Annotated in this window: 38 protein-coding genes and 1 pseudogene (1 of these 39 cut by a window edge); 5 read left to right on the top strand and 34 right to left on the bottom strand. The window is 43.7% G+C overall.

All coding sequences use genetic code 11. The features are described from left to right. From AC2TF5_RS13465 to AC2TF5_RS13455, 3 genes are all read right to left on the bottom strand, one after another. Positions 1-136: the beginning of a GyrI-like domain-containing protein gene (locus AC2TF5_RS13465; protein ID WP_491302634.1), read on the bottom strand. The gene continues 368 nt to the left of window position 1, outside the view; only the first 136 of its 504 coding nucleotides appear in the window; its start codon is at positions 134-136; its stop codon lies off the left edge, out of view. Between the two features lie 64 nt (positions 137-200). Further along, positions 201-1,154: a helix-turn-helix transcriptional regulator gene (locus tag AC2TF5_RS13460; protein ID WP_491302633.1), complete on the bottom strand. Its 954-nt coding sequence runs from the start codon at positions 1,152-1,154 to the stop codon at positions 201-203. A gap of 213 nt (positions 1,155-1,367) precedes the next feature. Beyond that, positions 1,368-2,111 carry a class I SAM-dependent DNA methyltransferase gene (locus AC2TF5_RS13455; protein WP_491302632.1) on the bottom strand — a complete coding sequence of 248 codons (744 nt, stop codon included), beginning with the start codon at positions 2,109-2,111 and terminating at the stop codon, positions 1,368-1,370. Between the two features lie 338 nt (positions 2,112-2,449). Between AC2TF5_RS13455 and AC2TF5_RS13450 the strand changes: the two genes are divergently transcribed. Beyond that, positions 2,450-3,562: an RNA-guided endonuclease TnpB family protein gene (locus tag AC2TF5_RS13450; RefSeq protein ID WP_491302631.1), complete on the top strand. Its 1,113-nt coding sequence runs from the start codon at positions 2,450-2,452 to the stop codon at positions 3,560-3,562. A gap of 298 nt (positions 3,563-3,860) precedes the next feature. Here AC2TF5_RS13450 and AC2TF5_RS13445 read toward each other — a convergent pair whose 3' ends face one another. Both AC2TF5_RS13445 and ant(9) read right to left on the bottom strand, forming a co-directional pair. Further along, positions 3,861-4,664, bottom strand: a complete 804-nt coding sequence (locus AC2TF5_RS13445; protein ID WP_491302630.1) for a DUF2935 domain-containing protein — start codon at positions 4,662-4,664, stop codon at positions 3,861-3,863. Between the two features lie 330 nt (positions 4,665-4,994). After that, positions 4,995-5,795 carry an aminoglycoside nucleotidyltransferase ANT(9) gene (ant(9), locus tag AC2TF5_RS13440; protein ID WP_491302629.1) on the bottom strand — a complete coding sequence of 267 codons (801 nt, stop codon included), beginning with the start codon at positions 5,793-5,795 and terminating at the stop codon, positions 4,995-4,997. A 126-nt stretch (positions 5,796-5,921) separates the two neighbouring features. On the opposite strand from ant(9), the gene AC2TF5_RS13435 reads away from it, so the two are divergent. After that, positions 5,922-6,680: a DUF8817 family protein gene (locus AC2TF5_RS13435; protein WP_491302628.1), complete on the top strand. Its 759-nt coding sequence runs from the start codon at positions 5,922-5,924 to the stop codon at positions 6,678-6,680. Between the two features lie 103 nt (positions 6,681-6,783). Here the strand turns inward: AC2TF5_RS13435 and AC2TF5_RS13430 are convergent, their stop codons facing one another. The 28 genes and pseudogenes from AC2TF5_RS13430 to AC2TF5_RS13295 all read right to left on the bottom strand — a co-directional run bounded on the left by AC2TF5_RS13430 (position 6,784) and on the right by AC2TF5_RS13295 (position 54,183). Next, complete coding sequence (locus tag AC2TF5_RS13430; RefSeq protein ID WP_491302627.1) at positions 6,784-7,824, bottom strand: zinc-binding dehydrogenase; 1,041 nt, start codon at positions 7,822-7,824, stop codon at positions 6,784-6,786. 225 nt (positions 7,825-8,049) lie between these two features. After that, the gene (locus AC2TF5_RS13425; protein ID WP_491302626.1) at positions 8,050-10,029 is read right to left on the bottom strand and encodes a methyl-accepting chemotaxis protein; all 1,980 of its coding nucleotides are present in this window, start codon (positions 10,027-10,029) and stop codon (positions 8,050-8,052) included. Positions 10,030-10,163: 134 nt separating this feature from the next. Next, a complete protein-coding gene (locus AC2TF5_RS13420) occupies positions 10,164-12,140 on the bottom strand; it encodes a methyl-accepting chemotaxis protein (RefSeq protein ID WP_491302625.1) in 1,977 nt (658 codons plus the stop codon). 209 nt (positions 12,141-12,349) lie between these two features. Further along, positions 12,350-13,078: an amino acid ABC transporter ATP-binding protein gene (locus AC2TF5_RS13415; protein WP_491302624.1), complete on the bottom strand. Its 729-nt coding sequence runs from the start codon at positions 13,076-13,078 to the stop codon at positions 12,350-12,352. Next, positions 13,071-14,519 (bottom strand): amino acid ABC transporter substrate-binding protein/permease, encoded by a 1,449-nt coding sequence (locus AC2TF5_RS13410; protein WP_491302623.1) that lies wholly within the window; start codon positions 14,517-14,519, stop codon positions 13,071-13,073. Before AC2TF5_RS13410 ends, AC2TF5_RS13415 begins: the two co-directional genes overlap by 8 nt. 224 nt (positions 14,520-14,743) lie before the next feature. Next, the gene (locus AC2TF5_RS13405) at positions 14,744-15,775 is read right to left on the bottom strand and encodes a UTP--glucose-1-phosphate uridylyltransferase (RefSeq protein WP_491302622.1); all 1,032 of its coding nucleotides are present in this window, start codon (positions 15,773-15,775) and stop codon (positions 14,744-14,746) included. 214 nt (positions 15,776-15,989) lie between these two features. Then, on the bottom strand, positions 15,990-16,700 hold the full coding sequence (locus tag AC2TF5_RS13400; protein WP_491302621.1) for an alpha/beta hydrolase family protein: 711 nt from the start codon (positions 16,698-16,700) through the stop codon (positions 15,990-15,992). 599 nt (positions 16,701-17,299) lie between these two features. Then, positions 17,300-18,559: a group II intron reverse transcriptase/maturase gene (gene ltrA / locus AC2TF5_RS13395; protein WP_491302620.1), complete on the bottom strand. Its 1,260-nt coding sequence runs from the start codon at positions 18,557-18,559 to the stop codon at positions 17,300-17,302. Positions 18,560-18,726: 167 nt separating this feature from the next. After that, positions 18,727-18,900, bottom strand: coding sequence for a hypothetical protein (locus AC2TF5_RS13390; RefSeq protein WP_491302619.1), 174 nt, complete (start codon positions 18,898-18,900; stop codon positions 18,727-18,729). Positions 18,901-19,173: 273 nt separating this feature from the next. After that, positions 19,174-19,431 carry a hypothetical protein gene (locus AC2TF5_RS13385; protein WP_241929072.1) on the bottom strand — a complete coding sequence of 86 codons (258 nt, stop codon included), beginning with the start codon at positions 19,429-19,431 and terminating at the stop codon, positions 19,174-19,176. 396 nt (positions 19,432-19,827) lie between these two features. Further along, on the bottom strand, positions 19,828-20,373 hold the full coding sequence (locus AC2TF5_RS13380) for a cupin domain-containing protein (RefSeq protein WP_491302618.1): 546 nt from the start codon (positions 20,371-20,373) through the stop codon (positions 19,828-19,830). A 458-nt stretch (positions 20,374-20,831) separates the two neighbouring features. Beyond that, a complete protein-coding gene (locus tag AC2TF5_RS13375; protein ID WP_491302617.1) occupies positions 20,832-21,923 on the bottom strand; it encodes an NAD(P)H-dependent flavin oxidoreductase in 1,092 nt (363 codons plus the stop codon). A gap of 227 nt (positions 21,924-22,150) precedes the next feature. Continuing rightward, on the bottom strand, positions 22,151-23,095 hold the full coding sequence (locus AC2TF5_RS13370) for a hypothetical protein (protein WP_491302616.1): 945 nt from the start codon (positions 23,093-23,095) through the stop codon (positions 22,151-22,153). Continuing rightward, positions 23,061-23,654, bottom strand: a complete 594-nt coding sequence (locus AC2TF5_RS13365) for an RNA polymerase sigma factor (protein ID WP_241929075.1) — start codon at positions 23,652-23,654, stop codon at positions 23,061-23,063. The genes AC2TF5_RS13370 and AC2TF5_RS13365 overlap by 35 nt, the downstream gene beginning before the upstream one ends. 250 nt (positions 23,655-23,904) lie before the next feature. Then, a complete protein-coding gene (locus AC2TF5_RS13360) occupies positions 23,905-25,293 on the bottom strand; it encodes a glycosyltransferase family 2 protein (RefSeq protein WP_491302615.1) in 1,389 nt (462 codons plus the stop codon). 22 nt (positions 25,294-25,315) lie between these two features. After that, a complete protein-coding gene (locus tag AC2TF5_RS13355; RefSeq protein WP_491302614.1) occupies positions 25,316-26,404 on the bottom strand; it encodes a cysteine peptidase family C39 domain-containing protein in 1,089 nt (362 codons plus the stop codon). Between the two features lie 39 nt (positions 26,405-26,443). Continuing rightward, the gene (locus tag AC2TF5_RS13350; protein WP_491302613.1) at positions 26,444-27,586 is read right to left on the bottom strand and encodes a radical SAM protein; all 1,143 of its coding nucleotides are present in this window, start codon (positions 27,584-27,586) and stop codon (positions 26,444-26,446) included. A gap of 17 nt (positions 27,587-27,603) precedes the next feature. After that, entirely contained in the window at positions 27,604-27,873 is a 270-nt protein-coding gene (locus AC2TF5_RS13345) for an acyl carrier protein (protein ID WP_241929079.1), read from the bottom strand. Between the two features lie 36 nt (positions 27,874-27,909). Continuing rightward, positions 27,910-31,383: a beta-ketoacyl synthase N-terminal-like domain-containing protein gene (locus AC2TF5_RS13340; RefSeq protein ID WP_491302612.1), complete on the bottom strand. Its 3,474-nt coding sequence runs from the start codon at positions 31,381-31,383 to the stop codon at positions 27,910-27,912. Continuing rightward, a complete protein-coding gene (locus tag AC2TF5_RS13335; protein ID WP_491302611.1) occupies positions 31,376-35,431 on the bottom strand; it encodes a type I polyketide synthase in 4,056 nt (1,351 codons plus the stop codon). The genes AC2TF5_RS13340 and AC2TF5_RS13335 overlap by 8 nt, the downstream gene beginning before the upstream one ends. Positions 35,432-35,452: 21 nt before the next feature. Beyond that, complete coding sequence (fabD, locus tag AC2TF5_RS13330; protein ID WP_491302610.1) at positions 35,453-36,736, bottom strand: ACP S-malonyltransferase; 1,284 nt, start codon at positions 36,734-36,736, stop codon at positions 35,453-35,455. Positions 36,737-36,749: 13 nt separating this feature from the next. Further along, positions 36,750-40,574 carry a non-ribosomal peptide synthetase gene (locus AC2TF5_RS13325; RefSeq protein ID WP_491302609.1) on the bottom strand — a complete coding sequence of 1,275 codons (3,825 nt, stop codon included), beginning with the start codon at positions 40,572-40,574 and terminating at the stop codon, positions 36,750-36,752. Positions 40,575-40,621: 47 nt separating this feature from the next. After that, positions 40,622-43,738, bottom strand: coding sequence for a cyclic peptide export ABC transporter (locus AC2TF5_RS13320; protein ID WP_491302608.1), 3,117 nt, complete (start codon positions 43,736-43,738; stop codon positions 40,622-40,624). After that, positions 43,731-44,975, bottom strand: a complete 1,245-nt coding sequence (locus AC2TF5_RS13315; protein ID WP_491302607.1) for a macrolide family glycosyltransferase — start codon at positions 44,973-44,975, stop codon at positions 43,731-43,733. Before AC2TF5_RS13315 ends, AC2TF5_RS13320 begins: the two co-directional genes overlap by 8 nt. 76 nt (positions 44,976-45,051) lie before the next feature. Next, positions 45,052-49,578: an amino acid adenylation domain-containing protein gene (locus tag AC2TF5_RS13310; RefSeq protein ID WP_491302606.1), complete on the bottom strand. Its 4,527-nt coding sequence runs from the start codon at positions 49,576-49,578 to the stop codon at positions 45,052-45,054. A gap of 582 nt (positions 49,579-50,160) precedes the next feature. Further along, on the bottom strand, positions 50,161-50,841 hold the full coding sequence (locus AC2TF5_RS13305; RefSeq protein WP_491302605.1) for a 4'-phosphopantetheinyl transferase family protein: 681 nt from the start codon (positions 50,839-50,841) through the stop codon (positions 50,161-50,163). A gap of 309 nt (positions 50,842-51,150) precedes the next feature. Further along, the gene (locus AC2TF5_RS13300) at positions 51,151-53,475 is read right to left on the bottom strand and encodes an ABC transporter permease (RefSeq protein WP_491302604.1); all 2,325 of its coding nucleotides are present in this window, start codon (positions 53,473-53,475) and stop codon (positions 51,151-51,153) included. A gap of 2 nt (positions 53,476-53,477) precedes the next feature. Next, positions 53,478-54,183 (bottom strand): annotated as a pseudogene (locus tag AC2TF5_RS13295) (ABC transporter ATP-binding protein). 382 nt (positions 54,184-54,565) lie between these two features. On the opposite strand from AC2TF5_RS13295, the gene AC2TF5_RS13290 reads away from it, so the two are divergent. From AC2TF5_RS13290 to AC2TF5_RS13280, 3 genes are all read left to right on the top strand, one after another. After that, a complete protein-coding gene (locus tag AC2TF5_RS13290) occupies positions 54,566-55,003 on the top strand; it encodes a LytTR family DNA-binding domain-containing protein (protein WP_491302603.1) in 438 nt (145 codons plus the stop codon). A gap of 14 nt (positions 55,004-55,017) precedes the next feature. After that, positions 55,018-55,446: a DUF3021 family protein gene (locus tag AC2TF5_RS13285; protein ID WP_491302602.1), complete on the top strand. Its 429-nt coding sequence runs from the start codon at positions 55,018-55,020 to the stop codon at positions 55,444-55,446. 143 nt (positions 55,447-55,589) lie between these two features. Then, positions 55,590-56,891, top strand: a complete 1,302-nt coding sequence (locus tag AC2TF5_RS13280) for an alpha/beta hydrolase family protein (RefSeq protein ID WP_491302601.1) — start codon at positions 55,590-55,592, stop codon at positions 56,889-56,891. 112 nt (positions 56,892-57,003) lie between these two features. Here AC2TF5_RS13280 and AC2TF5_RS13275 read toward each other — a convergent pair whose 3' ends face one another. Further along, positions 57,004-57,645 (bottom strand): hypothetical protein, encoded by a 642-nt coding sequence (locus tag AC2TF5_RS13275; RefSeq protein ID WP_491302600.1) that lies wholly within the window; start codon positions 57,643-57,645, stop codon positions 57,004-57,006. Positions 57,646-57,671: the final 26 nt, after the last annotated feature.

Below are 57,671 nucleotides of genomic sequence, written 5' to 3'. Positions count from 1 at the left end.
GGAACTGTTCAAATAACTTACCAATTTTTCCATCTTTGCTTAGTTCGGCTTCATTTGTTGTAACGGCACTAATTCCAGCTAATGTGAAGGAGGGTAACCCCTCAATTCGGTCAGGTTCAATTCGTTCTTGTTTCATCCTTAATCAATCTCCTTATTATAGAATGAAACCAGTATAAAACAATAAACCTGACAACCTATTGTCAAGTTACTTTGTCATTTTTATAAATCCTTGCTATTTTTTCCGCACGACTAGCAATGATTTTCCGTAAATGTTGGGGCTCAAGCACCTCTACATGATGTCCCAAGCTAAGAATGAAGCTATAGAGCCATTCATTTTCCGGATATGCCTTTTTTACTAGCCAACTGCCATCCTCAACTGGCAAAAGCTCTTCAATACCAAACCATTCTTCTGCTAAATGACGAGCTTCATCTTGGAATCGAAAGACAACTTCTGGTACATTGGATGGCTTGAATTTACTCTTGTCTTCGATATGCTCCTGAGTAGCGGGATCTCGACGAATGAAGGTTCTTTCACGATCTATCGCGAGCTCTTTCATTCTTTTTAGTTTAAATAGGCGGAACTCTTCTTTCTCTATACAATAAGCTTGTAGATACCATTCCCTTCCTTTGAGAATGAGCATATGTGGCTCTACTATTCGCTGGGAAATTTCACCTTCTGCATTCGAATAGGTGAAGTTAACTAATACACAGCTATCTATTGCTTCCTCTAAAAGTTGTAGTTTCGGACGTAGACGTTCAATACCACCCCAAGGAGAGTAATCGATTAGTACGCGATTTGTCTTATGTTGAAATTCTTCTTCATGTGCTGGCAGTACGACACTATTTATTTTTTCTACTAGTCGTTGGTGTTGCTCTTTGCCATATAAAGTGGAGATACTCCGGAGGGCGGTAACAATAGCAGCAAGCTCGTCATTTGTTAGCATATTTCGATCCAAGCGGTAACCTTCTGACAAACCAATGCCACCATTTGTTCCTTGATAGGTGACGATCGGGATGCCGGCTGCATTAATTGCGTCAATATCTCGGTATATCGTCCGAATGGATACCTCAAACCGCTCCGCCAACTCCTTAGCCTGCACCATACGACGGTTCAGCAGTAGAATAATGATGGATAAGAGCCTTTCCAGTTTCAAAATATGTAACCTCCATTTCGATGGATAAGCAAGAAACTATTTCTTTGTGAATATTACCCCTAATTTTCCAATAATTAAATGCATCACTTAGATGAAGTATAAACATGTTATTCAACATAAGGGCGCTTATCTGGAGTAACGAAAAAAGTCCAATTCCTCAATTTTAATACTGAGAAATTGGGCTTTTTAATATTGTAATTTCGGTCTAGTCACCTAACATTTTCTACAAACGCTAATAATAGAAGAGGATAAAGGAGAGAACAGAGTTTTATCCCAGTCTGAATACTGGTTTTCAATACTAAATCCATGACTAGTTAACAAAGACTTAAGAGTATCATTATCAGTAAAACGACATGCAATTCGAGAAGTAGTTCTCTTATATCCCCAATCACGGAAAGTGACCCAGTGCATTATATGACTTTTTGCATCATAAGATTGCATTCCAGATACCTTGACCTTAATTCCATCCTTATCGATAAATTCTCCCCAAATGGTTTCTTCTTCGTTTGATAAGTCAGTTCCCATAGGATTACGTGTTTCAAAAGCAAATATCCCATTAGGTTCTAAATGCATGTAAACTGTTTTGAGCAAGGAAATTTGATCTTCATCACTCAGAAATGCTTGAAAAGCATTCCCCGTTAAATAAATCATGGAAAAACGCTTTTCCGATTCAAATGTCCGAACATCATCTTCAATAAAAGTCGCAGGCAAACCTTCTGCTTTAATCCTCGCATATTCAAGCATTTGTGAAGCTATATCAACACCAGTAATTTTTATTCCAGATTTTGATAAAGGTATTGTTGTTAATCCTGTACCACATGCAAATTCTAAAACTTCCCCTGGGTTCGACTTAGCAAGTTCAAGATAGAATTTATATTTATCAATCTCACCACCAAATTCTAGATCGTAATTAACCGGGTCCTGGTATTCTTCAAGATTATTGTGTTCTATCAACATATTATCTCCTATTCACGATAGTTTTGTTTCCTTTAAACATCATCTCTGTCTTGAAAAGAGTACAACTAAAAGCGCCCCATAGTTTTTCATCGGTTTAAACATCCGTTTTCAACAATATCCACTATAAAGAGTAACTTCTTATGAATAATTGTTTTCTTATTTTAACATCCCTCCGAAAGAAGTCTCCCACTTCTAAATCTTGCGAAGCATGATGAAAGTGGGAGTTGAATTTCCGTAGGCGTAACCTAAAGTCTTTTTCTACATATTTCCACGGTGTGATACAATCGGTCTTAAGTAAGAAATATAGAAAACCAAGGAATGAAGTGAGGTGATTCGATATGGCAAACAAAGCATATAAGTTCCGTCTGTACCCGACTCAAGAACAAGAGCAACTTCTTGCAAAAACCTTCGGCTCTGTTCGTTTCGTCTACAACAAAATGCTGGCTGAACGAAAGGAAACCTATGAGCAATTCAAGGATGACAAAGAAGCATTGATGAAGCAAAAACTACCTACACCAGCAAAATACAAGAGTGCGTACCCATGGCTAAAGGAAGTAGACAGCCTTGCACTAGCGAACGCACAACTCAATTTGCAGAAGGCATATCAAAACTTCTTTTCTGGTCGTGCTGAATTCCCCAAGTTCAAAAACCGTAAGGCAAAACAATCCTACACAACCAATGTGGTGAACGGAAACATTATGCTTTTGGATGGCTATATTAAATTACCGAAACTAAAACTCATGAAGATGAAGCAGCACCGGGAAATTCCGTCATATCATATCATCAAGTCTTGCAGCGTTTCCCGAACGAAAACGGGAAAATACTATGTTTCGATCCTCACCGAGTATGAACATCAACCTGTACCAAAAGAAGTACATGCTGTTATTGGCTTAGATTTTTCCATGAATGGCTTATTTGTCGATAGTAATGAGGGTAAGACAGCCAATTATCCACGTTTCTATCGCCAGGCCCTGGAAAAATTAGCGAAGGAACAGCGTATTCTATCGCATAGAATGAAAGGCTCTAATCGCTGGCATAAACAGCGGTTGAAAGTAGCAAAGCTACATGAAAAGATTGCAAATGGGCGGAAAGACTTTCTACATAAGAAATCACACGCATTAGCGAAACGATATGATTGCGTGGTGATCGAAGACCTCAGCATGAAGGGAATGTCACAAGCTCTCCATTTTGGTAAAAGTGTTGCTGATAATGCCTGGGGTATGTTCACGACATATCTACAATACAAGTTAGAAGAACAAGGTAAGAAGCTTATCAAAATAGATAAGTGGTTTCCATCATCCAAAACTTGTTCAAGTTGCGGTCGCAAAAGGAAGTCTCTATCTCTTTCTGAGCGGACATTCCACTGTGATTGTGGATTTGTAGCAGATCGAGACTGGAATGCTTCGATCAATATCAAAAATGAAGGACTGCGCTTATTAGCGTTAGTATAGCAAAAAGACCTCTTGGAACGAGAGGGATAGCTCGGTCAGTTTTCGCTGGCTACTAAAAGCAGCGATAAGTCGAGAAGCCCCCACTTCAAAAACCGTGAGGTTTTAAGTGATGGGTAGTTCACTTAGCGGATTTTCCAATTGCTTGCTTTTCTACTTATTTCACAAAATCGTCTTTTTACATCAACATACAAAATTTAGGGGACTGTGTCAAGGATATGCGTTCTCTAGTTAAAATGTTATATAATGAGCTTGCCAATTTGCCGGCTGGGAAATGGAAAAGCCGCTTTGCAGCGGCATGCTATATCTTCTCTTCTATTCTCGGTTGATCCGGCTGGCATTCTGGATCTGGGACCAAGCCTAATTGAGCTAGCTTCATTAAATAATAGCACTCTTCCCTCATCATATGATCCGGCATGAGCGGTGAGATGCGAGCCAGCACTTCGGCTGACAGCTCCAAATCCTCCAGCTCTTTCAAGAAGGCCCTGAACAAATTCATCTCCATGTCTACGTCCATATGAAATCTGCGGAATGCCGGGAAATCTCGAAGCTGCGTCCTCATGTATCCCGCCATTTCAATACTTTTCAAATAAAAATGTTGAAAGTGTACTTCAAAAGCCTGGCTTTTTTGAATCAATCGCTTCTCTACAAAATCCAGATCGCTGGATATGGCTGCAGCATGACCCACTGCGTCAGACAGCCACAGAAAGTCATGATGCAGTGCATCGAATTGCGGAACCGGCTTACCTTCAAGCAGGCTGCTTAAAATGCGTAAGTACTCCTCAAGCTCATTTACCATATGATTAAGAAAAGTTGGCGTCAGCCCAATCGTAATTTGCCCGACGAGAAGGCGCTGAAGAATATTAAGTTTGAATTGCCGTAGGTTGCTAGTTAGCGTGTAGGCTTGCTGATTCAGTGATCCAAGCTGAGAGTCTGATTGCATGCCTCGCGCTTGATGAAGAAGTTGGTCGAATGCTTGAATGAATTGCTGTGCGGTTTGTATATCAGCCGTTTCTTTCGGTGAGAGCGTGTTGAAAATGAATCTTGAGTGATCACCTAGAATTTGCAGCCAGAAGCGGTGCTCGAAAAGTGCTGATTGGTTCAACGGATGACCTCCTTTATTCGACGTTCTAACAAAGGTTATGAGGAAATCGCAAAAATAATAACACTTGGCTGCAGCTGCTAAATACGGCATAACCAAAACAACCCGAGTGGATTTAGTTTGGCCAAGGTCATCCACGACCGTCGGAAATTTGGCTTTCAAGGATTCATCAAACCATTAATAAGCTAATGTAGGTTTGGAATAAAGTTAGATTAAAAGCATCTCCCAAGCCCACATTTTACGATAAATAAAAAGAATCCGTTTTGAAAAGAAGATTGATCAAAATGGATTCTTATAGTTCTAGAAAATATGTACAATATTTCCATTGTATTGTTATCGCTTTTCCTGGGTCTGGCTAAGACAAGATTCTATAGAGTTTTTCATATGATTAACGAGTGCTGTCACCTCGAAATCCAGTCCTTCCCACTCATCAACATACTCTCCTCTATAGGCTTTTCTGGCTAAGTTGAGTACAGTCGAATATTCTTTGGGCAACCGAGGTAAAGCCCATTTTGCAGCCACATCTTTTGGAGAAATTTCACCGATAGACACTGTCTGCCACATTCGAGCCAGGGTTAAAATTACATTACGCTCATCACCTTTGATACCCTCAATCAACCCAGGCAAAGACTCCTTAATCGCTCTTCGAATATCTGTCATCGGAACGGGGTCAAGTATATCTGAAGCATCAGGACCAAATAGAATAATGCTATTCTTTCTCGCTTGTGCTAAAACAATAGCCAAATCAGGGTCATAGGTTGGTTCCTGGATTTGTCCTTTCTCAAACTCACTCCTGAGCCACTCACCATAGGTAAATTCATTTCTTGGTGGATATAGCCAAGGTACAACATCGCTATGGTTTATAACCGTGACTTCAAGTGGCCTCACAGAATCTGTATTTCCTATCTTTCCAGATATAAGCATTAGTCTATCTGTTAGTTTTTTTCGAGTTACTTCAGGTAAGCTATGATTCACGACCACTAGGACATCTACATCACTGTTAATGCGTAAGCCACCATTTACTGCAGAACCAAATAGATATACCCCGACTATTGAACTTCCAAGCAACTCCTCTACGATTTTTAATGCTTGCATCGCTTGTTTTGGTATTTTTTCGTTACTCAAATCGCTCATCAACTGTAAACTCCTCTCCTCTGATTTTGTTCGCATATATTATTTTTGTCAAAAAAAATAATAGGAAATCACTTTAGAGATTAGGTATACTTTGAAATCTAATCCATTCAAAAAAGGAGATTATATATGAATAATCAAGAACTAAATGAATTGAAAAAAAATCGAACGATCCCTATCTTTGACTGTCTTTATGAAATAGATCAACAAATAGAATTCTATACAGCACTTGGATTTAAAATTACGTATTACCAAAAAGCTCCCTATCGTTTCGCAAGTGTAAAAAATGAATTTACTGAATTAAGCTTCTATGGAGACAAGAATTTTGATTTAGAACAAAAACAGGGCGGGTGCTACATTGTAGTTTCCGATATTGAAACAGTGTATAACAGGTTGAAGTCAAATTTGAAGACATTTTATGGAAAGATACCTATCAAAGGGCTACCTAGGTTTTCTAGACTAAATTTAACCGCAGAGGACCGAAGATTTAATATCACTGATCCAAGTGGAAATACCCTAATCGTAGGAGAACCGTTAGGCGATTCTACAACTTTAATGGATAGGTATACAGAGGATACTAAGAATGCTTCTAAATTTGAGAAAGCTTACAAATGGGCTTTTAGATACGCCTACTCCAAAGAAGACTTCCTTGGAGCTAGTAACTTATTAGAATCTGCTTTTAATAAACAAAGTGATCCTCTTTCTAATGAACTCTATTTCAAAGCCAAAGTGCTCCAAATAGATGTATTAGTTGCTCTAGGAAGAACTGAAAACGCTATAGAAATAGCTCAAGAATTAGAATCCTTCGCATTATCATCAAATGAAGAAACAATCTTACAAAATGAGATTCAACGTTTTTCGGAACTAAAAGAAGATCTATTTCTTTAACGGCTTATTTAGTAATTATATAACCCCAATAATGGCTGGAACGGAATAAAGAAGAAAACCCGCAGAGTGGATTTCATGATCCAACTGCGGGTTTTTTGCTATATTATGGGCTTACAACAACTTTAATGACCTTATCTGTACGTTGTTCGAACATTTTAAATCCTTTTTCGATATCATCGAGTGGAATGCGATGCGTAATCATCGGAGTTAAATCGATTTTTCCCATTTGAATCAGCCTGATTAATTTCTTAAGGTTACCCAGATATGATAGTCCCATCTCAATCCGTACATTCTTCATAAATGCTTCCTGAAGTGGGATGGTGACCGGCTTCCCGAAAATGCCGACAAGTGATACCCGGCCGCATAGTCCTACACATTTCAGTGCCTGCTCTAACGTAATCTCGGCGCCCGCTGCTTCGATGGCTGCATCTGCGCCCTTCCCTTCCGTTAATTCCGCAATGACAGCAAGCGGGTCCACTTCCTTGGCGTTGATCGTATGGGTTGCTCCCATCCGGGAACCGACTTTCAAACGGTATGGATCAATGTCGACCAGAATGACTTGTTTAGGGAGAAATAGCTGAGCTGCTTGAACTGCACATAATCCGACGGGGCCCGCACCAAACACAACAACGCTATCCCCGTGCTCGATCGCTGCCTTTTCCGCTGCAAAATATCCGGTTGACAGAATATCGCCTACAAATAATACCTGCTCATCCTCTAAATCATCAGGTACATGAATCAGATTCACATCAGCATAAGGAATCCGCATAAATTCACTTTGAGATCCGGATAGATTTCCGAATTCTTGGCCGCTGCCATGCACGCCGCCGTTTAAACAATGCATAATATCACCCTTTAAGCAGCGCTCGCATTGCCCGCAATAAGGTGCAGCAGGACCAATGACCCGGTCGCCCGGTTTAAACTGGGCAACCTTGCTTCCGACCTCTTCAACAATTCCGACGTATTCATGGCCGAGCGCATACCCTGGTGTTGTCGGAATATGTCCGTGAACTAAATGAACGTCACTTCCGCAAATCGTAGTCAGTACAATACGGATGATGGCATCCGTATCCGCCAGCAATGCCGGCTTCTCCAAGTTAGTCAGTTCTACATCGTTAGCCCCTTTGTAAACAAGCGCCTTCAAATCAAACCCTCCTAAATGACTAATAATCGATTCGCCCCAAATAAAGCGTTTGCAAGCCAATTATATCAAATATTAATAATCGCAAGTTGTGTAGATCATTATTTAATTGTTTGAATTGTGACGATTTGGTTAAAAACCCCTGTTATTGTCTAGTCATCAGAAGGAACAGCGGCAGCCATGGATATATCGTATCCGGGCTGCCGCTGCAACTTTGGAATGATCCTCTTAAATTTTAAACTTCTTAACGAGCTGCTTCAGTTCATTACTTGATTGACTTAATTCCTCTGCAGATTGCGAAACCGTATCGATCGCCTGCAATTGGTCTTGTGTAGAAGCACTTACCTCTTCGGCCGAAGCTGCGGATTCTTCAGAAATTGCGGATAGACTTTCAATGGATTGAACAACATCATCCTTCAAGGTTGACATCCTTTGCACTTCATTCGACATTTGACTAATCGAGTGTATTACTTGATACATCAATTCCTGAATGGTTGTAAACGCCGTCTCTGTATCTTTTACAGCACTATTCTGCTCTATGGTAATTTCTTTCGTTCTGCTCATCGCTTCTGTGGCACGTTCAGCCTCTTCAGTAATACCTAGAATAGTTTCACGAATTTCATCGGAATGTTCGGCTGATTTCTCGGCAAGCTTGCGAATTTCTGTGGCGACTACAGAGAAGCCTTTTCCAGCCTCTCCGGCTCTCGCTGCTTCAATCGACGCATTCAGAGCAAGCAGATTAGTTTGGCCAGAAATCGCATTCATCGTTGCGACGACTTCTTTGATATCATTGATTTTCTCTACAAGAATATTTAACACATTTTCAATCGATTGAATTTCACGGTAGGATTCGTCTGAACGGGTTTGTAGAACAGCCAGCTTCTCCGTGCCATCAACACTCGCCTTCTGTGTCTCGTTCGATTTAATCTGCATATCACCCATTGTTTCTTCGATTAATGTAAACTGTGAATCCAGATCACCTGTCACGCGCTGCATATTATCAAGATTGCTCGCACTTTCTACCGATCCTTCGGCCACGTCCGACATCGCATGGGCAATTTCTTCACTTGTTGCCTTCGTTTCCTCTGAAACTGCACTCAGACTTACCGCTGAATCCGACAATTTCCCGGAAGAATCGACAACTTTAGATAGAACCTCGCGCATTTTTTGCACCATCTCATTAAAGTGACCTGTTAATTGGCCGACTTCGTCCTTGGATCTTACCTCCCCTTGAACGGTTAAATCTCCTTCAGCCATTAACTGTACCTGTTTCGTTAACTGCACAATTGGTTTTGTGAAATAACGAGCAATTACATAAACAACGACACTAACTATCACAATTGCAATAAGGGTAATCAGCGTATTCAATTGTAGAATTTGATTAATGAGTTTTGATAACTCTGCTTCTTTATAAACTACCCCTATTTTCCAATTCGTGTTTTCCATCGTTTCATAATAGATGATTATCTCTGTATTTCCCTCTGTATATAACACTTTGCCAACGTCTTTCTGATACATTTCATCTATATACGGCTTTTCTCTCACATTCTTTCCTGCATCTGTTGGATGAACGACCGCATTTCCTTCAGCATCCACAATAAAGCCATATCCATTGTATCCTAAATTTAATTCATTGATTTGGTTGGTCACCGTATCCAAAGGTAAATCAAGTCCGATCACACCTATCACTTGACCATTTTCCACAATTGCTTTTGAGGCAGCTACTTTCATTTGATTGGAGCTATCTAAATATACTTTCGTAAACTGCACTTCTTTCGGATTCTCGCTAGCTATTTGATACCAAGGTCTTTCGGCTGGATCATAGCTTTCATCATATGTCTTAGATGTATCGGGATCATACATACGCTTCGATGAACTTGCCATATAAATAGAGGAAACTTCCGGCTTCACCTTTATATAATTGACCATTTCATCTTGTATTTCAGGGGTTAAAGTCTCTTCATTGTTTTGTATCAGTGCTTTAATACGTGGATCTTCACTGAAAACTAAAAGATCTATCCCATAATTGGTTATGCGTAATTCCGTCATTTTCGTTAATGTTTCAGCGTGTCCCGCTCCTTCTATGTCTAATTTTGCTTTAATGTTTTTAGACATTTCGTTTCCTGTTACTAACTGCGAGATGACCATTACAATAATAAGTAATGACGCAAAGATGAGAATAAGTTTGTTCTGCAATTTGTTTAACATGATGTTTCCTCCCAGATGTTATAAGTGTTGTTGCATTCTTCATTACTATATATCGTCTACTATCAAAAATAATTAAATAACCTGAGCAAATATTTCTCACTCAGGTTATTCATTATAATTCGGTATAGTAGATTTTAAATTTTAAACTTCTTAACGAGCTGCTCCAGCTCATTACTTGATTGACTTAATTCCTCTGCAGATTGCGAAACCGTATCGATCGCTTGCAATTGGTCTTGTGTAGAAGCACTTACCTCTTCGGCCGCAGCTGCGGATTCTTCAGAAATTGCGGACAGACTTTCAATAGATTGAACAACATCATCCTTCAAGGTTGACATCCTTTGCACTTCATTCGACATTTGGTTAATCGAGTGTATTACTTGATACATCAATTCCTGGATGGTTGTAAACGCCGTCTCTGTATCTTTTACAGCACTGTTCTGCTCTATGGTGATTTCTTTCGTTCTGCTCATCGCTTCTGTGGCACGTTCAGCCTCCTCAGTAATACCTAGAATAGTTTCACGAATTTCATCGGCATGTTCGGTTGATTTCTCTGCAAGCTTGCGAATTTCTGTGGCGACGACAGAGAAGCCTCTGCCTGCCTCCCCGGCTCTCGCTGCTTCGATCGACGCGTTCAGAGCAAGTAAATTGGTTTGGCCGGAAATAGCGTTCATCGTTGCAACGACTTCTTTGATATCATTGATTCTCTCTACAAGAATATTTAACACATTTTCAATCGATTGAATTTCACGGTAGGATTCGTCTGAACGGGTTTCTAGAACAGCCAGCTTCTCCCTACCATCAACACTCGCCTTCTGTGTCTCGTTCGATTTAATCTGCATATCACCCATTGTTTCTTCAATTAATGTAAACTGTGAATCCAGATCACCTGTCACGCGCTGCATATTATCTAGATTGGTTGCACTTTCTGCCGATCCTTGGGCCACATCTGACATCGCATGAGCAATTTCTTCACTTGTTGCCTTCGTTTCCTCTGATACTGCACTCAGACTTACCGCCGAATCCGACAATTTCTCGGAGGAATCGACTACTTTAGATAGAACCTCGCGCATTTTTTGAGCCATTTGGTTAAAGTGACTCGTTAATTGCCCAATCTCGTCCTTTGATTTGTACTCCCCTTGAACTGTCAAATCACCATTTGCCATTAACTGTACCCGATTTGTTAGCTGAGTAATTGGTTTAGTAAAGAAACGGGCGACAAAATAAATGATAATGCTTGAAATAACGATGGCACATAAAGTAATAATTATGTTTAATCGCTGAATATTGTAAGCGAGTGTCAACAATTCCTTTTCTTTATATACGACACCGATCTTCCAGCCTGTCAGCTCTAATGTGGTATAGTACAAAATTTTATTCGTGCCACTTTCATTGTACTCAATCTTTCCCGAATCCTTGTTATACATCTTCTCTACATATGGTCTGTTTCTTTGATTTTTGCCATCTGAATCCGGCAGCACCACCGGGTCTCCTTCGGAATCCAGAATGAACCCAAAGCCATTATATCCTACATCGCTCTCATTAATTTGCTTAGAAACATCATCCAGTTCTAGGTCAAACGCGATGACACCCAGGACTTTATTATTATCTACAATAGCTTTAGAGATTGATAATATCATTTTCTGATTCGTAACATCCATATATGGCTGGCTAAATTGCACATTATCCTTATCGTCATTGGCCAGCTTGTACCATGGTCTGATAAGAGGATTATAAGTTGCCTCATATGCTATCGATTCGGAGTCATACATTCTTTTGGCCGAATCACCCATATAAATAGCTGATATTTCCGTATTAATCTTTGTATACGAGTTCATTTCTTTAATCATAGATGGCGTTAGCGAGCCTCTGTTTTTAAGAATATCTTTTATTTCTTCTTGCTCACTGAATTGCAGAATATCCTTAGCATAATTATCAAGACGCAACTTCGTAATCTGTGACAAAGCCTCTGCTCCATCTATTCCTGTCTTATCCAGATCCTTTTTCAAGCTTTGAGTCATTTGGATACCGGTCACTAATTGTGAGGTAACCATAGCGGCAATAAGTAATACAGCAAAAATAAGTATGAGCTTGTTCTGTAACTTTTTGAACATGATGAATTCCCCCTAGATAATGTAAGTGTTACAAAACCATTACTGAATAAGTAGAGATATGTTAAAAAATGGCATTATAACGTCTCTTAAAAAAGATTAGCATAATTTAACTATGTATAAAATGTTTTTTTTCGAAAAAAAAAAGCCCCTCCAAGTGAAACTTTAGCGCCTTTTAAGCACTTGTTCACTCAGAGAGGATTAATCCGCCGCTACAGCACCTTTTCCAGGAAGCTGATCGTACGCTCATTATTTGGGTTGCCGAATACTTCTTCCGGCAAGCCTTCCTCGATAATATAGCCACCGTCCATAAATACGACCCGGTCCGCCACTTCCCGGGCAAAGCCCATCTCATGCGTAACGATAACCATCGTCATCCCTTCACGCGCCAGGTCCTTCATGACGCCGAGCACCTCGCCGACCATTTCGGGGTCAAGCGCAGAAGTCGGCTCATCGAACAGCATTACGTCCGGATTCATCGCCAGCGCGCGGGCAATTGCTACCCGTTGCTTCTGTCCGCCCGACAGTTGGCTCGGGAACGCCTCGGCTTTATCCGCCAGGCCAACCCGCTCTAGAAGCCGCAGCGCCGTGGCGCTCGCCTGCTCCGCATTCATTTTGCCCAGCTCCATAGGGGCGAACATGATGTTCTTCAGCACGTTGAAATGCGGAAACAAGTTAAAATGCTGGAACACCATGCCGATATTCTCGCGTGCCTTGTTAATGTCCGTTTTTGGATCGTTTAGGTCCTGATCATCGACGATGACCCGGCCAGCAGTGATCTCCTCCAGCTGGTTGATGCAGCGCAGGAACGTACTTTTCCCTGAACCGGAAGGGCCGATGAGACAGACAACCTCCCCTTCCTTGACCTGCATATCGATTCCTTTCAGCACCTGATTTGCGCCAAAGCTTTTCTGTAATCCCTCAACCTGGATTTTACCCACGACGCACCTTCCCTTCCAGATAACCTGAAATTTTCGTCAAAATCGTGATGACAATCAGATACATGATAGCAACGACAAGCCAAATATCGAACGACGAGAACGTTCTGGCGATAATGATTTTGCCGGATTGCGTCAGCTCGACGAGACCGATGGCCGACAGAATCGACGTATCTTTAAGCGTAATGACGAGCTGATTGATGAATGCCGGAATCATGACGCGAACCGCCTGCGGGATAATGATCTTTATCATCGCTTTACGGTAAGGCAAGCCGAGCGAACGCGCCGCTTCCATTTGTCCCCGGTCGACCGACTGAATGCCGCCCCGGATAATTTCCGTCACATAAGCGCCTGCATTCAGGCTGAGCGTCAAAATCGCCGCCAGGAACAGCGGCATCGTGAAACCGAATGCCTGCGGGATCCCGAAGTAAATAAAGAAGGCGAGGACAATCAGCGGAATGCCGCGGAATACATCGACGAACACGGTCGCAACGCCGCGCAGGAACCGATTCTGTCCCACTTTCATAAATCCGAAAACAAGCCCAAAAATAAAGGCTAAAAACAGTGAAACAATCGTGTACAACAGCGTCTTGCCAAGACCCTTCAGCAGGGACGGCAGAGACTCCTGAATTAGCTCCCAGCGGCTTTGGTTCGCCGGTCCGGATGCATTCTCACCAAGATATTTCTCGAGAATCCGGTCATACTCACCGCTTGCGCGAAGATTGATCAGGCCGGTATTGAATTTCTCCATAAGCTCCTGATTCATTCCCTTGTTCACCGCAAAGCCATAGGAGCCGCCTTTTTCCTTCTCAGTCACGATTTTCAGACCATTATTCTGGGTTACCCCATAAGCCAGTACTGGATAATCGTCGAAGCAGGCGATGGAATTGCCTGTCTTAACATCATCATACATCTGCGAGGATTCATCGAATGGGACGATCTTGAAGCCGTACTTTGAGGCAATCGATTCAGCGAATCTATAGCCTTCTGTACCGGTCTTTACTGCAACCTTCTTCCCTTTCAAATCTTCGTAGCTCTTGACAGTGTCATTGTTCTTGCTGATCGCCATGACCACGCCGGAATCAAAATACGGATCCGATAGATCGAATTTTTGCTTCCGCTCATCAGTGATGCTCATCCCTGCGATCACGCCGTCTACCTGTCCTGACTCGAGCGCCTGAACGGCTGCGTTAAAACCCAGCGGCTTGATTTGATACTTAAAATTCTGATCCTTAGCGATGGCCTCCATTAGGTCCATATCAATGCCGACGAAATTGCCGCTCGCATCCTGAAATTCAAACGGCGCAAACGTAATGTCGGTACCAATCACATAGGTTTTACCGGGTTCCGGCTCCGCCGCAGCGCCTCCTGCCCAACCGGACAAACCGGTCACCATGAGTAGCAGCAGCGACATAATAAATAATGATAATTTTCTTGATTTCATGTGTCCTCTCCTTCTTAGTCAACTCCGAAGTTAATTTCCACTTACTTTTTCCTTGTGAGGTTTTCTACCACCAGTTATCCTATTTTAACAAATAATACACCATTTCTAAAAATACAATTTCTAACAGAGAACTAGAAAGCTATTTTACGCCTATGGAATGAAGCACAGCAGCAAGCCGGATCGCTGTTATTCATTACCCAAATAAGCGCTCATCTGCACTAGAATCAAGGTGATTTCTCTAAGATGATTTTAATTTCCTTTTGAGAAATATTCTCACCGAAATATGATAGCAATGGAGATATTTCGATATTTTTACCATGTAATCTATCTAAGGATACTCCTTGCTTTAGTAGCCATTTTTTGTGCAAATTAAAAATCATTTTTCGAGCAGTACGAGGACTGTCTTCACCTTCCTTATTTTTAATGGGTGCAAATTCCGCTTCCCTCTTTACTTTAAGAACTCCGATCTTGTCACAGAAATTAAAAAAGTCAAAAATAAATCGCTCATATTTATACGCATTGGTGTTTTGTGGAATAGTTCTATGGCCGACATCATCAATATACTTAATTTTTTTTACCGCAGTATGGTAGGGCAGGTATTGCTCCGCCATTTTTTCTACAAACTCGAGTTTGAACATATGTACGGAAATATTTGCGCTTCCGAAGAGTAATTTACCTTTTTCATCGGTCTTTACCTTCAACTCATCAGGTAAATCAATATACTCGATTACTGATGGACGATTGTCTTTCATGCAAAGAACGCCAACTTTTTCATCAGGATATTTTTTTTCAATAACTTTTACTGTTATAGGATAATCTTTTGTTTCAGCGAAACCAATCATATTAGGATCTGCGATTTTTATCAGTGCGTTATCAACATTATTATAAAATATCCATTTAACACCATTTATTTTCATGGTATTTAAAGCCCCTGAGTTTTTTAAAGCCACAAAACAATCGCCATTACCACTTGGAACATTGCAAATTTCATCTTTATCTGACAAGAGTATTCGCCCCTGGAAGTCAACTGCAGGTATTGAACTTTGCTGAAAGAAAAAAATATGATCAGAACAATATCCAAAAAAATTGTTATCTTTAAAGAACGCAGTAGTACTTTCATGATTATCCTGGCTTGTCATAATAAACAAATAGATATAATTGCCTGTATATTCTGAAAGTTTTGACAGTCGCTCAACCTGAAGTTGAAAAAGTGATTTTCTTGAAGGGAGACCGATATCAAGAGTTCCTTTAGGCAATATCAAGAATCTGTTTTAACAATTTTGTTTTTGAGTCGTCTGGAAGATCTTTATAAAAATTAAGTAAATGTTTTTGTTTATGTTTTCGTGTTAAATTCATCGCTTCTGCTATTGTAAAGTCCATATAACATCACCTTCTATTTTAGAATTAATTTAAAAAAGTATCACTGAATTGATATATTTGAAAAATAAAGTAAGACATCATCATGAAACATTAGTTACCCGGGTACAGTTCATGGATTTTGGAGACCAGGTCTTCTGAATTGGTATGGAACACTTGGTTCGAATCCGTCCAGACCGATTCCAGAAAATACGAGGCATGAAACCGCCATCCCTGATGATCCGGATTAAATTCCATTTGAATTTCGCGCCCCGGCTTTCCCAGGTACACTCTAGAACCTGGCTTGCGCCAGCTGCCAATTTGAGTGATCCTATCCGGATTCTGGCCAGTGATATATGTAAATCTGTCATTGTATGGAATGTCCTTCAAATAAAACTTTGGACACCCTACAGCAAATACCTGAACTCGTTGAAAGCCGTACTTCTCCTCCAAATAAAGCCCTACCCGATAGGCGATTACGCCTCCGGCGCTGTGCCCGATAAGGATCAGGTGATCCGCACCCACTACATGCTCACGGATGATTTGCGATGCGTTAGTAACCCGCCGGGACTGGTTACGGGCCAGGTCATAGCCGACTTGAGTAAGTTGCCGTGACAGCAAACCGATTAAAGAGGAACCGGTAGTACCGTTTGCCACCCCATAGGGAAAGATCATCACAATTTTGGCATTTCGATATCTTTTGGCAATCTCACTGGCAGCGGCTTCAAAATTATTCCGATACGTCAGTACACCGGCAAAAAAGAAAACAACCGTACGGCACTTTATTGTACATGTGCTATTGGAGGATACGAATGTCTCTGTCATGATTTCACAGCCCCCTCCTTATTCTGCTTCCTTGCTTCCCTTTTCTATCTTCGATCAATCACGTTTAAATAACTATTCTTTAGCTTTATAGACATTCCTGCCCTTGGGCTTAATAAGTAGTCGGTGCCGATGTTCATTAGACAATCATCTAATCGGCTATGAATACAAGTTCTTGTCCATTTCGGCTAATGATGTAAGTTCATGTCCTGGTGAAAGAATAAGAACTTACACCGTTAAAGTAAAAAGCCGCGATTTCCGCGACTTCATATGCGTATATATGTTCTTGTCCTCCGACAATCGGTGTCAGTACTATACGAAATCCCACGACTCATGCGTCGGGGATGCATGGTGTGCTTTTTTATATGTACGCAGCGAATCACGGCTCCACTCTATAACTAATTTAAACCTTATCGGTAACGTTCTGCTTTATTTGTATGAATAAAAATCCATCATTCACTTGAATTCCCTACAATACATAATATCAACTCAACAAGCCTGGGCTAACATTAACCAATGCGGCGTAGTTACAATCGAGTAGGAGGGGGCGCCAAGCCCCCGACCTCTCACACCACCGTACGTACCGTTCGGTATACGGCGGTTCATGAAATATCCCTTAGTTGGTTGTAACGTTCCATCAGACTCTTGAGTCCATTTGTTTTCCAATACTGGTTATTTAATGTTTGCTCAAGAATTGGACTACCCGCAATTCGCCAATATCTCTTTCGTGTATTTCCCCATTCATGTGCTTTACCTTTTGGAGCTCCTAGCGAAAGAAGTTTTCTCACTTTTGTGTGTGGCTTCTTCCACTGCTTCCATAAGCACATTCTCATCCTTCTTCGTATCCATTGGTCGAGCGCTTTAAAAATACTTGGTGTTTCTGCTAATGCGTAATATCCGCACCAGCCTATGAGGTATTGATTCAGTTCCTTGATTCGGTTCTCCATCGAAATCGGGCGTTTTCTCGATGTTATCTCTCGGATTTTTGCCTTTACTCTTCGTTGGGACTGCTTCGAGATTCTAACTTTCGATTCCTTTTCATGACTTAAACTGAATCCTAAAAACTTTCGTCTCCACGGGCGGTCTACCGCACTTTTCTCACGATTCACCTTCAGTTTCAGTTTTGTTTCTATGAATTGGATGATCGATTTGCTTACCCTTACGCCTGCTTTACGTGTCCTTACATAGATATTGCAGTCATCTGCATATCTCACAAAGCGTAGATTTCGTTGTTCTAATTCTTCGTCGAGTTCATCAAGCATAATATTAGATAAGAGCGGACTTAACGGGCCTCCTTGTGGAGTCCCTTCTTCCGTCGGTTTTACCAGTCCATCGATCATCACTCCAGATTGCAAATATTTACGGATAAGTCGAAGTAACTCTTTATCATCCACTTTCTTCGCTATCTTAGCCATCAACCGATCATGATTCACTCGATCAAAGAACTTCTCCAAATCTAGGTCAACTACAACCCTATGCCCTTCCACCATGTACTGTCTTGCTTTCCTTACAGCATCATGACCTCGCCTTTGTGGACGAAATCCATAGCTATGCTCTGAAAACACTGGATCGAAAATAGGGGTTAATACTTGCGCAATTGCTTGTTGAATGAAGCGATCTGTCACGGTAGGTATACCTAATAATCTTGTTCCGCCGTTAGGTTTCGGGATTTCGACTCTTCGGACTGGACTCGGTTCATAGGTGCCGTTCTCTATACTTTGACGAAGAGAATGCCAATGTTGAAGAATGTGCTCTCGTAAGGATTTTACGGGCATACCATCTATACCATGGCTTCCTTTGTTCGCTTCGACACGATGTAGTGCCGATAGTAAGTTTTCTCGTGACAGTAATGCCTGCATCATACGATACAATCTCCTTCGTGAATTGTTCTTCTGCTTGTGCCGTGAATAAACTCCGCCCTTCCAAGATCCCCTATGGATTCACCATGTCCTCCCTTGGATAGGTCCTAAAAAAAAATTAGGATTGTCTGCGTTCATTGCCTATTCTCGAACGCCTAGTTGTTCAATTCCTATTTCATGTTCAGCCCTTCCGCTTCTTGCCGTCGCAATCCGCGTACTATGGCGTCTGCTGACTTCTGTGCGTTCAACACCTCTTCACAGAGTTGCTTACAGAGTTCACTCTGCGTTCCACACAGATCTCCCCAGGTAAGAACGCTATCTTCCTCTCCATCTATCTGCTTCATTTACTCTCGTACGCCTTTGGCAGTATGGACTTTGGTTTGTTTAGCAACCTCTTCCAACGCACGTTAGCCTTATATGAAGTTTGTGTTCCTCAGAACGGAGATTTGCCGCTGACTTCCTTCAGATTCGTCCTCACGGACGACACCCTTGTCTTAAGCTAATGGCTACTACTGCCTTCGCCACTCAGGACTTAAACCCTATAGATAGCGCCCATGCTGGGCGCACTAAAAAGGAGCCTCTAGGGCTCCTTTCTTAACTAATACAGTCCAAGCTCATCATGGACATGGAAAACGGAAAATATCTACGATGATTCCAATTGGAATTCGAATCGTTATGAACACTCTGTCAATCCCACTAAAAATACGTAAACGAATCGTATTTCTTCCAACACTTAGTAAACATCCCGTAAAAGTATTAAATAGTGTTCGAACAACTACAACATTACCAACTAAGCTCGAGGATACATTTCTAATCCTGCTTTGTGTTTTCAAAGGTACTCTTCTAGCTGTAGTTAATTTAAATTCTTTAGACATTCATCTCTCTCCTTTTACTTATTGGTACTTAGGTAACGCGTTGTTTCAGTTCGCGATTCCAATCTCATCCAATTTTTTCAAGATGTCGAATATAAATGGTGTGGTTATCGAATACATATGCATTGCCTGATGAGTGAAAGTTTGCTATTGAATTGGAGATTTGATCTACAACAACAGTTTACGGAGAAGTATCTAAGGTGCGCACGGCAAGTGCCTAATCAACAGCAATAATGTACTGGAAATAGACGATTACAATAAAACAAGGTGAATCTATAAAAAGTATGTAGGATCTCGTTAAAACAAAAAAGCCGCCAATTTGGCGACTGGGAATGGTCCACAGTTTCATATATGGACAAAAGCAGCCGAAGGATCGGCTGCTTTTGAAGTGTTGAACTATTACGTTTCGGCCGACATGGCATCTGCCTTGGTTTCATGAACCGTACCGTGGGGATGCTGAGGCGGAGCATAGATCACGTAAACTTTAAGCGGTGTATTCCCCGTATTGGTTACATTGTGCCATGTTCCCGCAGGTATCATTATGGCATATCCGTCACGAGCCATTGCTTGGATACTAAGATTATCTTTACTATCCCCCATTTGGACAAGACCTTGCCCCTCTTCAATCCGTATGAATTGATCCGTTGTGGGATGAACCTCTAAACCAATATCATCGCCAGCATCAATGCTCATAAGGGTAACTTGAAAGTATTTTCCTGTCCATAAAGCGGTTCGGTAAGTATTGTTTTGCTCCGTAGCTTCTTCTATATTCACTACTAAAGGTTTTGGACCGTAGTCCATTAATTTAATGTTTTCATTATAAGAACTCCGGTAGTAATTATGCCAACGGTGATAATAAAGATTTGAATTAGGATCCAAATTGTTAGTCCAGTAGTAATGCACAGGATTATGCCAATGATAATGACAGCATGAATTACGATACATGTTCATTCTCCTTTTCATGTTTCAGTATGCATTTTTTATCCTATGCAGATGCCTAGTCAACGGATTGAAAAATGGGCAGCAGCCCATCATGCTTAAGTACGCCCGATCTCCCCAAAAACTTATCCTTTAGTGCGTGTTCAAAAAGGTCGGTTTTCAGCACCGAGAAGGTTGGATGAAGCTAGGGACTGAAGAGCGGAGCGTACGTTTTGGGTACGTGAGCACCGGAAGGACCGGCTGAATTCAAGATTCGATGCCGAGCCCACTTCCTGATTTACTTCGTGATCAAAAGCGGACTTTTTGAACAACCTCTTTAACTGTTCTTGGCTTGTGACGAGATCGGGGAGCAGAACAGGACTAACACAAAAAAGTCCGCTTTTTCTACGGACCCCAATTGCTTATTTAGGGAGAAATCGTTGTCATCTTAATCAATTATTGTCCTACCATGCATAATGTTACGTCTACTCGGATGGCAAACTTGACTTGAACCTTTGCAATTGCGCTTCCGTCTGTTCCACTACATCGGTGAAGATCTTCTGTGCAGACATACTGCTGCTTAAGCGTGTCCCCTGACCAGCCCACAGGCTTAAATATTCGGGCAAACTCTGGTCAGCCGCAGTTTTGCGAATGTCACGGGTAAGCGCATTTTGGATCGGATAATCAGGAATGATCTCCTCATAAGCCCCCATTTCGACCAAAAATCGATTGCGAATCCCGCGAGCCGGTTTACCGGAAAACGCACGGGTGATCGTCGTACTTTCCTCTGTGCTATTCAATATCGCTTCTTTATGTTTAACATGTGTTCCGCTTTCTGGAGTGGTCAAAAACGCCGTACCCATCTGTACCGCCTCGGCTCCCAAAGCGAGCGCTGCTGCTACACCGCGACCGTCCATGATGCCGCCTGCCGCAATGACCGGAATGTTGACATTGTCCACGATCTGCGGAATCAATGCCATCGTTCCAATCATTGCTCCGCTGTGATCACTGAGAAACGTCCCACGATGTCCACCGGCCTCACTGCCTTGACCACAGATTATATCCACGCCGGAATGCTCCAGTGCCACTGCTTCCTGTACCGTTGTCGCAGTGCCAATTATCGTTGTACCGTTCGCTTTCAAAGATTCGATCAAGCCAGGTTTCAGCAAGCCGAAGGTGCAACTGAACACCGGTACTTTTTCCTCCAGTACAACAGCAATCTGCTCTTCAAAAGATTCGGCGAAGCGACTATTTACCGTTGCTTCCTCAATTCTCAGCTCTTCGCGGTATTTCTGCATGATGCGTTGGATCTGTTCGATCTGTTCCGACTGCTCTGTTACATGCTCTGGCACAAACAAATTAACCGCAAACGGATGATCAGTTTCCTCGCGAATCGAACGAATAGCCGACCGAATCTGCTCCTGCGCCATATAGCCTGCTCCCAACGAGCCGAGCCCCCCGGCATTCGAGACCGCTGATACCAACTGTGTCGTCGTTGTCCCACCGGCCATTGGCGCTAAAATAATTGGATATGTAATATTTAATTGATTTGTCACACGTGTCTGATGCCACATCATACCTTCCGCCTCCCACTGTTTCACCTTGTTAATATTTGCATGATTGGAATGTATTTCTATCATTAGCACAATGATAGGTTCAAACACGCATAATGGCAAGAGTTGTCCTGAAGTCATTTACATTTTGCATGATTTTATACATGGTGTAATCTCCGTCCCCTGCCAAAAAGAAAAACGGGAATCAACTCCAATTGGCTTGGAGAAGATTCCCGTTGCTTTAATATTTATTATTCCAAATAGCCTTCGGCAATTTTCATCAAAGTTTCTTTACTTACTTTATTTATGTCTCCACGTAAAGTATAGGCGTATTTCACCTTTTTGTCTGGGCTCTCGTATACCCATTTCAGCTCGTGCCTCTGCGAAGGACCAAATTCTGTATGCAGCATTTCTACTCCCTTCACTTGAACCTTCTCCTGCTTAAATTCAACGTTCTCGTCAATATACATTCCAGCGTTCATGCCCTTTCCACTCACATTAGTGATATCAACCGCGATTTCATCTTCGCCATTTTGATACTTAGCAAAGAGAAGGAAAAACTGATCTGTCATTTCAACCGGCATCATGGCATATCCCTGATTGGATGCTTCCGCCTGTTTTCTCAGTTTTTCCGCCAGCGCCTTTTGTTCTTCCGGAGAAGGTGGATTTACTTCCTGAGCATTTCTAAACATCACTTCCGCTTGTTTGAATGTATAATTTCCATTGACACTGTCTGGAATCTTAACGGATTTATCCGTAATCTTATCTCGCAATTGAGTGAGATTTTGGAATGGAGTCATCTTCGTTCCAAGATCCGTTTGATGATTCGGGTTATTGGCAACCAGATAGAACAGTCCAGCTTCACCGCTCTTTAGCACCTTCTCCTTAAGAGCATAAAATTCTTCGCCATGCTTCCTATCCTCTTTCGATTCTGGTCCCATCTCTTTCGCCGATTTAGTCTCATATACGACTTCGCCATCCTTATTCGTCAAAGAATGATATTGAACTGCCGCATAACCTGTGGAGCCCATTAACATCATCCCTACAAACGCAGTCAAAGCAACTTTATATTTCACAAAAAACCTCTCCTTTTCTTTTGGCTTAGCATTTAGTATTCTCATTACTTTTCCTGTCAAGTCGGCGTCGGGAATGCGCGGGTCATCAAACAGTTTTTTCAAATCCCGATTTTTGTCCATATTCATACACTCCCACTCCCTTCACTTGAGCATAATACTTTCGAAATTTTGCAGATGTACGTTCGTATTTTTTACGAAGGCTTGCGCTGTTTTTGCCGAGAATCAAACCGATCTCCTGGTAGCTTTTATCCTCTACACAACGCAAGATTAACAAATTACGCTCTTCCGCCGATAATTTCGCCATAGCTTGATGTACGGATTCATCAAAATAGTTGGCTTCAATATGCATATCGACTTCATTATTTTCTTTCTCATCCTGGTAAAAGAAAGGCATATATTTCACCAACTTTCGCTTACGGATGATGTCGATGCATTGATGGTAGGCAATCTTGTATACCCAGGCGCCAAAATCTATCTCATATTGGGTATATTTCTTCAAGGTGCGGAATGTCTTCAAAAATACTTCCTGTGCGTTATCCTCGGCTTCGGCATAATTGCCCAGCATATGATAACAGTAGAGAAAAATCGGTTTTTGATAAACCTCCATGATTTTCTCGAATTTTTCTGTGTTCCCATCCAACACATCTGCAATGATCTGACTTAACTCCGCATCATTCAAGCCGTCTCACCCCCTTCACTCTATACAACGAACAGCTCGGCCCAAAATGTGACAGCACCAAAAATCACTACAATCTAAAACGAGCTTCGCAAGGAGCTTGTTCGGTCCGATTCCCTATACCCAATTCCGTTATTTACTCATAAGGGTTCATTGAATAATTTATCGGATACTTTTCAGTATATATTTGGCATATGCAAAAAAAGAGACTACCAAATGGCAGCCTCTAACGGAAAACTTGTATCCTATTCATTTAGACAACGACCGTAACCGCCTTGCCTACTTCGAACACCTTGCAATCGCCGACCTGGCGCTCCGTATGAAACATCAACTGGCTGCGTTCAAAGAGCTGCTCCAGCTCCTGTCTGCTATGCCATGTCCATCCTGCCGTGGTCGCGAGATATGATACATAGCTATCGTTGTATAAAAACACAACTTTCTTACTGATCCGATAAAGCTCCTTCAGCATAATGCCAATGAGCGGCTCGCTAAACATTCTGAAGTAATCCGTTACAATGATGACATCAAAGTACTTGGACGAATAAAGGGTATCCAACCCTAGCAAATAGACAAATTCCTTCTCTGGCCAGGTGCTTTGGTAACGCAGGAGTAATCCTTTATTTTGCAAAAAGACGTGAGACACATTCAACGTAGAAAGGACAGCATGACTGTCTGCCCCGATGACCGCTGTTCGCTCTGCTCCCTGCACATACTCACGGTTCAATAGCTCAATCAAGGAATCGCTGTACGCAGGTACATAATAGTGGGTCACCAGCCGATTAAACTTCGCCATAATCAGATCAAAGTGCAAATCTGCTGAATAGGGATAAATCTCAGTGTCAAAAGTACGGTGCTTCATATGCATTTTCTTGCGATTCAAGTAGCTGGACTTTATCTTCTGATCGATATTATCGTCGGAAGGATGAGGCAGATGCAGCGTGCAAATGTCATCCGTTGCATACATCGACGCCCCATGTTTATGAAGCTGATACGCAAAATCAGTATCCTCCGCTCCCCAGCCCTTCAGCGTCTCATCAAAGCCTCCTGCTTGAAGGACGATATCACGAGATGCCGTAACCGCGCCGCCCCATCCCATCGACCATGGTACATCCATCCGATTCAGGTCATGGTCCACCAGCTCAAAATGTGAGGTTCGCATGTCCTCCCAATCGGGATGATACCTGAGCTGCTCGCAAATATCAGCAAGATTAGATGGTTTAATATTTTCGATGACTAACAAATCCTCTTTGTTCGGCTCCGTAAACGCACCCATGACATAATGGTACAGCACCATGTTCGTACAATCACCGATCCGGTTCACGACGCGCTCGATAAAAAAGTCAGGGATGACAATGCCGCAGTCGAGAAAAACAAGAATGTTGCCACTGCTCTCGCGAATGCCTATGTTGCGAGTCCGTGAACGGCAGGAGTGCTTATCCCGTTCTAGATACAAATATTTTAGATTTTTGATTTGATCTGTATAACAATTGATAATGTCCTTTACTGGCTCTGTTGATCCATCATCGATAACGACGACCTCAAGCGATATTCCTATATCGATCTGGTTCGCAATGAAATTGAGTGAATGCTCTAACTGCTCCATTTTATTGTATACAGGAATAATGATTGATACGTCCAACATACTCACTCCCTCTTATCTCTTTTTACTTGCGAAGCTCCTCGATTAACTGCGTAATCAATGCTTTTTCTGCAATCAGCATCTCCTCGAGCGAGTGTACAAGCGGCTGTAGTATGTTTCTATTGTTACTCATAAAGCCTTTCAGCATGAGATTACGGTGGGTATAGGCTTGCTTCTCAAGACGCTCAGCTTCGGATAACAGTGAAGTCTCTTCTTGGAGATAGCCTAACTGCTGCAGGTATTTAATCCTTGCAACCATCATCTTCTTATGCTCCCATAGGATATGAAGCTGACGAACGTCGAAATTTTGCACGCCTTCGATCACGCGCGTAACGAATTCCTGGAGGTAAGGATAAATCTCAACACCGAAATAACCTTCCATCGGCTGCTGCTGAATACGAAGCCGTTCCGTAGAGTTTCGTCCTTCCAAATAGTCAGTAAGCACATCAATCATTAGCTGCAAGTCAAAATCAAATCTCCCTACGCCAGAGCCGTATTTGCTGCCTTCATAATCCAAGGGCTCCATCCTTTTGCATGAGCTAATCAACGAATGAGTTGTTTTATCTTGTGATGCATAGGCTTGACCAAATTGCTCAAAGGTAACCTCCTGCATCGCAAACTGACGATTCTTATCAAAGATCGCAACATGATAAATCTGCCGATCCAGATCATAACCATAGATGAAAATATCATGAACAAAATGGTTCTGTTGATAGCAGATCGAATTGTGAATATAGAATTCATCCACGTACGTTACGACATAATATTCACGTTCTAGCTGCGTAATCAGATAACGATGAATATCTACCCCAAGCTGCTCCAGCAGGACTTTATCGGAGTGCTTATACATCAACCATGGCATATTGTTATAAGCAATCATCAAGTCTGGATAGAAATCCAGACGATACTCCTGCAGATCATTCAAATAATGCTTGGCTATAAACAATTGAATATAACTCGTATGAATCCACGGCTGAGCGTACTCAAATGGCTGAAGAATGCCGAGTACATAAGCATGGCCCAAAAAGCCATATACCTGCGGCATCTCAAATGGCAGCTTGACGCTTCTCATGGTCTTATCCGTAAGCACGGATTCCATTTCCACGATGTTCATGCGACTGACCTCCATAATCTTGATTACATTTCAGGTGTATTAATATGATTCTGGATCAGCAAACATCCGTGTGCAGCGATTGCACATCATCAGATTGGTCGTCTTCATGTAGTCACGGAACTTGGTCGCACGTTCGCCCTCCCACATTTCCGCAAAGCTGTTCTCATAAATATTGCCATACTTAAAATCAGGCAAATCCACACACGGGTATACATCGCCTGTACGGCGGATAATCATCTCATGCCATGGTGCCACGCATTTAGAGCGACCAAACACATTCTCGATGTCAGCATAATAATCGTGAATATCAATATAATGAGAGGAATCTATGCCTTCAGAAGCCCACAACTCCTCTAGCTCCTTTTTCAAAAGCTGGGTATCCATCGGGATCGACTCTTCAACGAAGCCCTGCCATGCTGGAGATACATCGCAATCCAGATCATGCTTCATTTGAGTCGCATAAGCACGGCCTCGTTCGGGTGTGGTGAACAAGAGCGGTGCCAGATTCACAGACAAGTCACGACGTTTTGACCACGGATTGCGAGGATCATGCAGCATAACCTCTGCGTCTTTGAAGCGTTCGCGAAGCGCGCTCATAAATTGCTTAATGCTGAGATAGTTGGACGGAGAAAGCACCATCGTAATATTAATGAAAGGGAACATCTTCTTGCGTCTACGCTTCTCTTCGATCAGTGCGTCAATGTTCTCGCAAATCTTCTGGAAGCTGCCTTTTCCACGAATGGCATCATGGAACTCTTCCGGTCCATCTATGGAAATATTCATGGCCACGATATTTTCCATAATGAACTCAACACGGTTTTTAATTAACGAACCATTGGTCAGCAGGTAAATGTTCGCCTTGCGCTTCCGCAAATGCTCGACCAGCTCTGTAAAGTGCTTATACAGCATCGGCTCGCCGCCTGTAATGATGACACCGAGATTTTTGTTTACTGCGGTTACATCATCTAGAAACTTCTTCAGGACATCGATATCGAGCTGTTCACGGATCGCACGTTGCGGCTCTTTCAGCGCCCAGCCAGTCTCCCCCCATATATGGCAGAAATTACAGCGATAATTACAAAGCTCTGACGGGAATAACGTAAGCTGCTTAATCTCTGGTACTAAATTGTGAACGTGCTCTTCTAGAGCCACCCCTCCGAGTTTACCTGCCCTGGTTAGCATAAGTCGTCATCCCCCTCTTATTGTTCTTCGTTCTGGTTCAGGCTGATATAGTTCATAATTTGATTGATCGTGCTAAAATTACGGAAATCGAGGTCCTCATCGCTCCATGACACCCCAAACTCCATCTCAGTTGCAATAACAAGTTTGATGAAGGTTAAGGAATTAATGCCAAGCGATGACAAATCATCATCAGGATCGCATTGTTCTAGCAGGTTTGGATCATCAACGTTGTCTTTCAGCAACTCCATTACTCTCTTTTTCAGTTCGTCCTTCGTTTCTATTGTCATCTTCGTTTCCTCCTAAATGGTTGGTTCGTATATGGATTAAATAAGTTGTAGCTCGTGAAATAGTTGGGATAGGAACTGCTGCTCCGCGGCGAGCAATCGCTCCAATCTCGCTTGAATAGCCTCGATTCGTGCCCCCTGATACACAGGGGCATAGAAGAAGCGGACGATTCCTTTTCGAATTGTTTCCCAATACTCTACGCATTCGCGATGAGTCGCAAGAAGCGAAGCATCCTCCCCATATAGAGCCGTTAATCGATATCCCTCCACCTGCTTCGCATTGAGAATTTGATTAAGCGTCTCAATCATTGACTCGGCATGCTGCTTCAAGCTGGCTTCGTTAGAGCTGGCATCGATGAACCACGCTGCAAATTGTTGAAGCACATCCATGCTTTCTTGCAGACGATGACGGTTATACGTCAGATTACTCTCGAATCGCTGCTTCAATTCGTTAAGCTCAGGCTCCCGGTGTGGAGCATTCGGATAGTGTTGAATGATATAATAAGCAGCCCGGTGCTCTAGCGGTTGATAGTACGTCTCATAGCCTATGCAGGCACGGACGAGATCATCAAATGCGATCAAGCAAGGCTTGTATGATAGATTCTCTCGTCTGTCATGCTCGATGATATGGAACATTTGAGTCCCCTCATCAAATCCGTACACTAGCAAGGTGTGATCCACGTGAAGCTTCTGATAAGCGTCGCTGCGGAATGGAATCTCGTAGCAGTCGACCCACACGATAACGGGATTTCCTTGGCCGATGCTTTGGATGAGCTTACTTTTGATATCTCCAAAATCATACTCGGTTTGGACGGACAGATTCATTTCTGTAAAGAGGGTTTCCTGCGGCTTTATCTCTTCATACCGCAGTTCATAACACTGATCTTCCTCCGTATCGGTACGATGATATAGGAGTAAATCATTGACGAGATACGGAAGTATGCTGCCACCAAAGTGCTTGACCACTGGGAAAAAGGAATTGTAGAAGCAATTTCGATAATAGAGATCGTTAAATGGTTCGATATTTGGAAGAATGACTGAAGCCGCTGCTTGTAGATGAATGCTTACTTCCTTACTAGATTCACTGGAAGTATGAGATTCGATAGACACACTAGAGTCATTCAAAGTAAGAGCATCAGCAGAACTCCCAGAGCTGCTGGTTTCATGGAAGTTTCCAGATTCACTAGACTGCTGCTCTAGATAAACGGCTGCCTCGCGAATCGACGAGTACCGATACAACAGCTCGGAATCAAACGAAATCCCCGCTTGCTCCAGCTCGACCTCAACGCGTATTGTTAGAATCGAGTTACCACCCAGCTCAAAAAAATCATCATCAATATCGATTTCCTTAACACCAAGCAGTTCTCCCCAAAGTGTTGCTAATCGTATTTCCATAGATGTAAAAATGCCGTCTGTTCTGCCTTTTAGAATTGGAACTTGTACTGCATCAGTACTTTTCAGGCTTGCTGAAAGCTTCATGTCCGTTTCTTTGTTTGATTCAACTGCAGTCGACATCACCCGAGCCATGTAAGTATCTGCCGAAGGATCAATCCAGCATCGCGACGGTTCAAAGCTGTACACAGGGAGATGCAGCTTCGAGTGCTGCCGCCCATCGTATAATACCTCCCAATTCACGTCTGCTCCTTGGACATAGAACTGGGCGAGCTGTTCAAGCACGCTCTTGTCGATATCTCCACCTGAAGAAGCAGCTTGATGAATTAGCTCATTTGCCGCCTCACTCCGGGCTTTTAGTTCATCCGATGTCCATTCCCCGCGCTGTCGCTTCTCTCTTCGGCCACCTGCAATTCGATACTCGTTGTAAAAAACTCCTTTTTCTGCTGTTCCTTCAAGCTGCTGCTCTAAGCCCACTTCTAATAATGAGTACAGCTTATCCATTAGGCTCGGAATACCGCTCGCAATAATTGCCAATCTGCAGCTATAATGTCCTCGCCCAGTATGAGCTGTGTAGCATAGATCGGAAAAGCTTCCTCCAAGCTCAGGCAACTCGCGAACATAAACTTGTATAATCCGCTTTAATGCTGACCTGCTTTTAGCTGACAGGACCATTAGCTGATCACCACGGTACGTATCTGATTGAGCTGCATCTGGCATCCCTAATGGGGATTCCTCAAGCACAAGATGACAGTTCGTGCCGCTAAAGCCGAATGAGCTTACGCCGCATCTCCTTGGATACTCTCCGCCCCTCTCCCAAGACTCCAATCGATCATTGACATAGAGTGGGGAGTTCTCAAAAGGAATATTTCGATTCGGTCTCGTAAAATGCAGGGTCGGCGGCAGCTTCTTATACTTGAGTGATGCGATTGCCTTCGCAAGTCCGGCAACTCCTGAAGCTGCGTCCAAGTGCCCTACATTGGTCTTTACCGATCCGATGGCACAGAACTGTTTGCGATTCGTGTAGTGGCGGAACGCTCGACGGATCCCATCAACCTCAATCGGATCGCCAAGCTTCGTCCCTGTGCCGTGGGCCTCGATGTAGCCTATCGTTTCCGGATGAATGCCCGCATCCTTCCAAGCCCGCATAAACAGCTTCTCCTGCGAGGCAGCATTCGGTGCGGTCAGTCCTACGGATGTACCGTCCTGGTTCATGGCACTGCCCCGAATGACCGCATGAATAGGATCTTTGTCTCGAATAGCTTGGCTTAGAGGCTTCAGCAGTAAAGCGACCGTTCCTTCCCCCCAGACGGTGCCATCAGAGCTGTCGTCGAATGCGCTCGTTCTACGATTGGAGGATTCGATACCAATCTCGAACAGTCCATCCACTGGCATAAGACATACCTTTACTCCGCCCGCAATGGCCATCTCGCATTCCGTATTCCTGAGCGCCATACAGGCGAGATGGACTGCAACCAGCGAGGAGGAGCAAGCAGTATCAACCAACAATGCTGGACCTTGCAAATCCAGCAAATAAGCAATCCGACCAGCGATGATAGAAGGCGTGTTCCCTGTGCTTGCCATCGGAATCTGCGATGGCTGATTCTTTGTAATGTACTGGCCATATACAGGCCAATCAGCATACCCGATATAGACGCCTGTTTTACTGCCTTGGATACGTCTACCTCCATAACCCCCATCCTCAATAGCCTCCCAGGCGGTCTGTAAAAATAGCCGCTGATTCGGGTCCATTAAGGCTGCTTCTTTTGGAGATAGATTGAAAAAAGCATAATCAAACTTGTCGATATCCTGCATGAATCCGCCATGACTAAAGTGAATGCTGTCCTCTTCAAGCTGGGTAAAGGTACGGATAAAGCCTAAGCTATCCTGCTGTCGTTCTTCCGATAGAGGTCCGATGAAGTCACGACCCTGCTCGAGGTTGTTCCAGAACTGATGGATGTTATCCGCTCCAGGCATTTTTAAAGAAAGTCCAATGATCGCAATATCCTTACTCTCATTTGGCTGCTGCTCCTTAAGCGTTCGAAGCAGCTGCAGTGCTGCCTTCTCATCCAATTGGCCTTTAGCAACTTGCTCAAAGATTTGACTCGCTAGTTTATCCATTTGCTACCTCCATCCCGCGATAAAGCTCAACCGCATTCTCGATGGATAATTCGCCTCGCTTTACTCGCTCAAACATCGCGAATATTCCTTCATTAAAGGAGTTCGCCTCGATCGATTCCAACGAAGCTTCACCCGTTTCTTCCTTATCAGACAAAACAGTATAAAGATGGTCGGTTATCCGAGCGATGGTTGGATAAGAGAACATATCCGCTACAGTAGTCAGCCCAGGAAACTCCTCATCGATATAGTGATGCACTCTCGTGATAAGGATGGAGTCTCCGCCGATCTCGAAGAAATTTGCATGAACATCCAATTCCTCATAGCCAAGCACTTGCTTCCATGCCTCGGCCACCGCTTCTTCGATCTCACTATGCGTGGTAGGCCATATATTTGAAGCTGCAAAAGTTCCACCATTCGCAGTACCTGCTGAACGTCTATGATCTGCCTTCGCATGAGTCTTATCGGTTGTTATGGATCGAGTTAGAGCCTGTTGAACCTGCTCGGATTGACGGAATGGCAGCAGCTCCCCTAATGCAAACAGGTGGCTACCACGATTCCACCTCCCGACAATGGCCTGTCTTACGTGAGCAGCTTCAGAAGCCTGGAGAAGCTCTTGGAACGCTCGTATTCCATCCTCCTGAGACATGAGACAGAACATCTCCTTCGATTCGTCTACCCCATCTGCCTCATCCTTCTCGGTCTGCTTCCAAGCCGGCCAATTGATGGTCAAGGTTCGTAAGCCAAAACGGTTTCGATAAGCTGAATATCCATCCAAATATGCATTGCCTGCCGTGTACGGACCTGAGCCGATTCCGCCTACCAGCGTAATCGCAGACGAGAAGAGGACTAAGAAGTCCGGCTTATCCTGCCGCGTTAAATGATCCAGCAGCCACGTACCTGTCGTCTTGGACGCAATGACGGATCGCAGCTCTTCTGCCGACAATCGGCTCATCAGATTCCCTTCGGAAACTCCAGCAGCATGAACGATGCCTGCAATTCGTCCATGACGCTGTCGAAGAGACGTGATTGCCTTATCCAACTGCTCTTTATTGGATACATCCGCTTGGATGACTTCAATCTGCCCCCCGGCATCCTCCATCTCACGAATGGCATGTATCGCACGAACGATCCTTTTATCCTGAACCGCATGCTCTAGATCAGGCCACAGATCTCTTGGCGGCAGTTCTGTTCTACCCATTAAAGCGAGGTGGATGTTACCTTTCGACTCTTTTACAAAGTACGAAGCGATCAGCAGTCCGATGCTGCCAAGACCTCCTGTAATGAGGTATGTTCCGTTTATATCTTGGGAACCGATCGCTACCGTTCCTGTATGATTGGATACGGCTTCTGGCAACTTCAGCACATCAACGCGCTCTACATATCGCTTTTCTTGGCGATAGGCCGTCCAATACTCATTCGAGTCGCCTTCCAGCTCAGAACATACACTCTCTACCAGATCCGACTGCTCATCCACATCAATCCAGCGGATTCTAAGATTCGGCTTCTCCCAGCCGGCAGCTTTACTCAGCGCAATCATGGCGAATTGCTCAGGACGTACTCTTGGCTGATCGACTGTAACTTCGTCTGCGTAGGAAGTAACAAGCGTCATAGCTATTGATTCATGACCATCCCGGCGTGCTAGTGTATGTATTAATCGATAGAGCCGATAAATCGATTGCTCCAATTGCTCTTCATGCTGCTTCAAGGTCTCCTCTTCATGACCAACGGCAGCAAACCGTAGGTCAACGATTTGAAGAGATCGATCACTTGCGGATTCGTATGAATCTAGTGAATCTAATGAATCGAATGCATCTATCAGCAAACGCTCATAATCTTCTATTTCGTCCCGAACGATATACTTTGTCTCATTAACCAGTTCATAGTGGTCACCCATTGTAGCCTCGATAACCTTCGAACCCGCTGCTTTCCATAGGTTTACAAAACAGCTGCTGTCTTGATGCTCTTCCGTTAAGAGGAGAATCGTCTCTCTGCCGCGGCTTTTTCTACCGCTCTGAGGCAAGGGCTCTTGGAGCCATCTCCGTTGATGATAGAACACACTTTGATCTTGATCATGACTTTCATTCCTTGCTGCTTCGTGAGCATCATTGCGCTTGGCCGAGGTATGACGAGCTCTACCTCTTGATGCATGATCCGTCAGCTTCACCCAGCATCGCTGCCGATCAAACGGATATGTAGGAAAGCTGATGCGACTTCTGCGCTCCTGCCGATACAGACGATCCCATGGAATGTTTGCCCCTTGCACATAGAGCCTGCCTAGCTCTGCATAAAGTGCGCGATCCTTCCTGTCAGAGGACAAGAATGCATCAATCACAGCTTCAGCCGAAGCATGTATAACTTCATTCTGCGAATGTATGCGATCAATCAAATTCACATATAAGGAGTGGTCACTCTCTCCTTGTGATCGATCTTGTACCTCTTTGAATCCAACGCTCTTAAAGCTTCTTAGCTCATCAACCAACTCATTAACACTTTTTGCTGCAATCGCAATCCGATAGCGGTAATGCCCTCTACCCGTGCCCAATGTATAGCACAGATCACCAAAATCAATGGATGGATAACGCGTCAGATAATTAAGGCTTACATCTACATAAGTCTCCAATGCAGACTCTGTCTGCGCGGACAATACGAACAGTCGATACTCATCATGGTGAGGCTTCATCCATGAGCGCTCCTCCGGGGCCCCCTCCACAATGACATGGCAGTTCGTGCCGCTGATGCCGAAGGAACTCACTCCACATCTACGAGGATGTGGTCCGCTCTCCCATTTCATCAGCTTATCGTTCACATATACAGGAGATTCCGCAAAATCAATCACCCGATTCGGTCGATCAAAATGGAGCGTCGGATAGATGCATTTGTTTTTTAGAGACAAAACCGCTTTGAGCAGTCCTGCAATGCCAGCTGCATTATCTAAATGGCCAACACTGCTTTTGAGCGCCCCAATCGCGCAAAACTGCTGTTTGTCCGTAAAGCGTCGGAACGCCCGCTTAAGCCCTTCAACTTCAATTGGATCTCCTAGCTTCGTACCGGTACCATGGGTCTCGATATATCCAATCGTCTCAGGTTCGATACCCGCTCGCTTCCATGCATCTACAATCGCAGCCTCCTGTGCCTCTGCATTCGGAGCGGTAATGCCTACGGAGCCGCCATCCTGATTCAGCGCACTCGATTTGATCACGGCATAAATATGATCACGCGATTCGATGGCTTGCTCGAGCGGCTTCAGCATCATCGCAACGACGCCTTCGCCAGTTCCAGTCCCGTCAGCCCGGTCATCAAAGGTTCTCGCCCGTGAAGTCGAGGATTCAATGCCTACCTCATACTCCCGGATCGGGATCAGGTGAAGCTGAATCCCTCCCACGATCGCGGAATCACACTCGCCATTGCGAATCGCCTGGCACGCAAGGTGAACGGCCACTAGCGAGGAGGAACAGGTCGAGTCGACGATGAAGCTTGGCCCTCGAAGATCCATCAAATACGATAAGCGGCTGGCGATGATGGGACGTACATTTCCCGCCATGGACATAGAGACGTTCTCCGGCTCTACCTGACGGATCAGCTTCAAGTAGTCTGCATCTGAGCCATAGCCAACATAGACGCCTGTCCGGTTCCCTCCAAGCTTACCGCCGCCATAGCCCGCATCCTCGATTGCACGCCAAGCCGTCTCAAGAAATAACCGCTGGTTGGGATCCAGCAAGCTCGCTTCTCGCGGCGAGAGCTTAAAGAAGGAATAATCAAATTTATCAATTTCATCGAGATAAGCTGCCTCACCATAGGCCAAATCCTCCGGCTCAAGCCCCATCTGCTTGAAATACAAATCGGTATCCTGCTTACGAAGTGAAGGGATCGGTCTTACACAATCTCGCCCTGTCTTAAGATTGTGAGCAAATTGCTCAACCGTATCTGCAAGCGGCAGTTTCACCGCAATTCCGATAATCGCGATATCCTGACTCGATGTTCGATCAAAGGAAACATCCTCAAGCTCATCCGCAGACTTGCGATTTAATTTGATTGACTGAAAATCCACCCTGATCACCTCCACACATCATCAAGCGATCACCCATGAATCAGGCGAGAATTCTGGAAATAGCGCAGTTGTACCCGTCTTCTTGAGAATGTCGCCAAAACGCTCCTGCTGCTCTTCTTCAGGTACAATTTTGGTATCCAGCATCTGCTTCAACAGCTTAAGCGCCTCCAGCATCTGTGATTGAGTAGGAGGCTCCCCAGTCTCATCCAGCCGCTCCTGCAGTCGTTGAACTTCCCGATAAGGAAGGACGAAACCTTGTTCATACGCTTCCAGGTCCCAATTACGATTGCGCGTACATACTGCAGCCGCAAGACATCTTGTAACCACGTTATTTGAAGCTTTCTGGCGGGCCTGCTCCAGCTTGTCGGCTTCCAACTCCTTCTGAAGCAAATCAAGCTCTGCTGCTTTTTCATAGGGATAGCAGACAATGAACTTTGCATCTGTTCGCATCAACTGTGTTAGCACCTGCTTTGCGCCAAGCTCAGCCGCAATACTGACCCCTTGCTCCACTAACAACTTCATCGCCCAATCCCACCGTACGGGAGCGGTAAGCTGTTCGGTCAGACAGCCGACAACTTGATCCGGGGATTCATACGGTTTGCCTGTAACGTTCGATATCACCGGCCATTGAAACGGGCTATAGGTGTAGGAATCCAGCTCATCTTTAAACTGGATTGCCGCTCCTTTCATAAGAGGACTATGGAAAGGCGCGCTTACTTGTAAAAATGCAATACGTGCGCCAAGTCCTTCGAGCTCACGGGCCGCCTCCTCAACCGCAATGCGATGTCCGGAAATGACAAGCTGTCCGGAGGAGTTGTAATTGGAGATGACAACCTCTTGATGCTCTGAGATGGATGCGCGCTGACAAGCCCCTTCTACACGGTTTGGATCGCCGCCCATAATCGCACACATGGCGCCGATACCCTCGGCAGCCGCCTCCTGCATGAGCTGACCTCGACGTCTTACAAGCATTAGCGCATCTTGGAATGTCATCACGCCTGCGCAGGTAAGCGCCGAGAACTCGCCTAAGCTGTGTCCGGCCGAATAGGCAGGCTCCACACCGATTTCCTCCATGTATACACGGAACGCTGCGACGCTAACGGTAAGCAGCGCAGGCTGCGCATTTTCCGTTCGTGTCAGCTCCTCAGAGCTTCCATTTGCGATAAGCGCTTGAAGATCAAAGCCCAATACATCATTGGCTTCAGCGAATACCGCTCTCGCGGTTGCCGATCGTTCAAGCAAGTCCTGGCCCATTCCGATATATTGCGAGCCTTGACCTGGAAATATAAGCGCTAGCTTTCTCATCTACAACTCCTCCTCACGACATCACGCGGCTTGCAGTCAGCTGACGCAGCAGATCGACATACCCGTTAGCGAGCATCTTGACCGCTTCCTTTTTCATCCGCTTGTCGTTGAATTTGATCGAAAGAGACAACTGATGCTCATCAGCCTGATCCTCTATCCCCCAAGCCATATCGTATAAGTCAAGCCATGCCGTATCGACATCTAGGTCTTGTTGACGATAGATGAGAGGGAGTACCTCATCCATTCCCTTCTTTACATATGCGGATTGCATGCGTTCGGTAAAATAAGCATTCGTACCGTTTACTCGGCTCTGATGCACATGTTGAAACAGCTGCTCAAATCCGCTGATCTTCGTAAATTCGATCGATAAGGGAACGGCTTGTTCACCTTCTATCTGCAAGCTGTGGATCGCAGCGTCAGGCTTTTCATTCCATTCACTGAACAAATACAGCGCCATACCAGTTAACACATCAAACGATTCCACATTAGTGTCAGAAGCAAGTCCATCTATGCCCTCTCTAAGTTGGGATTGAAGATGGAACCGTACAATGCCCATCCCGATGCCGTTCATGTGATGATGGAAAAAGGTTGCTGGAAACTGTTGATAAACGCTCCATGTGGCCTGCTTCTCTTGCTCGACTACGCCGTGCTTTTCGTCCACCCATTTTGCCAACTTCGCAATTGTCGTATAGGTGAAGAGATCCACGATCTGAAATCCAAAGCCATATTCCTTCTCCAGCTTGGCATGCAGCTGCATAAGTAAGATTGAATTGCCACCAAGATCAAAGAAATGGTCATGAAGCCCGATCTGCTTCACCTTCAGCACTTCCTGCCACACGCGCCTTATGCTGCTCTCCGTCTCACTAGCCTCATTCTCTGCAAACAAGGTTGCAGGTTCGGTTACAGCCAGTTTGTCCGTAACCTGCAGCAATGCTTTGCGATCCAGCTTGCCGTTCGGGGTCTTCGGAGCCTTGTCAATGCGGTAGAAGAAGGTTGGGATCATGTAGGCTGGCAATGTAGCAGATAGCTTGTCCCGCAGCTCATTAGCGGTTATGTCACAATTAATCTTGACATAGGCGGATAGTGTCATCATGCCATGTTCATCTTGATGCGCAAGTACAACGGCTTCATCAATCGCATGAAGGCCAAGCAAGTGATGTTCAATATCCCCTGGCTCCACCCGGTAACCTCGAATCTTCACCTGCTGGTCATTTCTTCCGACATACAGCAGGCTTCCATCTGAAAGCCATAATCCGATGTCGCCTGTACGATACATGCGGGCCTCGGCATCATACGGATCGGAGGAAAAATGCCGTGCCGTGAGCTCAGGTCGATTCAGATAGCCTCTCGCTACACCCGCTCCTGCAATGCATATCTCCCCCGGTACTCCTATTGGCAGCGGATGTCCATAAGCATCAAGGACATATACGCGGTAATTCAGTATGGGCTTTCCGATTGGGATGCTGTTTCTGGAAGTAGGCTCTGACAAGCAGCGATGATAAGTTGCACACACCGTCGCTTCTGTCGGTCCGTATGTGTTATAGACCTCCGCCTTTTTGAGCAGCTCCGACATATACTCTGGCTTCAGAACGTCGCCGCCGCTTATAAAGATTCGGACACTGTCCATTCCGGATTGCTTGTTAAGCTCGTTCATAAGCAGAGGAGAACACGACACGATCGTGACTTGGTGACGGTCGATCAGCTGGATAAGTTTCGGCATGTCGATCACATCGGTCTTGCGTGCAATCACAACCTGTCCGCCAGCGAGCAGCACCGGATACACTTCCTCGACAAATTGGTCAAAGGAACAGGAGGCTTGCTGCAAAAAGGTATCTCTGCCCGTTAAGTGAAACTCATGTTGGAAGGCATCAACGTAACCCAACAGGTTGCGATGCTCAACAACAACACCCTTCGGAGTTCCTGTCGAGCCTGACGTGTACAGGATGTAAGCTGCATCGCTAGGTTTATGACCAAGAGGCACAGGGTCATCCTCGACTACATCCTTCACTGACAGCACCTTCTCAATGCAGACGCAAGTGCCATCAAAATCAATCGAATCTGGGATCACATAGTCACCCATCACCAATATGCTTGCTCCGCTATCTTGGAGAATCTGGTTGATGCGGCCGGGAGCGTAATCATAGTCGATCGGTACATAAGCCGCTCCCGACTTTAGTACAGCCAGCATCGCAATGAGGAGCTGCTCGGATCGATCAAGCCATATCGCGACAGGCTCATCAGCATGAACACCAAGATCTCTGATCTGATGCGCAAGCCGATTGGACGCTCTGTTGATCTCTTGATACGTATAGCTGCGTTCTCCGCATATTACGGCTGTGCAGTCTGGTGTTTGCATAACCCGTCTCTCAAATCGAAGTTGAACAAGATCCTCCTGACCAGTCTCTAGCCGCCCCGATTGAAGACACTTAGACGGCCTTGGGTTAAACGAAGAGAGAAGCTCTTTCATTTCCCCTAATGTCAGAAGCTCAAGCTCATTTATCCTTGGCTCAGCCTTGCTGTATATTTGTAGGATAATCTGTTTATAGTGGTTGGCGAGCCTTTCGATCATCGGCTTCGAGAAGGAACTGGGATCATAAGCAAACTCTAGCTCCAGCTCCCCTGTTCTCTTGGTCTGAACACCGATCGTCAGCCCATAATGCGTGGATTCCTCCATCTCATAATGCTCAATTCGTAAAGCTCCTGTTTGTCCTATGCTCGTATCTAATGGGTAATTTTCAACAACTATAATCGAATTGAACAGCGGCTCATAAGAATCAGCACCGCAATAAGCGTTTATATCAACTAGAGGGGTGAGCTCGTAATCTACACGGCGCTTGAGCTTCTCATTAACAGAGCTGACGAGCTGGTGGACAGGCTCATCCGCTGTCCAGCATATCCGCAGTGGAACGGTATTGATAAATAGGCCAATTATCTCCTCCATTCCAGGAAGCTCTGGCGTTCTACCTGACACGGTTGTGCCAAATAGAACATCCTCAGTCCCGCAGTATCGTCCAAGCAGTAAGCCCCATGCAGCATACAGATACGCAGCCAGCGTAACTTCATGACGCTGCGCATACCGAGAGATAGCCTCTACCTCTTGGAGCGAGAGTGCTAGAGTATGAAGAGTCTTTGATTCAACTGCGTTGCCCTTCCCATACAGCTCTTTTTGCTCTGTCAGCTGGGTACGTTCCTGCCACCCCAGAAACTCCTGCTCCCAATACTGCCGCTGCAAAACCTTGTCTTGACGCTGCAACAGCTGCACAAACTGCTTAAACGGAGTCTTGGCAGCTGTTCTTAAAGGTGCTGGCGCTCCTTCAATAATGGCTTGATAAGCCTGCATAAACTCCTTGAGCAGTAGCCCATTGCTCCAACCATCAAATAAGATATGATGCCATGTGATGATCATCTCGCAAGTCTCATTGTTTATAAGACATAGCGTAATTCGCATCGGTTCTACTTCGAGCTCAAGCTCCTGCTGACGATCCCGTGCTTTAAGCTCGGCAATTAATACTTCCGCCTGCTCAGCCGAGTAGCTAGAGTAATCCAGAACGGTAATCGGAATTTCCATATCTCTCAGCACAATCTGAACAGGCTTCTCAAGCTTCTCCCAACGATATACGGTCCGCAGCACATCATTCGCACGCGCAACGCTCTGCCATGCTTGCCTGATGACTTCAACCGAGCAGCGGCCGGACAAGCGTGCTGAAAACTGCTGCGTGTAGTACCCCTTGTCCTTGTCGCTTCTATAATGAAACAGCAAGCCCTCCTGCAGCGGTGTTAATGCCACGATATCTTCCACATTGGTCCTGTCCAATTTGGTTGAACGACTTTCTCTCATCTCGCTTCATCCTCTCATGCTGGAAGTAGACCGTTTCAGCCATATTTTCAATTAACGAGAGCTGTATTCTCTTTAATCTCATCGTTCCGCTCCACCTGCACAACCTGACCCAGCTCCATCTTGATGACCTGATCCGCCATGTGGAAGTAGCGGTCATCATGGGTAATCGCGATAATGCATTTTCCTCTTTGTTTAAGCTCAGGCAGCAGGGTGTGATAGAAGAACGCTCGATATTCCGGATCCTGGTCTGCCGCCCATTCATCGAACAAGCAGATTGGCCGATCCTCCAGATAGCTAATGAGCAGCGCGAGCCGCTTGCGTTGTCCTGTCGACAACTTCGTCGTATTGAGGGAGCCGTCACGAATCTCAACTTTATCCTGTAGATGGAGCACATTTAAATAATGCTCAATCTCCGACTGCTTCGAGGAATAAGGAACGCCATACAGCTTCTCGAATAAATAGAATTCACTAAATATAGCGGAGAATTGCTGGCTTAGCTCCCGTGTAGGCACGGACTGCCCATTTACGGTAATCCCGCCATCCACCGGTTCATATAGACCTGTTATCAGCTTCGCCAAGGTTGATTTCCCACTGCCGTTTCCACCGGTTATAAAGGTAATCTGCCCTGTGCGGAAGGAGCAGTCGACCGGCCCTACAGCAAAGGTTTCGCCTTCACGATTGCCGTAGTGGTATTCCACGGATTGCAGCTTAAGCTCTATCGGCTCCGCCGGTTCTATACTAGAAGCTGCTTGCTGCTGTGCCTCCTGAATGGAATCCAGCTCACGTGACAGCTCATTAATTCGGTTCCAGCTGATTCGAACGCGGAATATATTCGGAATGGTACCCAAGATGCCGTGTACGGGACCCGTCATATAAAGAAGAACGAATACATAGTTGCGCAGCGTACTCACTTTCAGCTCGCTGAACAACAGCGGGAATATGAAGACAACTGCACCGATAACGAAGGTAAACAGCAGCTCGCCGATCACGTTCACATTCGCGAATTTCAGATCGCCACCGATTCGCTTCTCTCGGTATGAATGGCAGTTATCCTGCATGTCCTTCTTGAAATCTGCTCGCTTGTCTTGATTAAGGCTTAGCTCCTTGAATCCGCCCGTTAAGTCGTTAATAAAGCGGAAAAACACGTTTTGGATATCACGCATTTGTTCCCACAGCCGATTCGCCTTCAGCCCTGTAAAGTAATGGATCCCAGCTGCTACCACGATAAAGCTAATTGCCATGATCACTCCCATCGGGCTGATCATGCCCATATAAACAAAGCAGCTGATTAAAGTGACAAAGCTGGTTGCTCCTGTAATAACGATGTTAGAAAAGCCGCTAATCGCCTCTGTATCGTTATTCAGGGAAGCCGGAATTTTGCCATCCTCTACGCCTTCAATTTTCTGATATGATGTATTCAGTATTTTGCCAAGCAGCTCCATTCGCTTCTCATATACCATGTCATTGGCAATGCGTACGAGTCTTGTTCGTACGAGCTTTTGTCCAAACACGTAGATCGCAATCCCGAGAACAAAGTAGAGCAGCATACCGCTCTGGAATTTATCGAGATCTCGATTCAGTGTCTCATTGACAATAAAAATGATGAGCGCATTGCCAAAGCCGCTTGCTACGCTAAGCAGTGTAATGGCAAAGAAAGAGCGATCGTCAGACTTTGGAAATACGGTCGTAAATAGGAAGTACAATCCGAACAAGCAAATCGTCGCAAACAAGGAATAAACGGCATAGATCAGTGTGTTAGGCGCCCATACTTGAACGAATGCCCAGTTTACGCCCCAGAAAAGCGTATCCGGAATTTGATATAGGCAATAAGCAAGACCTGCCATGAATAGGGCAAAGATCACAAATCCGCTTACCGTCGTAGCGTGACGGCCTACATAACTGCGACTCCCACGAATTGCTTGCCACACAGCCTTCCCTGTCAGCCAAAAGACTAATAGCAGTACCGGTACCGTCAAGAGAAGCACCACGGATGAAATCGCATCGATGTTTTTATACATATCGCTTGCAGGCTCGAGGACTTCCTTGCCGACAAGCATGTTCATGATGCCCTGAGCGGCTGCGCCCGAATATGGTGAGTTCATGTTGGCAAGAACCGCTACCCCATAACCATCAGCCGGACGAAGAACGAAATATGTAGAGTAATTGGGATTGCCTCCAGCGTGAGCCAGCATCCCTGTTCCATCCTGATAGACGCTCCAACCTGCCGCATACGAGGAGCCGTCTCCTGCTGGTGCAACAGAGCGATCTGGCTCATGGGAGAGATCCAGCCACTTTTCGAAGCCCTTTGCTTCTTCAGCCGTACCCATTTGGATTTTGAGCCATTTTGCCACGTCTAAAGCGTTGGAAATGATATAGCCCGCAGGTGTGTTCCCTCTATACATGGGAGCATCGTAGGCTGCTGGTCTTAACACGTTGAGTTTATACCCCACCGCCATGTCACCACGAGCGGCATCCTCACGAAACATGTACGTTTGCTTCATATTCAGCGGGACCAGCACATGCTGCTCTACATACTGCTCATATGACATGCCTGAAACTTGCTGAATGATAAGAGCGAGCACATCATAGTTAATGGTTGCATATTCGTATTTCTCTCCTGGCTCGTGATCGAGCTTCTGCCCGATTTGGGTACGAACCGTTCTCTCTAGCGCCAGATCATCATTGGCTACAGGAATGTCCCCGATGCTGTGGAACGGAATCCCGCTCGTATGATGAAGCAAATGCTTGATGCGAACATCGGCAGGCTTACCCTTATACGAGGTCTCGAACCACGGGAGGTACTTCGTGACGGAATCCTCTAGATTCACAAGCCCTTGATCCTCAAGCTGAATCAAGGCCAATGCCGTAAAAGCCTTACTCGTCGAGCCAAGCTCAAATAAAGTCTCTGGCTTCACAGGCACATCGTTCTCCGTGTCGGCGTAGCCGAATCCTTTTTGGTAGACCGTCTCGTCCCCTTTTACGATGACCACCGACATTCCTGGAATCTTTGATTTGTCCATCATGTCCTCGATATAGTCATCTATATCGCTAACCGTTGCAGATCCGATTGTAGGGGCCGCTGCTGCCAAGCTCCCATTTGTCATACTCACAACAAGAGTAGTGATTAATCCGATCGCCAATAGCAGCCGTGTTAGTTTACTCATGGCACACCTTCTGTTTCGCAAATTCAATGACTTTATTTACTGCATACTCCAAGCCGCCTGCTGACTTAAAGGATTGCTTGATCAGCTCACATTTTTCACGGTAGAGAGGATTCTCCAACACTTGATCGACAGTCTCTTTCAATTCCTCTTTCGTAGGAAGATAATCACGCAAATAAATTCCCGTACCTGAACGCTCTACCATCAAAGCCCCCATAAACTCATCAAACACCTGCGGTAGAACTATCATAGGTACAGCGCTGCACAACGACTCGTAAATGCTATTCGCCCCACCATGTGTGATAAAGGCGTCCGCCCTGCTTAATAGCTTCAATTGAGGTACAAAGGTTCGAACGATGAAGTTGTCGGGTACTTGACCTAACGACGAAAAATCCGTTTGAATGCCGAGCGACATAACTACCTGATACTTGGAATCACCTAATGCGTCAAAGCAGGTCTGATAGATCTCAGACAGGTTATGAAGAATCGTCCCGAATGCAATATAGATCAAGGGTCTGTCGTCCAGCTGTTCAAATGGAAAGTCTGTGGGCTCTTCCCTTGGATAAATCTCATAGCCGGAAAACACATGCGTATCGTCAAATACCTCTTCATGCACTTGAAATTCACGGGAACTAAACACCAAATTAAGCGGCTCCTTACTGCAAAAAATATCATTAATCACATTCATCGAAGGCTTTCCATATTTGAGCCCGATGACGCGCGACAGCTTATCCATCAGCTTCCGGTATACATCATGCTGCCCCTTATGCTTGAGATAGAGCGGTTCATCCGAAGCGAGCAGTACATAATCCATGAAAAATGCAGGCTCCTTTTGGGCCATTTCATCGACAAATGGAAAGTTAGCAAACACGGAAACCCCTGGTATCCGAAGCTCTGCCGCAAGCTCTTTTCCCCATAAGCAAAAGCTGTCATGAATGATATAGTCCGGCTGTAATTCACAGACCTCTTCACGCAAGGCCTCAACTATGGTGCGGCACTTGTCCATAATAAAGTCCGCGAATACAAGCAGGGTCTCTATGCCTGTTCCGTTATGCCTTCCAAAGCTTAATAGGCCGTGGTAGCTGCGAAAGGTTGCCCCTGTTTGTTCAATTTTTTCACGGAAGGGCTCACTGCAATAGTAGATGACCTCTTCACCTCTCTCGGTAAGCTTGTGGATCAATCCAAGCGTTGGATTCACATGCCCGTGCAGATCAACACCGAAAAACACCACTCTAGACATATCGAATGACCCCCTTTGAAATCTCAGATCATAAAATTCTTACACTGTCGTTTATTCATCTCTTAGAGAGATGCTGTTAGAAAAATAAGCTATCGAGATCCTCCTGAGACAACTTTGCAGTTTCAAAGTCCGAAGGCGTATATTCCCTTACTTGATTGCCTGCACAATGGTTAAAGATCAGCATCAGTACTTCTCTATAGGTCTCCATCAATCTAGCAATCGTCTCGTCATTGAAGCGATTGCGGCTATAGGTGATGCTGAACCGCAAAGATTGATTGACGACCATCGCTTGAATGTCGAGCAAGCAAGTTAACTCATGGTGTCTGCTCGTATCGAGGCCGCTACTCTCTTGGGCTAATGCGAACCAAGGGTTATCCCAGACACCGTCAAAGTCGCCTAGGTAGTTAAATCGAATTAATTTCCTCGCATCATAATCTGAGGAGAGTTTCCCATTCGAACGCAGGATGCCAAATCCGATACCTTGCATAGGAACCGAGCGAATTTGCTCTTTAACCCCTTTTATCAGAGAAGCAAGAGCAGAAGCATCTGCTTCGCGAACTGGCTGAGTAAACCTTACGGGATACATGCTCGTGAACCAACCAATTGTACGAGAAAGGTCAAGCTCCTCAAGCGGCTCTCGTCCGTGTGATTCCAGCTCGATAAGCGTCTCTTCTACCTGGAAGCTCTCACATATCGCACGAGTTAATGCTGCAATGAGCAAATCCAAAGGCTTCGTGCCATACGCCTGATGACATTCGTATAGCAGACTGTTCGTCTCCTCAGGTGTAAACTTATGCTCCAGCGTATTTGAACTGCTCATCAAAGCTGCTTCATCGTTACGCTCTGCCTTAATTAGACAGATTGCAGCAACGATATCTTCCCAATACTGCTGCTCCTGTTCCGTAACTGAATATCTCGACAATGCATCAGACCACATCTGAAGAGATGCCGTTTTGGAAGGAAGCCGGTACCCTTCCCCGCGTGCATAACTACTCAGAGATTCAGCCATATCCTCCAGTAAGATTCGCCACGATACACCGTCTATGACCAGGTGATGTGCCGTAATTAGAAGCCTCTTTCCATTACAGCCAAGATCGAATAGACAGCATCCGATCAAGAACGTATCGCGCAGGTGGAACTGTGACTTAAAGGTCTCGCTTATTTCAGCCATACGTACGATTTGCGTATGATCATCGACCTCTGCTAAGGAAATGGATTGGAAGAGCATCATTCGATCTGCGTGATTATGATAAACGAGCTCTTGTGTATCCAGATTGACTTGCAACCTCAAGCCATCATGATGTTCGATTAGTCGCAACAGGATCGCTTTCACGAGGTCGGTATCAACATCTGCCTTTAATTCAAGTAATACCGATTGATGATAGTAGTCTGGATGCTCAAACTGCTGTTCGATAAACCAAGAGATGATCGGCCATGGCGCGACCTTCCCTTCACAGTGCTCCTGTGGATAGGTGTTAACATGCTTTAAGGGTTCCAGCCTTAACGCCATTTGTTCAATGATCGGGTTCTCCAATATGTCTCTGACCTTGAGCGAATAACCGAATCGATTCATTCGTGAAGAAACTTGAATCGCTTTAATCGAATCTCCACCTAAATCATAGAAGTTATCGTAAATGCCTACTCGTTCGAGTTGCAAAACACTGCTAATAACCTCGGTTAAATTTGATTCATCGCGACTACGTGCTGCCGCATGCACGTTTTCCTGCATTAAAGTGAAATCCGGCACAGGAAGAAGCGCTCGATTCACTTTGCCGTTAATCGTAAGCGGAATGATGTCCAGCTCCACGAATGCCGAAGGCACCATATAAGCTGGGAGTTTAAGGGATAAATGCTGCTTGAGATCACTTACTTCAATGGATGCTTGCGTTACAATATACGCGCATAAATATTTTCCGAGTCTCTCATTCTCGCGATCAATTACGACTGCGTCTGAGATTGCTTCATGTTGGGAGATGACCTTCTCGATCTCCCCAGTCTCAATGCGATAGCCACGAATTTTCACTTGATGATCTACACGACCGATATATTCAAGCTTGCCATTTGCAAGCCGCTTCACCAGATCCCCCGTACGGTACATTCGAGTGTCAGGCACGAACGGATTATTTAAAAATCGTTCCTGTGTCAGCTCTTCACGGTGCAAATATCCTCTAGCGACACCATCGCCGGCAATGTACAACTCCCCAATCGCTCCTGGCTTAACAGGATTCTGATCCTGATCCAGAATATAGAGCATGACATTATCCGCAGGCACGCCAATCGGTACAGATACGCGCTTGTCCTCATGAGGATTGAATAGATGGATCATGCAGCCCACGACCGTTTCGGTTGGGCCATACTCATTGTAGATCTCGATTGCTCCTCCAAAAGACTCTGTGATCTCTTTTGCTAAATTCGTCTTTAGATCCTCACCGCCAACAATAAAGCGTCCTACGGAAGATTGCGTATTGTCTCGCTCTTTAAGCAATGCAAGATGGGCAGGAGTCAGCTTTACGATGGTAGAAGCATTATCTCGCATAATTCGATATAAAATAAATTCATCACCGTTGTCTCGATAAACGATAATACGTCCGCCGCATATGAGCGGAGTAAATATCGAGGTTACGGTAAGATCGAAGGCGAGAGATGAATACAGTGGAAACGTCGGAATGGAATCGCGAACGTACACCTTTTTTGCCCACCAGATATAATTCGTTAAACCTCTATGCTCAATCATCGCGCCTTTTGGACGGCCTGTTGAGCCTGAAGTATAGATTATATAAGCCAGATCGCGAGGCTCATGAACATGATTAACGTTGTATGAATCGAGTCCATCCAGAGAAAGATCAGAGTAGGCTATGATCTCACCCGGATATTCCATGAGAACGGCGTCCGCTAAATTGGTCATGACAAGCTGAGCACCAGAGTCCTCCAGCATATAACGAATCCGTTCTTCGGGATAAGCCGGATCAATCGGCAGATAGGTACTGCCTGCCTTCATCACACCCAGAATGGCGACAACCGCCTCTATCGAATGCTGCATCCATAGTCCAACGATCGATTCACGAGTTATGCCCTTTTGGATCAAATAATGTGCTAATCGATTCGCCTGCTCATTTAACTGTCGATACGTCCATTTTTCCTGGTCATACACAATGGCTGTGACACCTGGATGACGTCTTGCCTGCTCCTCAAAGAGCTGCAGGACGGTTTGATCCTTCGGATAAGACACGTCCGTTTGGTTATAGTCATACAGCTCGCGGTGCTGTTCCGCAGCTGTTAATAGAGTTAAACTTCGAATCGCTGCCTCCGGCTTGTCTAGCATCTGCTCGATCACGAGCAGCATTCTTCGAGACAGTTCCTCAATCTGCTCAGCTTGATAAACATCTAATCGATAGTCATAATCCAGCGTCAAGCCGCCATCGGCGGACCAATGCTTAATGACAATCTGAAGCTCGTACAGCTGATGACCATTGTAGAACTCTACATTCTCAATTGGAATACCATTCAAGCTTGTCTGAAGCTTCGTATTGTAATAATTAATGCTGGTATGAAACAGCTGATCGTAGCCTTTTCTCTTCAGTTCGAGTTCCTGTGCAAGCAAGTCATAGGGATAGCGTTGATGGAAGTAGCATTCCATCAGCCTTTTTTGAACCGATCTAAGCGCATCCCAGGTGGTCGCTTCTGTATCTAGCTCGTAACGGAATGGCATCGTACTGGTGAACATCCCATACATCGCTTTCTCTTTTTTGCCGGTGCGATTCAATACAGGAGTACCTACAACCAAATCCCGCTGCTGGGTCGTCTTGTATGTGTAGATTAAATAAGCAAGCACAAAGAACGTATTCAATGATATTCCTGCTTCATTTGCCCATGATTGAATACGTTGTGAAAGTGCTACATTGAGCTGTAAGGTATACCTTCTTCCCTCCGTGCTGCTGACAGATGCTTGGGTAACACCTTCGGGAATCGTTTTAAATTTATCATGCCAGTATTGCTTGCTTTTACTGAACCTTGGTGAAGTCAAATAAGTGTTCGCCTCTTGAACGTATTCGAAATACGATGGCGGTTCCGGAGCAGTATCGATAGACTCTCCATGCAGTAGCTTTGTATAAAATTCCGCAATCTGTGAGGTTGTCAACTGATTCGACCAGCCGTCAGAGATGATATGATGGCTTTTCACCAAATAACCGTTATCTTCGTCCGATAAGCGAAACATCGCAAAATAGTACAGACTGGAGCCCACTAACGGGATTGGCTTTCTTGCCTCCTCATTCACCCACGACCAAAAGGCCGCTTCCGGATCGGATTCACCCGAAAAACCAAAAAAATCGAGCGGCTGCTCCTCATAATCTGTAACCCTTTGTAGAGCATCTCCATCGCATTCGGCAATCTGAATCCGAAGCCCATCATGACGGCGAATAAAAGCGTGAATGGCTTGCTCCAGTAAACCAAAATCAACGGTACCTTTAATTCGAACAGGGCCGCCAATGTTAGCGATCGAAGTGTCAGGAAAGATCTGCTCCATATACCATATGCGCTTCTGAGGATGGATCAAAGGACAAGTGACATCGTTCAACGCTTGTACCGATGTCATTACGCTCATGTGAAATTCCTCCCATACACCAAGATAAAAAAACAGATGGAGAAGATACCTATCAAAAAAATGGAAAATGGGTAGATTGAGCCCTATTAGGGCGATATTCGATTACATAAAAAAGATTTAGAGACGTTATTAACCATGAATGTTGTTACTCGAATTAGCCTTGTTAGAAGAAGTATATTCTAGGTTGGAAATGATGTTGAGTAGATTCTAGAAGGGGGTGTTTCCCTATTGCTGGGATAAGTGGGGTTATGGAAACATTATAGTTTATTAGCCTTAATCTACCAAAAATTATCATAATAAGTCAATGTGACCAATGGATTATTTTGTAAATCACTTCTGTCGATATAAGTTGATAATTGTTGATATTGTGATTAATGTCGTTGAAAATGATAGTAATTTAACATAAAAGTCGTGAACGGTATTCTTGTCACTAACATGATTCACATATTTGTCACAAGTACCGTGCAATAATCCGCTAGTCTATCAAACATTTTATTCGTCCAATTCTAACCTTACATGGTTCTAAAGGTATGAACGCAATCATCATCTCGTGCATTTGCGAAGTTCTTTTAATGATTCGTTTCAGGCCAGATTATCAATCAAATCTTTATAATCGTGAATTTGTATTGATGCCGGCAGATGATTGCCAAGTGAGCAGACAGACAGCTTATACTCAGGGTCGATCTCAAACTGTGTAAACCTACATGACTCCCAAGCTGGATCTAGCATGAATTTGTTATCCTTTATGCGAATACTGAAAGAATCTAGCGGAGTCGACAACCCTGTACCCAACGCTTTGATATAGCTTTCTTTCAGTGTCCACAAATCATAGAAATATTCCTTTCGTTCTGACTCCGGCTTGGACATGAGATCCTTATTCTCGAGAGGGGAGAAGAACCGTCTGGCAATCTCAAGATCATTCTCCTGGATCTGTTCAATGTCGATGCCCACGGCGTTCTGACCCCAGATCATGACAACCCAACACCCTGAATGAGAAATATTAAAATGAAACTCTTCATGCCCGAACAGCAGCGGTTTTCCATAATTGTTTTTAACAAAATGAACGTCCCGGTTCGGCACGCCGAGATCCTGGCAAATCATTGCCCGGGCTAGCAGTTCACCGAATAAGGAGCGGTTTGCATCTTCTTTTCGGATGAACCGGTTGATTTGGGTACGCCTTTCTGCTGAAATTAATGAAGCACTCCGATCATATTCCTGCATTCCCATCGTCTCAGGAAGTTTTACTGCTGCGGCTTTAGGCATTTTATCATCCACACCCTTCGATTATACTCTGTCTATCTTGTCTCTACATTTTCAGCCACGTTCCAATCCCATAATAATAGGCGCACGTTATTATAGCGATATTAGAAAACCCTTCATAAGTGAACATTTTGTGAATAATTTATACATTGTTTGATTCATACTTGTAGCGTTTTATTCTCTTAATCAATCCTGCCAGTTAGTCCAATACAAAAGGACGCTCCCGTGCTTTCGTTTGGGCTACGTCCTCCTCATTATATTAACAAAAGTGGCCATCTCTCGGGTCACAGTTCATAGCATCTACTACTCGATTTATTCTATACTTTTTAATGATTCAATCATATTTATTTTGTTTACTTTTCTCCTTAGTAGCAAATTAGATAGGATGGTAAGTAAGAATGCAAGTAGAACAGATACCAACATGATAAAAACATTTAATTTATCTGGGATTTGTTGATGGGTACTGGACAAGGCCTTTACAATAATTGCATAAAAATAACCGCTTATCGGTAAAGCTACAATTACCGCAAAGGTGGTTAGTATGATGTTTTCAAAAAAGATAAGTCTGTTTATTTTATTTTTTTGATAGCCTAATACCTTAAGCGTTGCAAGCTCACGGTTCCTTTCATAAATGTTTATGGAAGATATCGTATATATGGCGCCAAAGGAGAGTATGACGGCACAAATGATAAACATGATAAATATAAAACTGTTTTGTTTCAAAATATATTGAGCTGATTTCTTTAGATCATTCTTATCTGCAATTGTATCTACACGAGGATCCTGTTCAAAAAAGTTACGAACGCTTATAAGATCGGTTGAGCTATTGGCTTCAACTAACAGCGAGGTTGGAGTATAGTCTATGCCAAAGCTCTTTAAATAGTCTGGTGTGCTATAAAACGAGGGATTCGAATACTGTGTAGATATTTGTAAAACCTTCATATCCACAGATTTATTTTTAAGCTCTGGTGCTGTGAACTTTATTGGGATGGTATCCCCTTCTACAATATGATATTTGTCGGCGTAAGACTTGGGTACCAGTACACCATTATTTTCTAAAGATATCTGATTGGCATTTTCGTCAAAGAAATGAATGAGATTGTTTTCTTTTTCAGTCACAACTAAAGTGGCATTTTCTTTATCACCGCCTTTGATGAATTCAACAGGAAAGGTGGATGTAAAATAACTATTTTTAATACCGGAGGGTAGTTGTAGCGTATCAGAAGATGTTCCGATCTTATAATCTACTCGTATATCGTAGGTATAAACATCCTCGATTTGGTTCGCTATTTTTAGCAAGGCCGATTGCGTGCCCAAAGCAGTTATCAATAACACTGTGCTTACAACAACGCCAATGGAGCTCACTAAAGCTTTTTGTTTATTTAAAAATATATTTCTCAAAATGAGCTTGTAACTGTAGGAAATATGATTCCAAATACCCGGAACTCTTTCTATAAGCAGCTTTTTCATCTTCTTTGGCGGTTTAGGACGCATCGCCTGAGCCGCACGTTCTTTTAATATCGTTCTGCCGCTTAAGTATACGGACAGGATCCCAAAAGCGCTGGAAAAGATGATGGACGGTATAATCGAAAACCAAGAAAGTGAAAATGTAATGTCAGGCAGAGTGTAGGACTTTGCACTCGATGCAGTTACTAGTGGAATGAATACAGTAGCGGCAATGGCACAACCTATGATTGAGCCTACTATACCTACCAGTACAGGGTATCCCATGTAATGAAGCATGATGTTTCGGTTCCTTACACCCAAAGCCTTCATGATACCTACTTGATTTCGCTCAGAATCGATTGTCCTCGACATGGTAAGAAACAGGATAATTGCGGAGATCAAAAAGAGAACTAAAGGTATAACCTTACTCATCATACTATTGTTATATATCGTTTGTTTTATTTGAGAATAACCGTAAGTCCGTTCCTTACTTGTTTGGTCTAAATAAGGAAGATGTTTGGATTGTCCTTCAATTGATTTGCCTAATTGGTCAATATCGTAACCTTCTTGAGCATCAATCATGATTTCATTATAGTAAAAGCCGTCCCGGATTTCAGGTATTGTCTCTTCGGCAATATAAGCGATTCCGTGAGTCTTATGGTCTTGCGTGGGGTTCTTTTTTATATATTCCACATTCTCGCCCAAGCCGCTAATGCTAAACGTAACATCTCTTCCATTCGTATTTATACGGATTTGATCGCCGACCTGATAATGATGTTCTTCGGCATAATGGGAATCTAATAAGACCTCATTCTTTTTTGACGGAATACTGCCCTCAATCATAGTAGGCGTATTGATTTCATTGTTTACAGGAATCGAATGGATTTTTAATGAAGCTTTATAACCTTCAAAAGATTGCGTCGCATCAAAGGTATAACGTCCTTCTATTTTGTTGATACCTTCAATTACACTTAAACCAGCCACATCATCTTTGGAAATTTGACCGTAATATACATTTAAGTCGCTTAAATGATGTTCTTTAAAGTAAGCCTCCGTATAAGCACGATGCTTATTGCTATAACTATTCAGCCCCGCATAGAAAAAAGCGCCCACTGCGACAACCAAAGCCAAGGCTATAAATTGAACGATCGATTGTTTTACATTCCTTAATAACTTCGAAAATAATTTCATAATTACCACTCAATCCCTTCAACGCTTTGTTTCTCATCATTAATCGTAACGCTCTCGATCATTCCGCTTTTAACCTTAATAATCTTATCCGCCATAGGAGCAATTGCGGAATTATGGGTGACCAGAATGACGCACTTGTTCGTTTCCCTGTTCAAATCTTGAAGAAGCTTTAAGACGGACTTGCCTGTCACGTAATCCAAAGCTCCGGTTGGTTCATCACAGAGTAAAAGTAAAGGATTTTTGGCAACAGCTCTCGCGATAGCAACTCTTTGCTGTTCTCCTCCAGAGAGCTGGGAAGGGAAGTTTTTGATACGATTCGTTAAACCCACTTTATTTAAAATGTCTTTAGCGTCCAGATGGTTTTTACATACCTCAGTGGCAAATTCAACATTTTCCAGCGCGTTTAAATTCGGAATCAAGTTATAGAATTGAAATACAAAGCCAACTTTCTCACCGCGATAGACTGTTAATTTTTTTTTCGCTCAATCTTGTTATTTCTTGATCGCCAACTAACACTTGACCTGAGGTAGGCGTATCCATACCGCCAAGTATATTCAAAATCGTACTTTTACCGGCACCGCTTGCTCCCAAAATAACGACGAATTCTCCCTCCGATATGGAAAAATCCACACCATTAAGGGCCTTGATTGACACTTCTCCTACATTGTATTCTTTCGTTACTCCTTTGAATTCGATAAGCTTTTTCACTTATTACATCTCCTCGTATCGTATTTATAAAAACTTAAGTATTAACACAGTTTCCAGTTTTCTAGAGAGATGGAGATAGGTCAAAATCAGCTAGTTATCGACCACCTCGCGCTTAATTTACATAATATAACAAATGGAAGAAATTGCATCCTGCAGCCGATGTATTTTGGCATCGGTCTCCAGAAGGAGTTTGAACTCGTCTAATATTACCCCTTGTACCATTTGATTAATTCACTTATCATGAACTTTAATTAGGGCTTGCTATGGCAAAGATATTTAGTCGCACGCCCTTTGTGAATTTCTATACGAACAACTTGAAAATAAGAGAAAACAGATCGCACGTAGTCGACCTGTAGTAATTTGAATTTTCGTGGGTGGTAATATGAAAATTTCTATAGAAGAAATAAGCAAAGAACAAGAAGAGGAAATCCTCATCAGGTGTCATGAGGTGGATGAAGAAATACATGAAATCGTAAATAAACTAAAAACTGAAACCCTTATAATACTCGGATATCAAAATGATAGAGTTAACCGTATAAAACTTAGTGATATCTATTATTTCGAGGCAGTTGACGGAAAAGTTTTTATTTACAGCAAGGACAACGTTTTTGAGGTAAAACAAAAGCTTTATGAGTTAGAGGAATTATGCAAAGAAAAGAACTGTTTTCGTGCATCCAAATCAACTATTTTGAACATAGCTAAAATTTCATCTATTCATCCGTCCATAAGTGGGCGATTCGAAGCGGTGCTTGATAACGGGGAACGTGTTGTTATATCAAGGCAGTATGTGCCTGTGCTTAAAAATATGCTTGGATTGTAAAAGGAGGGACAAATATGAAGCTTTCTGGATTTGTAAAAGAGATTATAAAAGATTCCTTGATCATCTTCGCATCCATAATAATTATTATTACGATTTTGCGACAAATTTTTTATCCTGATATGGCCTTTGATTTGAAGTCGATTTATATCATAATGACATTCTCACTAATTGGTGCATTAATGGGATTTATTTTGTATTCTCCTAATGATCTAAGTGAGAAGCAAATGCGTATAAGAATTGTAATTCATTTTTTTGCATTAGAGATTATATTGATTTCCCTTGCAATTATCATTGGTATTGTAAATAGTGCATTAAGCATAATCATTCTTGCATTGCAAATTGCGGTAATCTATGTCATCGTTCGCCTGCTGTCATGGCAAAATGACAAAAAAGTAGCCAAAAGCATCAACGAAAAACTAATGGCATTGAAGAAAGATATTTGAGAGCAGCGGTGAGCTTCATAGCTTATCGCTCTTTTTTTGCATCTTATTGGCCTGTAGATACAGCTTATTGATTTTCTATATACATCCTTTCAGCAGTTTTTTATGCTAAAGCCATAAAAAATAGTCAGAAAGGGTTTGACACTATGGGAACTTTAATATTATTGATCGCTTTGATTTTCGAGATTGCTTTTGCAATCTACTGTATTGTAACGAAACAAATCCATCAAAAAATAAAGAATTGGATTAGGATTGCTATATTTATAGCATTTGTCATTCCCACACTTTCATCGGTAATTGAGTGGAGTTTCCGCTGGGTAGTGCTTGGTATACTGCTTTTCATACTGGCGGCAATCGGAACGGTTTCGCTGATCCGCAACAAAGAAAATAGCAAGGAATACAAAACCTCTCGTATTGTAACAAAAGCAATTATGATGATATTCGTGCTGGTACTTGCACTTGCACCTGCACTTGTTTTTCCGCAGTATAAATCGCCAAAAGTTACAGGTGAATATGAAGTAGCAACCACAACTTACACATATGTTGACAAAAACCGTATTGAGGAATTTACCGACAACGGGAAAAATAGATTTGTTAATGTGGAATTTTGGTATCCGGAACATGCAGATGGAAAATACCCTCTCTTGGTGTTCTCACATGGAGCATATGGCATTAAGGATAGCAATAGCTCTACCTATACTGAGCTTGCAAGCCACGGTTATGTAGTCGTTTCAATCGATCATCCCTATCATTCCTTTTATACGGCTTCAGATGATAGAACGACTGCTTTGGTCAATTCAGATTATATGCGTGAAGTCAGCAATGCCAACAAAGGCATTTACACAAGGGAGGAATACTACGGACTCATTCAAAAATGGATGAAACTGCGAACAGACGATATGAATTTTGTAATGGATACGATACTTGAAAAAACCAAAAGTGACAATAACCCCATTTATCAACATATCAATACAGAGAAAATAGGTGTGTTCGGACACTCCATGGGCGGCGCAGCAAGTGTTTGGCTCGGCAGAGAGCGTGATGATGTAAGTGCAGTTGTCAATATTGATGCCCCGTTCTTTAGTGAGCTTGTTTATAAGAGAGAAATTGATGATTTTGTTGCAAAGGATGAAGCCTACACGACCCCACTTCTTAACATTTATTCTGACGATGTTTGGGTTCAACTGGATAGTTCTCCTGTTTATATAGCGAACAAACTCAATAATAAACAGTTCGAAGGAGCATATACTACTTATTTTAAAGGGGCAAAACATTTAAGCCTGACCGATTTACCGCTTTTCTCACCTATACTTACAAATATTATCCAGGGCGGAAAAGCGAGTATTGATGAATATTACTGTATTGAAACTGAAAATGAACTTATTCTTAAATTTTTTGACTATGCATTAAAGGACATTGGTAGTTTCACTTCCAAAGGGACATATTGATTCCATCAAATAGCTATACAGTTCTCCGCGCTGTCTATAACGGCAAGATTTAGGGCCATCCTTTGACGGATGGCCCTTTCTCTAAAAAGTATCAACCTATGGATTTTTCTAATCACAGTCCAAAATGTTCACGAACTAATCTAAATTGTTCTTCAACACTCAAACTAGTTGTTCTTTTAATGGTCTTGATACCATTTTTAACACAAGCATTTCTTATATCACGAGAAAACTTTACCATGCTATTGTTGCCGTTTTTGATTGTTTCCGCTGGATTAGCTGTAAGGTTAATAACATCCAAAATCATCTTATGGTCTTCCCTAAAGAAATATAGCCTTTCTATCTCTTCATCAGATGTATAGAGACATACCATTCTTTCTTTAGGAATAAAGGGTAATATTTGTTCGGGCATTATTCCTAAATCTATTATGATTGGTGTATCAGTAGGCATTTTCAACAAATCGATAACAAAAAACTCCATCATTTCTTCGACAATTTGAAAAAGCCATTCACAATGTTCATCGTTGGGTTTATTAAACCATTTATCCCAGTCCAAACCAGGATGAGGATATTGAAGGGCAGGGTATTCAACAGGGCTAGTGAATGGCCTATATTTTAAGACATTATCCTCTAGCGTTTGAAACCTTAACTCCTCAACAAATTTCTTCGTCATTGTGGTCTTACCCGCACAACAACCACCATTTAACCAATAAACATGCTTTAATTGTTCTTTCAGATAATTATCATTAACCTTCATATTTACCCTCCTCAAATTTTAATTTT

Source organism: Paenibacillus sp. JNUCC 34, assembly GCF_058269055.1.
Note: the sequence above shows the minus strand (reverse complement) of the source record. Positions and strands in the feature narration are given on the sequence as shown.

What these genes read in the sequence shown, in the direction of transcription:
- AC2TF5_RS13280 (WP_491302601.1), top strand. Translation starts at nt 55,590, where the DNA reads ATGGGAACTTTAATATTATTGATCGCTTTGATTTTCGAGATTGCTTTT.
- AC2TF5_RS13380 (WP_491302618.1), bottom strand. Translation starts at nt 20,373, where the DNA reads ATGTATCGTAATTCATGCTGTCATTATCATTGGCATAATCCTGTGCAT.
- AC2TF5_RS13375 (WP_491302617.1), bottom strand. Translation starts at nt 21,923, where the DNA reads ATGATGTGGCATCAGACACGTGTGACAAATCAATTAAATATTACATAT.
- AC2TF5_RS13360 (WP_491302615.1), bottom strand. Translation starts at nt 25,293, where the DNA reads ATGTTGGACGTATCAATCATTATTCCTGTATACAATAAAATGGAGCAG.
- AC2TF5_RS13285 (WP_491302602.1), top strand. Translation starts at nt 55,018, where the DNA reads ATGAAGCTTTCTGGATTTGTAAAAGAGATTATAAAAGATTCCTTGATC.
- AC2TF5_RS13390 (WP_491302619.1), bottom strand. Translation starts at nt 18,900, where the DNA reads ATGAAGCAGATAGATGGAGAGGAAGATAGCGTTCTTACCTGGGGAGAT.
- fabD (WP_491302610.1), bottom strand. Translation starts at nt 36,736, where the DNA reads ATGAGAAAGCTAGCGCTTATATTTCCAGGTCAAGGCTCGCAATATATC.
- AC2TF5_RS13345 (WP_241929079.1), bottom strand. Translation starts at nt 27,873, where the DNA reads ATGACAATAGAAACGAAGGACGAACTGAAAAAGAGAGTAATGGAGTTG.
- AC2TF5_RS13435 (WP_491302628.1), top strand. Translation starts at nt 5,922, where the DNA reads ATGAATAATCAAGAACTAAATGAATTGAAAAAAAATCGAACGATCCCT.
- AC2TF5_RS13450 (WP_491302631.1), top strand. Translation starts at nt 2,450, where the DNA reads ATGGCAAACAAAGCATATAAGTTCCGTCTGTACCCGACTCAAGAACAA.
- AC2TF5_RS13355 (WP_491302614.1), bottom strand. Translation starts at nt 26,404, where the DNA reads ATGAACATCGTGGAAATGGAATCCGTGCTTACGGATAAGACCATGAGA.
- AC2TF5_RS13325 (WP_491302609.1), bottom strand. Translation starts at nt 40,574, where the DNA reads ATGAGAGAAAGTCGTTCAACCAAATTGGACAGGACCAATGTGGAAGAT.
- AC2TF5_RS13320 (WP_491302608.1), bottom strand. Translation starts at nt 43,738, where the DNA reads ATGAGTAAACTAACACGGCTGCTATTGGCGATCGGATTAATCACTACT.
- AC2TF5_RS13350 (WP_491302613.1), bottom strand. Translation starts at nt 27,586, where the DNA reads ATGCTAACCAGGGCAGGTAAACTCGGAGGGGTGGCTCTAGAAGAGCAC.
- AC2TF5_RS13370 (WP_491302616.1), bottom strand. Translation starts at nt 23,095, where the DNA reads ATGGACAAAAATCGGGATTTGAAAAAACTGTTTGATGACCCGCGCATT.
- AC2TF5_RS13290 (WP_491302603.1), top strand. Translation starts at nt 54,566, where the DNA reads ATGAAAATTTCTATAGAAGAAATAAGCAAAGAACAAGAAGAGGAAATC.
- AC2TF5_RS13385 (WP_241929072.1), bottom strand. Translation starts at nt 19,431, where the DNA reads ATGTCTAAAGAATTTAAATTAACTACAGCTAGAAGAGTACCTTTGAAA.
- AC2TF5_RS13305 (WP_491302605.1), bottom strand. Translation starts at nt 50,841, where the DNA reads ATGCCTAAAGCCGCAGCAGTAAAACTTCCTGAGACGATGGGAATGCAG.
- AC2TF5_RS13425 (WP_491302626.1), bottom strand. Translation starts at nt 10,029, where the DNA reads ATGTTAAACAAATTGCAGAACAAACTTATTCTCATCTTTGCGTCATTA.
- AC2TF5_RS13400 (WP_491302621.1), bottom strand. Translation starts at nt 16,700, where the DNA reads ATGACAGAGACATTCGTATCCTCCAATAGCACATGTACAATAAAGTGC.
- AC2TF5_RS13455 (WP_491302632.1), bottom strand. Translation starts at nt 2,111, where the DNA reads ATGTTGATAGAACACAATAATCTTGAAGAATACCAGGACCCGGTTAAT.
- AC2TF5_RS13315 (WP_491302607.1), bottom strand. Translation starts at nt 44,975, where the DNA reads ATGTCTAGAGTGGTGTTTTTCGGTGTTGATCTGCACGGGCATGTGAAT.
- ltrA (WP_491302620.1), bottom strand. Translation starts at nt 18,559, where the DNA reads ATGATGCAGGCATTACTGTCACGAGAAAACTTACTATCGGCACTACAT.
- AC2TF5_RS13300 (WP_491302604.1), bottom strand. Translation starts at nt 53,475, where the DNA reads ATGAAATTATTTTCGAAGTTATTAAGGAATGTAAAACAATCGATCGTT.
- AC2TF5_RS13275 (WP_491302600.1), bottom strand. Translation starts at nt 57,645, where the DNA reads ATGAAGGTTAATGATAATTATCTGAAAGAACAATTAAAGCATGTTTAT.
- AC2TF5_RS13420 (WP_491302625.1), bottom strand. Translation starts at nt 12,140, where the DNA reads ATGTTCAAAAAGTTACAGAACAAGCTCATACTTATTTTTGCTGTATTA.
- AC2TF5_RS13410 (WP_491302623.1), bottom strand. Translation starts at nt 14,519, where the DNA reads ATGAAATCAAGAAAATTATCATTATTTATTATGTCGCTGCTGCTACTC.
- AC2TF5_RS13310 (WP_491302606.1), bottom strand. Translation starts at nt 49,578, where the DNA reads ATGAGCGTAATGACATCGGTACAAGCGTTGAACGATGTCACTTGTCCT.
- AC2TF5_RS13340 (WP_491302612.1), bottom strand. Translation starts at nt 31,383, where the DNA reads ATGGATAAACTAGCGAGTCAAATCTTTGAGCAAGTTGCTAAAGGCCAA.